This is a genomic window from Corallococcus sp. CA054B, assembly GCF_003611625.1.
Classification (GTDB): domain Bacteria; phylum Myxococcota; class Myxococcia; order Myxococcales; family Myxococcaceae; genus Corallococcus; species Corallococcus coralloides.
In genome coordinates this window covers 1-55,809 of record NZ_RAVY01000039.1, presented here as the reverse complement: position 1 = coordinate 55,809, position 55,809 = coordinate 1, and the positions used below count along the sequence as shown (strand labels likewise).

The 55,809-nt window shown below is 67.9% G+C and carries 50 protein-coding genes, 1 tRNA gene and 3 pseudogenes (1 of these 54 only partly in view); 17 read left to right on the top strand and 37 right to left on the bottom strand.

The genetic code is table 11. The features are described from left to right. The 3 genes from D7V80_RS12860 to D7V80_RS12850 form a co-directional block, all read right to left on the bottom strand. The coding region annotated (locus tag D7V80_RS12860) for an ATP-binding cassette domain-containing protein (protein WP_147447081.1) crosses the window boundary (this coding region is incomplete at its 3' end): on the bottom strand, positions 1-335 show 335 of its 1,607 nt. The annotated region extends 1,272 nt beyond the left edge of the window. A gap of 25 nt (positions 336-360) precedes the next feature. Then, positions 361-1,371, bottom strand: a complete 1,011-nt coding sequence (locus tag D7V80_RS12855) for an HlyD family secretion protein (RefSeq protein ID WP_014394296.1) — start codon at positions 1,369-1,371, stop codon at positions 361-363. Between the two features lie 10 nt (positions 1,372-1,381). Further along, positions 1,382-2,956, bottom strand: coding sequence for an efflux transporter outer membrane subunit (locus D7V80_RS12850; protein ID WP_233585292.1), 1,575 nt, complete (start codon positions 2,954-2,956; stop codon positions 1,382-1,384). A gap of 199 nt (positions 2,957-3,155) precedes the next feature. On the opposite strand from D7V80_RS12850, the gene ppk2 reads away from it, so the two are divergent. Then, a complete protein-coding gene (gene ppk2, locus D7V80_RS12845) occupies positions 3,156-3,956 on the top strand; it encodes a polyphosphate kinase 2 (protein WP_120588432.1) in 801 nt (266 codons plus the stop codon). On the opposite strand, the gene D7V80_RS42225 is transcribed toward ppk2, so the two are convergent. Beyond that, entirely contained in the window at positions 3,937-5,448 is a 1,512-nt protein-coding gene (locus D7V80_RS42225) for a Cof-type HAD-IIB family hydrolase (protein ID WP_199738579.1), read from the bottom strand. The genes ppk2 and D7V80_RS42225 overlap by 20 nt on opposite strands. 202 nt (positions 5,449-5,650) lie before the next feature. Between D7V80_RS42225 and D7V80_RS12835 the strand changes: the two genes are divergently transcribed. Both D7V80_RS12835 and D7V80_RS12830 read left to right on the top strand, forming a co-directional pair. Further along, the gene (locus tag D7V80_RS12835; RefSeq protein WP_120588425.1) at positions 5,651-6,715 is read left to right on the top strand and encodes a class I fructose-bisphosphate aldolase; all 1,065 of its coding nucleotides are present in this window, start codon (positions 5,651-5,653) and stop codon (positions 6,713-6,715) included. A gap of 13 nt (positions 6,716-6,728) precedes the next feature. After that, the gene (locus D7V80_RS12830) at positions 6,729-9,197 is read left to right on the top strand and encodes a phosphoketolase (protein WP_120588424.1); all 2,469 of its coding nucleotides are present in this window, start codon (positions 6,729-6,731) and stop codon (positions 9,195-9,197) included. Positions 9,198-9,249: 52 nt separating this feature from the next. On the opposite strand, the gene D7V80_RS12825 is transcribed toward D7V80_RS12830, so the two are convergent. The 8 genes from D7V80_RS12825 to D7V80_RS12795 all read right to left on the bottom strand — a co-directional run bounded on the left by D7V80_RS12825 (position 9,250) and on the right by D7V80_RS12795 (position 19,605). Beyond that, positions 9,250-11,319: a PQQ-dependent sugar dehydrogenase gene (locus tag D7V80_RS12825; protein ID WP_120588423.1), complete on the bottom strand. Its 2,070-nt coding sequence runs from the start codon at positions 11,317-11,319 to the stop codon at positions 9,250-9,252. 110 nt (positions 11,320-11,429) lie between these two features. Further along, complete coding sequence (locus D7V80_RS42710; protein ID WP_233585291.1) at positions 11,430-11,747, bottom strand: hypothetical protein; 318 nt, start codon at positions 11,745-11,747, stop codon at positions 11,430-11,432. After that, a complete protein-coding gene (locus D7V80_RS12820; RefSeq protein ID WP_233585290.1) occupies positions 11,744-12,697 on the bottom strand; it encodes a serine hydrolase in 954 nt (317 codons plus the stop codon). Before D7V80_RS12820 ends, D7V80_RS42710 begins: the two co-directional genes overlap by 4 nt. Before the next feature lie 154 nt (positions 12,698-12,851). Beyond that, positions 12,852-13,793 carry a DUF808 domain-containing protein gene (locus D7V80_RS12815; protein ID WP_120588422.1) on the bottom strand — a complete coding sequence of 314 codons (942 nt, stop codon included), beginning with the start codon at positions 13,791-13,793 and terminating at the stop codon, positions 12,852-12,854. Between the two features lie 89 nt (positions 13,794-13,882). Then, on the bottom strand, positions 13,883-16,945 hold the full coding sequence (locus D7V80_RS12810) for an ATP-binding protein (RefSeq protein WP_120588421.1): 3,063 nt from the start codon (positions 16,943-16,945) through the stop codon (positions 13,883-13,885). A 110-nt stretch (positions 16,946-17,055) separates the two neighbouring features. Further along, entirely contained in the window at positions 17,056-17,460 is a 405-nt protein-coding gene (locus tag D7V80_RS12805) for a DoxX family protein (RefSeq protein WP_120588420.1), read from the bottom strand. A 100-nt stretch (positions 17,461-17,560) separates the two neighbouring features. Further along, positions 17,561-18,391, bottom strand: coding sequence for a hypothetical protein (locus tag D7V80_RS12800; RefSeq protein WP_147447080.1), 831 nt, complete (start codon positions 18,389-18,391; stop codon positions 17,561-17,563). A 158-nt stretch (positions 18,392-18,549) separates the two neighbouring features. Continuing rightward, entirely contained in the window at positions 18,550-19,605 is a 1,056-nt protein-coding gene (locus D7V80_RS12795) for a Gfo/Idh/MocA family protein (protein ID WP_233585289.1), read from the bottom strand. 55 nt (positions 19,606-19,660) lie between these two features. Between D7V80_RS12795 and rnhA the strand changes: the two genes are divergently transcribed. After that, entirely contained in the window at positions 19,661-20,128 is a 468-nt protein-coding gene (gene rnhA / locus D7V80_RS12790; protein ID WP_120588418.1) for a ribonuclease HI, read from the top strand. 72 nt (positions 20,129-20,200) lie between these two features. Here rnhA and D7V80_RS12785 read toward each other — a convergent pair whose 3' ends face one another. Continuing rightward, a complete protein-coding gene (locus D7V80_RS12785; RefSeq protein WP_199738577.1) occupies positions 20,201-20,884 on the bottom strand; it encodes a DUF72 domain-containing protein in 684 nt (227 codons plus the stop codon). 271 nt (positions 20,885-21,155) lie between these two features. Here D7V80_RS12785 and D7V80_RS12780 point away from each other — a divergent pair, with 271 nt between their 5' ends. Together D7V80_RS12780 and D7V80_RS12775 are read left to right on the top strand one after the other, a co-directional pair. Beyond that, positions 21,156-21,707 carry a hypothetical protein gene (locus D7V80_RS12780; RefSeq protein ID WP_120588416.1) on the top strand — a complete coding sequence of 184 codons (552 nt, stop codon included), beginning with the start codon at positions 21,156-21,158 and terminating at the stop codon, positions 21,705-21,707. Positions 21,708-21,784: 77 nt separating this feature from the next. Then, positions 21,785-22,366, top strand: a complete 582-nt coding sequence (locus tag D7V80_RS12775) for a hypothetical protein (protein ID WP_120588415.1) — start codon at positions 21,785-21,787, stop codon at positions 22,364-22,366. Positions 22,367-22,402: 36 nt separating this feature from the next. Here D7V80_RS12775 and D7V80_RS12770 read toward each other — a convergent pair whose 3' ends face one another. The 3 genes from D7V80_RS12770 to D7V80_RS12760 form a co-directional block, all read right to left on the bottom strand. Beyond that, complete coding sequence (locus D7V80_RS12770) at positions 22,403-22,957, bottom strand: redoxin domain-containing protein (RefSeq protein WP_120588414.1); 555 nt, start codon at positions 22,955-22,957, stop codon at positions 22,403-22,405. Further along, positions 22,957-23,544, bottom strand: coding sequence for a protoglobin domain-containing protein (locus tag D7V80_RS12765; protein ID WP_120588413.1), 588 nt, complete (start codon positions 23,542-23,544; stop codon positions 22,957-22,959). The genes D7V80_RS12770 and D7V80_RS12765 overlap by 1 nt, the downstream gene beginning before the upstream one ends. Positions 23,545-23,638: 94 nt before the next feature. Further along, complete coding sequence (locus D7V80_RS12760) at positions 23,639-24,298, bottom strand: MarR family winged helix-turn-helix transcriptional regulator (RefSeq protein ID WP_120588412.1); 660 nt, start codon at positions 24,296-24,298, stop codon at positions 23,639-23,641. Between the two features lie 56 nt (positions 24,299-24,354). On the opposite strand from D7V80_RS12760, the gene D7V80_RS12755 reads away from it, so the two are divergent. Both D7V80_RS12755 and D7V80_RS12750 read left to right on the top strand, forming a co-directional pair. Further along, on the top strand, positions 24,355-25,860 hold the full coding sequence (locus D7V80_RS12755) for a hypothetical protein (protein WP_147447079.1): 1,506 nt from the start codon (positions 24,355-24,357) through the stop codon (positions 25,858-25,860). 60 nt (positions 25,861-25,920) lie between these two features. Further along, positions 25,921-26,322: a hypothetical protein gene (locus D7V80_RS12750; protein WP_120588410.1), complete on the top strand. Its 402-nt coding sequence runs from the start codon at positions 25,921-25,923 to the stop codon at positions 26,320-26,322. A gap of 28 nt (positions 26,323-26,350) precedes the next feature. On the opposite strand, the gene D7V80_RS12745 is transcribed toward D7V80_RS12750, so the two are convergent. From D7V80_RS12745 to D7V80_RS12695, 9 genes are all read right to left on the bottom strand, one after another. Further along, positions 26,351-26,426 (bottom strand) — tRNA-Pro (locus D7V80_RS12745). 226 nt (positions 26,427-26,652) lie between these two features. Continuing rightward, on the bottom strand, positions 26,653-27,279 hold the full coding sequence (locus D7V80_RS12740; RefSeq protein WP_120588409.1) for an NIF family HAD-type phosphatase: 627 nt from the start codon (positions 27,277-27,279) through the stop codon (positions 26,653-26,655). A 61-nt stretch (positions 27,280-27,340) separates the two neighbouring features. Next, positions 27,341-27,970 (bottom strand): hypothetical protein, encoded by a 630-nt coding sequence (locus tag D7V80_RS12735; RefSeq protein WP_120588408.1) that lies wholly within the window; start codon positions 27,968-27,970, stop codon positions 27,341-27,343. 68 nt (positions 27,971-28,038) lie between these two features. Beyond that, the gene (locus D7V80_RS12730) at positions 28,039-28,824 is read right to left on the bottom strand and encodes a hypothetical protein (RefSeq protein ID WP_120588407.1); all 786 of its coding nucleotides are present in this window, start codon (positions 28,822-28,824) and stop codon (positions 28,039-28,041) included. Continuing rightward, positions 28,821-29,237 carry a hypothetical protein gene (locus D7V80_RS12725; RefSeq protein WP_120588406.1) on the bottom strand — a complete coding sequence of 139 codons (417 nt, stop codon included), beginning with the start codon at positions 29,235-29,237 and terminating at the stop codon, positions 28,821-28,823. The genes D7V80_RS12730 and D7V80_RS12725 overlap by 4 nt, the downstream gene beginning before the upstream one ends. A gap of 75 nt (positions 29,238-29,312) precedes the next feature. Beyond that, on the bottom strand, positions 29,313-29,963 hold the full coding sequence (locus D7V80_RS42220) for a hypothetical protein (RefSeq protein WP_199738575.1): 651 nt from the start codon (positions 29,961-29,963) through the stop codon (positions 29,313-29,315). A gap of 169 nt (positions 29,964-30,132) precedes the next feature. Continuing rightward, a complete protein-coding gene (locus tag D7V80_RS42215; RefSeq protein ID WP_199738574.1) occupies positions 30,133-30,783 on the bottom strand; it encodes a hypothetical protein in 651 nt (216 codons plus the stop codon). After that, positions 30,780-32,777, bottom strand: a complete 1,998-nt coding sequence (locus tag D7V80_RS42210) for an AHH domain-containing protein (RefSeq protein ID WP_199738572.1) — start codon at positions 32,775-32,777, stop codon at positions 30,780-30,782. The genes D7V80_RS42215 and D7V80_RS42210 overlap by 4 nt, the downstream gene beginning before the upstream one ends. 92 nt (positions 32,778-32,869) lie before the next feature. Next, positions 32,870-34,108 carry a styrene monooxygenase/indole monooxygenase family protein gene (locus tag D7V80_RS12695; protein WP_120588405.1) on the bottom strand — a complete coding sequence of 413 codons (1,239 nt, stop codon included), beginning with the start codon at positions 34,106-34,108 and terminating at the stop codon, positions 32,870-32,872. 187 nt (positions 34,109-34,295) lie between these two features. On the opposite strand from D7V80_RS12695, the gene D7V80_RS12690 reads away from it, so the two are divergent. Beyond that, positions 34,296-35,387, top strand: a complete 1,092-nt coding sequence (locus D7V80_RS12690; protein ID WP_120588404.1) for a vWA domain-containing protein — start codon at positions 34,296-34,298, stop codon at positions 35,385-35,387. A gap of 4 nt (positions 35,388-35,391) precedes the next feature. On the opposite strand, the gene D7V80_RS12685 is transcribed toward D7V80_RS12690, so the two are convergent. Next, positions 35,392-36,189 (bottom strand): hypothetical protein, encoded by a 798-nt coding sequence (locus D7V80_RS12685; RefSeq protein ID WP_120588403.1) that lies wholly within the window; start codon positions 36,187-36,189, stop codon positions 35,392-35,394. Between the two features lie 318 nt (positions 36,190-36,507). On the opposite strand from D7V80_RS12685, the gene D7V80_RS12680 reads away from it, so the two are divergent. After that, a complete protein-coding gene (locus tag D7V80_RS12680) occupies positions 36,508-37,539 on the top strand; it encodes an outer membrane protein assembly factor BamE (protein ID WP_120588402.1) in 1,032 nt (343 codons plus the stop codon). Between the two features lie 97 nt (positions 37,540-37,636). Here the strand turns inward: D7V80_RS12680 and D7V80_RS12675 are convergent, their stop codons facing one another. Then, a complete protein-coding gene (locus D7V80_RS12675) occupies positions 37,637-38,206 on the bottom strand; it encodes a hypothetical protein (RefSeq protein WP_120588401.1) in 570 nt (189 codons plus the stop codon). Positions 38,207-38,461: 255 nt separating this feature from the next. Here D7V80_RS12675 and D7V80_RS12670 point away from each other — a divergent pair, with 255 nt between their 5' ends. Next, positions 38,462-39,430: a M91 family zinc metallopeptidase gene (locus D7V80_RS12670; RefSeq protein ID WP_120588400.1), complete on the top strand. Its 969-nt coding sequence runs from the start codon at positions 38,462-38,464 to the stop codon at positions 39,428-39,430. 27 nt (positions 39,431-39,457) lie between these two features. On the opposite strand, the gene D7V80_RS12665 is transcribed toward D7V80_RS12670, so the two are convergent. After that, positions 39,458-40,174 (bottom strand): hypothetical protein, encoded by a 717-nt coding sequence (locus D7V80_RS12665; protein ID WP_120588399.1) that lies wholly within the window; start codon positions 40,172-40,174, stop codon positions 39,458-39,460. On the opposite strand from D7V80_RS12665, the gene D7V80_RS12660 reads away from it, so the two are divergent. Next, entirely contained in the window at positions 40,167-40,517 is a 351-nt protein-coding gene (locus D7V80_RS12660) for a hypothetical protein (protein ID WP_147447078.1), read from the top strand. The two genes, D7V80_RS12665 and D7V80_RS12660, sit on opposite strands and share 8 nt — an antisense overlap. Positions 40,518-40,976: 459 nt before the next feature. On the opposite strand, the gene D7V80_RS12655 is transcribed toward D7V80_RS12660, so the two are convergent. The 3 genes and pseudogenes from D7V80_RS12655 to D7V80_RS12640 form a co-directional block, all read right to left on the bottom strand. Further along, positions 40,977-41,477 (bottom strand): hypothetical protein, encoded by a 501-nt coding sequence (locus D7V80_RS12655; protein WP_147447077.1) that lies wholly within the window; start codon positions 41,475-41,477, stop codon positions 40,977-40,979. A gap of 47 nt (positions 41,478-41,524) precedes the next feature. Further along, a pseudogene (locus D7V80_RS42705) lies at positions 41,525-42,270 on the bottom strand (IS5 family transposase). Positions 42,271-42,388: 118 nt separating this feature from the next. Then, positions 42,389-43,558: a LamG domain-containing protein gene (locus D7V80_RS12640; protein ID WP_158616616.1), complete on the bottom strand. Its 1,170-nt coding sequence runs from the start codon at positions 43,556-43,558 to the stop codon at positions 42,389-42,391. Positions 43,559-44,076: 518 nt separating this feature from the next. Between D7V80_RS12640 and D7V80_RS43635 the strand changes: the two are divergent. From D7V80_RS43635 to D7V80_RS12625, 4 genes and pseudogenes are all read left to right on the top strand, one after another. Next, a pseudogene (locus tag D7V80_RS43635) lies at positions 44,077-44,235 on the top strand (DUF4215 domain-containing protein); the annotation flags it as partial. Between the two features lie 66 nt (positions 44,236-44,301). Further along, on the top strand, positions 44,302-44,478 hold the full coding sequence (locus tag D7V80_RS43630; protein ID WP_304987496.1) for a hypothetical protein: 177 nt from the start codon (positions 44,302-44,304) through the stop codon (positions 44,476-44,478). 159 nt (positions 44,479-44,637) lie between these two features. After that, positions 44,638-44,925, top strand: coding sequence for an autorepressor SdpR family transcription factor (locus D7V80_RS12630; RefSeq protein ID WP_120588393.1), 288 nt, complete (start codon positions 44,638-44,640; stop codon positions 44,923-44,925). After that, the gene (locus D7V80_RS12625) at positions 44,922-45,602 is read left to right on the top strand and encodes an SdpI family protein (RefSeq protein ID WP_120588392.1); all 681 of its coding nucleotides are present in this window, start codon (positions 44,922-44,924) and stop codon (positions 45,600-45,602) included. The genes D7V80_RS12630 and D7V80_RS12625 overlap by 4 nt, the downstream gene beginning before the upstream one ends. Here D7V80_RS12625 and D7V80_RS12620 read toward each other — a convergent pair. From D7V80_RS12620 to D7V80_RS12605, 4 genes are all read right to left on the bottom strand, one after another. Then, positions 45,590-47,791 (bottom strand): kelch repeat-containing protein, encoded by a 2,202-nt coding sequence (locus D7V80_RS12620; RefSeq protein WP_233585288.1) that lies wholly within the window; start codon positions 47,789-47,791, stop codon positions 45,590-45,592. The genes D7V80_RS12625 and D7V80_RS12620 overlap by 13 nt on opposite strands. Before the next feature lie 210 nt (positions 47,792-48,001). Next, positions 48,002-49,855 (bottom strand): PKD domain-containing protein, encoded by a 1,854-nt coding sequence (locus D7V80_RS12615; protein WP_371807712.1) that lies wholly within the window; start codon positions 49,853-49,855, stop codon positions 48,002-48,004. A 456-nt stretch (positions 49,856-50,311) separates the two neighbouring features. Beyond that, positions 50,312-51,466 (bottom strand): protein kinase, encoded by a 1,155-nt coding sequence (locus D7V80_RS12610; protein WP_120588390.1) that lies wholly within the window; start codon positions 51,464-51,466, stop codon positions 50,312-50,314. A gap of 161 nt (positions 51,467-51,627) precedes the next feature. After that, positions 51,628-52,134 (bottom strand): hypothetical protein, encoded by a 507-nt coding sequence (locus D7V80_RS12605; RefSeq protein WP_199738570.1) that lies wholly within the window; start codon positions 52,132-52,134, stop codon positions 51,628-51,630. 373 nt (positions 52,135-52,507) lie between these two features. Between D7V80_RS12605 and D7V80_RS12600 the strand changes: the two genes are divergently transcribed. Beyond that, positions 52,508-53,800, top strand: a complete 1,293-nt coding sequence (locus D7V80_RS12600; RefSeq protein WP_158616615.1) for an IS4 family transposase — start codon at positions 52,508-52,510, stop codon at positions 53,798-53,800. 13 nt (positions 53,801-53,813) lie between these two features. Here D7V80_RS12600 and D7V80_RS12595 read toward each other — a convergent pair. Further along, positions 53,814-54,425: pseudogene (locus tag D7V80_RS12595) on the bottom strand (serine/threonine protein kinase); the annotation flags it as partial. 23 nt (positions 54,426-54,448) lie between these two features. Next, a complete protein-coding gene (locus D7V80_RS12590; RefSeq protein WP_120588388.1) occupies positions 54,449-55,609 on the bottom strand; it encodes an IS4 family transposase in 1,161 nt (386 codons plus the stop codon). Positions 55,610-55,809 lie beyond the last annotated feature (200 nt).

Here is a 55,809-nt window from a genome sequence, read left to right as displayed (position 1 = left end):
ACGCTGAGCTCCAGGTAGAGGTTCTTGCCCAGGCCCTGGGGCATGTACGCGATGCGCGGCCCCACTTCGCGCCGGTGCCGCGCGTCCGCGATGTCCCCGTCCAGGACCATGACGCGCCCCTGCTGCATCTTCTTGGCGCCCGCGACCAGGGCCATCAGCGTGGACTTGCCCACGCCGTCAGGCCCCACGATGCCCACCCGGATGCCGCTGGGCACGTCGAGCGAGAGGCCGTCCAGCGCGACGGCCTTGCCGTAGCGGTGGGTCACGTCCTGGATGGAGACCACGAGCTGGCTTGGGGAGCCGGCCGGCGCCCCGGGAGACACGGATGAGACCATGGCGGGGCCCTCCCTTGTCGCCGGGCTAGTGGGGTTCGGATTCCGCCGTGACGACGTTCTGCAGCCGGGAAGGCCACGCCGCGTCAGGGTCCACCTTGACGTAGCCGACGCCGCGGATGCCGGTCTTGATGCGCTCGACGTAGCGGCTGGCCAGCTCCCGGGGGACCTGGAGCTTCAGGCGGAACACCAGCTTCTCCCGCTCGCTCTTCGTCTCCACCTGCTTGGGTGTGAACTGCGCTTCCGGCGACACGAAGGACACGTAGCCGGGGATGGAGCGGTCGGGCTCGAAGTCGACGGTGAGGCGCGCCTCGGAGCCGATCTTCACGCGGGCGGCCTCGCTCGCGGGCAGGAAGATCTCCATGAAGACATCCTCCAGGTTCACGAGCGTCAGCGCCGGTCCGCCGGGAGACAGCACCTCGCCGGGCTCGGCGAGGCGGTAGAGGACCCGGCCCGTCACTGGCGACTTGAGCGTCGCGTCGGCGATGCGCGTCTGAATCGTCGCCGCGTTGGCTCGCGCGACTTCAATCTCCTCCCGCGAGGTCTTCAGCGTGGCCTCGGCCTCCGCCAGGCTGGCCCGGGTGGTCTCCAGCTGGCTCGTCCGGACGTCCACGTCCCGCTGCGAGCCGGCGCCTTGCGCCACCAGCCTCCGGGCGCGCTCGGCCTCGATGGTGGCGAGCTCGATTTCACTCTTCTGTTTGACGATGCCCGCCTCGGCCACCGCCAGCTTCTCCTGCGTGGCCGCGAGGTTCGCGTTGGCCTCCGCCAGGCTGGCCTCCAGCGTGGTGGTGTCCAGCCGCACCAGCACCTGCCCTGGCTTGACGAGGTCGCCTTCGTTGACGAGCACCTCCCGCACCCGCAGGGGCTCCTTCGCGGAGACATCCGCCAGCTTCGACTCGATGCGGCCGTTGCCCGAGACGATTCCCTCCGGCAGCGCGGACTTCTTTCCCTTCCAATACTTGAAGCCGATGAATGCGAGAATCGCGAGGGCGACCAGCCCGATGATCCACTTGGATTTCCCTTTCGGCTTCCAGGGCATGGCGGAGTCTCTATGGCTTGACGGGTTGAGAGACCGTCTTGGTTTCTTGCTTCCGAGGCTTGGACAGCATGTCGCCCCAGTGGGTCCGCTGTTCCATCTCCGCCTGCATCGGCTCCGGCACGATGGGCTGATCGCGGCGGACCTCCCAGCCTCCGCCCAGCGCCTTGTAGAGGGCGACCAGGTTCGTGGCGATGTTGGAGCTCGTCTGGGCCAGGTTGTTCTGTTGTTCCAGGAGCGACCGTTGCGCGTCCAGCACGCGCTGATAGTCCACGGCGCCTTCGCGGTACTGCACCAACGCGAGCTCCACCGACCGCTGCGCGGACTTCACCGCGGCCTGCTGGAAGGTCATGGCCTGCTGGGCGTGGATGAACCCCGTGAGGGCGTCCGCCACCTCCTGGGCCGCCTTGAGCACCGTGTTGCGGTAGTTGACGAGCAATTGCTGGAACCGCGCGTCCTCGACACGCACCCCGTTCTTCAGGCGGCCGTAGTTCAGGAAGGGGAAGACGATCCGGGGGCCCACGGAATAGAAGAGGCTGCCCAGGGAGAAGAGATTGCCGGAGGCCGCGGCGCTGGTGCTCGCCTGGAGCCCGATGGTCCCGAAGAGGGAGAAGCTCGGATAGAGCTCCGCCTCCGCGATGCCAATCCGGGCGCACTGCGCGGCGGCATACAGCTCCGCGCTGCGGACATCCGGGCGCCGCCGCAGGATTTCAGCCGGCATGCCGACGGCCACCGTCGCGGGCGCCACCGGAATCTGCTTGGGGCCCGCGAGCAGCGCCTCCACCTCGCCCGTGGGCTGGCCCAGGAGCGTGCTCATGGCGTTGCGAGCCTGCTCCAGCCCGGCTTCCAGCTGGGGGATGGTGGCCCGGGTGCTCTCCAGCAGGGTCGCGGCCTGCGTCACATCCAGCTCCGAGGTGACGCCGTTGCTGAAGCGCGACTCGGCGATCCGGAAGCCCTCCTCCTGGAGGCGCACGTTCTCCCGCGCCTGCTCGATGAGCACCTCGAAGGTGCGGACCAGGACGTAGGTTCGCGCGACCTCCGCGGTGAGCGAGACGAGCGAGGACTGGTAGTCCGCCACCGACGCGAGCAGGCCCGCGGTCCCAGACTCCACGCCCCTCCGGTACTTGCCCCAGAAGTCCACCTCCCACAGCGCGTCGAAGCCCAGCTGGTACTCCAGGAAGTGCCGGTCGATGGAGCCCAGGTTGAAGTCGATGGGGTTGGCCGCGGCGGAGTTCTCACTGCGCCCCACCGCGGCGGCGCTGCCGACGAGGGCCTGGGCCTGCGGGTACTGCCGGCCGGTGAGGATGGCCAGCTGGGCGCGTGCTTCAACGATGCGCAGCCCTGAAATTTGCAGCGGCAGGTTCTGCCTGGCGGCGAGCTCGACGAGCCGGTCCAGCGAGGGATCGCCAAAGGACTTCCACCATTGGGTGTCGACCGCGGCCTGCGTCGACAGGCGCGGGTCGCCCTGGGTGCGCCACTCCCTGGCGACCGCGGCCTCGGGCCTCTTGAAGTCGGGACCGACCGCGCACCCGGAGAAAACGCCGAGCAGCGACATGGTGCCGACGAAGGATGCGAATCCCGGCTTCATCCCCTGCATGGCGCTGGCCGTCCCCCGCATCCGCGACACCTCGATGGGCGGGGAGATTCAACACGGGAGGCGCCGCGCGGAAGTGCTGCGCGTCCAAATGCCCTGGAGGGCAGTGCCCGGTGTCCGCTGGCCCAACCCCGACACGAACCCGGGGGCATGAGGGCTGTCACCTGCCGCATCCGGTAGCAACCCTATGTCCATGGCACAGGACACGCACTCGGAGCCCCTGAAGCGCAAAGCCTATGAAAAGGAGCTGCGCAAGCTCCAATCCCAGCTCTGCCAGCTTCAGGATTGGGTCAAGCAGGAGCAGATGCGTGTCATTGTCGTCTTCGAAGGCCGGGACGCGGCGGGCAAGGGCGGAACGATTCGCGCCATCACCGAGCGGGTCAGTCCCCGGGTGTTCCGCGTGGTGGCCCTCCCGGCGCCTTCGAGCCGGGAGAAATCACAGATGTACCTGCAGCGGTACGTGCCGCATTTCCCCGCGGCAGGTGAGATCGTGGTCTTCGACCGCAGCTGGTACAACCGGGCCGGAGTCGAGCCGGTGATGGGCTTCTGCACGCCCGAGGAACACGAGCGCTTCCTCATCGGCTGTCCCGTCTTCGAGAAGTACATGGTCGAAAGCGGAATCCTCCTGCTGAAGATCTGGCTGGAGGTCGGCAAGGCGGAGCAGGCGCGGCGGTTCGCGGCGCGCATTGACGACCCCTTGCGGCAGTGGAAGCTCAGCCCCATGGACATCAAGTCCTGGACGCGCTGGTACGACTACTCCAAGGCGAGGGATCAGATGCTGGCCGCGACGGACACGCCCTATGCGCCCTGGTACGTCCTGCGGTCCGACAACAAGAAGAAGGCGCGGCTCAACTGCATCCGCTTCCTGCTGGAGAAGATTCCCCATCAGCGCGTGAATCGCCCCAAGGTGAAGCTGCCCCGCCGCTCCACGCAGGGCGAGTACGACGACGAGGCTTCCCTTCAGGGGAGGCGCTTCATCCCTGAAAAGTACTGAGGAGGGCAGCGGGGTCCGTCACCTCGAGGTCCGCGCCGTGGCGGCGCAATCCGGAGGGCTGGCCCAACCGGTCGACGCCAATGACATAGGCGAAGTGGGCCGCCCGCGCGGCCGCGACGCCCGCGGGGGTGTCCTCGAAGAGGACCGCCTCGTCGCAGGTGACACCGAGCGCCCGGGCCGCCGCGAGGTAGAGCTCGGGGGGCTGCGTGGCTTCGAGCCGTGCGTCGAAGAGGTCCTCGATGCCGGCCGACCGGAGCATCTCCGCGCCGTGCCTGCTCGCGGAGACGGCCGCGGTCCGGAGTCCCTCGGCGCGCGCCGCCTGGACGTAGCGGACCGCTCCCTCATACGTCTCCACGCGCTCCTCCCGGAGCAGCTCCACCAGGAGCTCTCCCTTGCGGTCGTTCAGTGCGTGAACCGTGCTCTCCGGCAGCTCGATGCCGCGGGCGTCGAGGAACGCGTGGATGCCTTCCAGGGACGGCCTGCCATCGAAGCAGCGGCTGTAGTCGCGCACCAGGTCGAAGGGGATGAAGGGCTGCCCCGAGGACCGCGCGCGCTGCCGCAGGTAGTAGTCGCACAGCTGCTTCCAGGCCCTGGCATGGAGGCTGGCGGTCTGGGTGAGGACGCCATCCACGCTGAAGAGGCAGGCGCGCGCGCGTGGCGGGAGCCCCAGCTTCGTCCGTGCAAGGGGTGGCTGGCCCAGGAGGAAGACGTCCACCGCGTGGGCGAACCCGTCCTCCTCGTTGGTGCGGGTGACGTGGCGCGCGGAGCGTTGGACCTCGGGGCTGGCGTTGCCCATGGCGATGCCCAGGCCGGCGGTGTTCAGCATGGGCAGGTCGTTGGCCATGTCCCCGATGACCGCGATCTGCTCGAGAGGAAGCGAGAGGAGGCGCGCGGCCTCCCGCACGACCATTCCCTTGTTCGCCTCGGGGTGCGTGACGTCGAGGTAGTAGGCCGTCGAGCGCGCTGCGGACGCCTCGGCGCCCAGCCGCACGGCGAGCTCCGCCTCACAGCGCGCGACCCGCGCCGTGTCCTCGCTCACCCCGACGATCTTGATGGCGCCGTCGAGCACACCGTGCAGGTCCGCGACGACGGTCGGGTCGAACCCGACGTTGTTCCGCTCGCGCGCCACGCGGAAGGCGTCGCGGTCGCGCAGGAACCAGCCCGCCCCCTGATAGACCCAGACATCCAGGCCCGCCTGGAGCATGAAGTCGACGGCCTGACTGGCGATGGCGGGAGGCAGGGTCCGCTGTGCCAGCACCGTCGTGAGGTCGGGCTTGACGTACATGCCGCCGTTGAACGCGGCCAGGGGAGCGGTGAGGCCCAGCGGGGCCACCAGAGCGGCCATCCCACGCGGCGGACGCCCGCTCGTGAGGGTGAACATGACGCCGCTGTCGCGCAGCCGGGCCACGGCCTCGCGGGTTCGCGAGGTGAGGACCTTGTCCTTCGTCACCAGGGTCCCGTCGACGTCCGCGATGAGCAACTTGATGGTCATGGCTGCCTCCGCTCGCCCGCCGCCGTGACCGCACGCCGGGCGCTGCCAGTGACAGTGCGGTCCAAGGCTCAAGATGTCATCGCGACGCGGGCCGCACGCTCCTGCCCGGCGCCCGGAGGCAACCCCGTTGCCGAGCGCCCCACCGCCGGTTGCCGGCGCACCGGGACGCCCTCAGGTTTGGCTCCAGGGACGGGAGGAAGACATGCGGACGAAGGCAGGGCTCGGCGAAACCGCGCGAGCCATCGTTGCCGACGCAAAGGGCATCCTGGCGGCGGACGAGACGGTCTCCACGATCACGAAGCGCCTGACCGCGCGCGGAATCGAGTCGACCGCGGACAGCCGCCGCGCCTACCGGGAGCTGCTCTTCAGCACGCCCGGCATCGCCGGGTTCATCGGCGGTGTCATCCTGCAGGACGAGACGATCCACCAGGACAGCGCGGACGGCATCCCGCTGGCCAACCTGCTCGTGCGCCGCGGCATCATTCCCGGCATCAAGGTCGACGCTGGCGTCCGTCCCCTGGCCGGCGCGCCGGGAGAGTCCGTCACGGAAGGGCTCGACGGGCTCCGCGAGCGGCTGGAGCAATACCGCGAGCTGGGCGCGCGCTTCGCCAAATGGCGCGCGGTCTTCGTCATCCGCGATGGACGCCCCTCGGCGACGTGCATCCACGCGAACGCGCACGCGCTCGCGCGTTACGCAGCCCTCTGCCAGGAGCAGGGCCTGGTGCCCATCGTGGAGCCCGAGGTCCTGATGGAGGGAGCGCACGCGCTCGAGCGGTGTGAGGACGTGACGGGGCGCGTGCTGCAAGCGGTCTTCACCGAACTCTTCGTCGCGCGGGTGGCCCTGGAAGGGATGTTGCTCAAGCCGAACATGATCACCGCTGGCCACGGCTCCGCGAGGCAGGCCTCGGTGGAGGAGGTGGCGGAGGCGACGTTGCGCGTCCTGACGCGCCACGTGCCGCCCGCGGTCCCCGGCATCGTCTTCCTGTCCGGCGGACAGGACGCGGCCCTGGCCACGGAGCACCTCAACGCCATCAACGCGCTGGAAGGCCCGAAGCCCTGGACGCTGAGCTTCTCCTTCGGACGCGCGCTGCAGGACGAGGCGCTCGAAGCCTGGCGGGGCCAGCGCGAGCAGGTGCCCGCCGCCCAGCGGGCGTTCCTCCACCGCGCCTGGTGCGACAGCGCGGCGGTCCTGGGCAGCTACAGCGCGGCCATGGAGGGCGAAGCGGGCATCGCCCCGGCCGACTCAACGCTCCACACCCACCACTGATGGGAGGCATGTCATGGCACACCCCGAAGGAACGGAAGCGTCGGAGTATGGGTCGCCGTTGTCCGCCAGGGAGCACGGCCAGGGGCCCTCCGCTCCAGGCCGCGAGCGGACCCGGGGCGGGGGACCGCTCACCGCCAGGGAAGTGGAGTTGATGAACGCGTACTGGCGGGCGTGCAACTACCTGGCGGTGGGGATGATCTACCTCCAGGACAACCCGCTGCTGCACCGGCCCCTGCTGCCGAAGGACGTGAAGCACCGGCTGCTCGGCCACTGGGGCGCGAGCCCGGCGCTCTCGTTCACCTGGGTCCACCTGAACCGGCTCATCGTCGAGCAGAACCTCGACATCATCTTCGTGGCCGGGCCGGGCCACGGCGCCCCGGGCGTGCTCGGGCCGGCGTACCTGGAGGGCACCTACTCGGAGGTCTATCCGGACAAGAGCATGGACGCGGAGGGGATGCGGAAGTTCTTCAAGCAGTTCTCCTTCCCCGGGCACATCGGCAGCCACGTCACCCCGGAGACGCCAGGCTCCATCCACGAAGGCGGCGAGCTGGGCTACAGCCTCTCCCACGCGTACGGCATGGCCTTCGACAACCCGGACCTCATCGTCGCCTGCGTCGTGGGTGACGGCGAGGCCGAGACGGGGCCGCTCGCGACGGCCTGGCACTCGAACAAGTTCATCAACCCCGTGCGGGATGGCGCCGTGCTGCCCATCCTGAACCTCAACGGGTACAAGATCGCCAACCCGACCATCCTCTCCCGCATCAGCCAGGAGGAACTGGAGGCGCTGTTCGTCGGCTACGGCTACAAGCCCTACTTCGTCGAGGGCAGCGACCCGGCCCAGATGCACCAGAAGATGGCGCAGACCCTGGAGCAGGCCGTCGAGGAGATCCGCGCCCTGCAGAAGACGGCACGGCTGACGGACACCCCGACGCGTCCGCGCTGGCCCATGATCATCCTGCGCTCGCCCAAGGGCTGGACCGGTCCGAAGGAGCTGGACGGGCACAGGCTGGAGGGGAGCTGGCGCTCACACCAGGTCCCCTTCGGCGACGTGCGAGGCAACCCGGCGCACCTGAAGGCGCTCGAGGACTGGATGCGCAGCTACCGGCCCGAGGAGCTGTTCGACGCGGAGGGACGGCTGATGCCGGAGCTCCGGTCGCTCGCGCCCAAGGGGGCGCGGCGGATGAGCGCGAACCCCCACGCCAACGGCGGCCTGCTCCGCAAGGCGCTCAGGATGCCTGACTTCCGCGACTACGCGGTCAAGGTCGGCTCGCGCGGCACCACGTTGCATGAGAACACGAAACCGCTCGGCGAGTTCCTGCGCGACATCATGCGCGACAACCCGACGAGCTTCCGCGTCTTCGGTCCGGACGAGACCGCCTCCAACCGGCTCCAGGCCCTCTACGAGGTGAGCGGGAAGACGTGGATGGCCAAGATGGTGCCGGAGGATGCCGACGGGGGCTACCTCGCGCGGGACGGCCGCGTCATGGAGATGCTGTCGGAGCACACACTGCTGGGCTGGCTGGAGGGGTACCTGCTCACGGGGCGCCACGGCCTCTTCCACACCTACGAGGCGTTCGCCCACGTCGTGGACTCCATGTTCAACCAGCACGCCAAGTGGTTGGACATCAGCAAGAACCACGTGAAATGGCGGGCGCCCGTTGCCTCGGAGAACATCCTGCTGTCCTCGACGGTGTGGCGTCAGGACCACAACGGGTTCTCACATCAGGACCCGGGCTTCATCGACCTGGTGACCAACAAATCCGGCTCGGTCACGCGCATCTACCTGCCGCCGGATGCCAACACGCTGCTGGTGGTGGCGGACCAGTGCCTGCGCAGCACCGACTGCGTCAACGTCATCGTCGCGGACAAGCAGAAGCACCTGCAGTTCACCAGCATCGACGAGGCCGTCGCCCACTGCGCCAAGGGGTTCGGCATCTGGAAGCGGGCCAGCACGGACGAGGACGCGGAGCCGGATGTCATCCTGGCCTGCTGCGGTGACGTCGCGACGCAGGAGGCCCTGGCCGCCGCCTCCATCCTGCGCGCGCGCGCACCGAGCCTGAAGCTGCGCTTCATCAACGTCGTCGACCTGTTCAAGCTCCAGTCGTCGGCGGACCACCCGCACGGGTCCACCCAACGCGAGCTCCAGAGCCTGTTCCCGCCGGGCAAGCCCATCATCTTCAGCTTCCACGGCTATGGGTCACTCATCCACAAGCTGGCCTATCGCTACATCGACCACGAGGACCTGCACGTGCATGGCTACCGGGAGAAGGGCAACATCAACACGCCCTTCGAACTGGCCATCCTCAACGAGACGTCCCGCTTCCACCTGGTCATCGACGTCATCGACCGAGTGCCGGGGCTGAGCGCCAAGGCGGGGCACCTGAAGGAGGAGATGAAGAACGCCATCCTCGACAACCTGGCCTTCGCGCACGAGCACGGCCGGGACCGCCCTGAGATCGCGGACTGGACCTGGCCGGACTGAGAGGCCGCTCACGCATGGCGCGACCGGGCGCCATGCGTGGGCCTCGCGGCGGCTACTGCCCCAGCACGACGCGGAAGATGCGCTCGTTGCTGTTGTTGGGGATGCTGTCCTTGTCACCCTGGTTGGTGGTGGTCAGCCAGAGGTTGCCGTCCGGGGTCGGCTCCACGGTGCGCAGCCGGCCGTAGGTGCCGACGAAGAACTGCTGCACGTTGGTCAGGCTGGTGCCGCTGATGACCTCGCGGTAGAGGCGCGTGCCGCGGCCGCAGGCCACGTAGAGGACGTCGCGCACCACCGCGATGCCGGAGCACGAACCGTCCGCCGTGGAGTAGGTCTGCTTCGGCGCGATGTAGCCGGCCGTCGCGCAGCCGGAGCCGCCCTGGGACACCGTGCCCTCGCAGTTGGGCCAGCCGTAGTTGCCGCCCTTCTGGATGAGGTTGGTCTCGTCCATCACGGAGTTGCCGAACTCCTGCTGCCACAGGCGGCCCTGGGAGTCGAAGGCCAGGCCCTGCGGGTTGCGGTGGCCGTAGCTCCACACGTAGTTGCCGAAGGGGTTGTCGGACGGGACGGTGCCGTCGGCGTTGAGGCGCAGCACCTTGCCGGCCAGGTTGTTGATGTCCTGCGCGTAGGCGCCGTTCTGGGCATCCCCCGTGGACGCGTAGAGCTTCCCGTCCGGGCCAAAGCGCAGACGCCCGCCGTTGTGGAACTTGTTGCGGCCGATGCCCTGGAGCAGCACCTGGAGCGACGCGGTGTTGAGGGCGCCGTTCTCATACCGCAGCCGCACGATGCGGTTGTCGGTGGGGGAGGTGTGCATCACGTACAGCCAGCGGTCGGTGGCGAAGGTGGGGGAGAGCGCCAGCCCCATCAGGCCGCCCTCGCCGTCGGTGCTCTGCACGTTGGGGACGGTGCCCACGGACGTCTTCTGTCCCGTCGCCGGGTCCAGGCGGATGATGTTGTGCGCGTCGCGGCGGCTGTAGAGCACCGTCCCGTCCGGCAGGTTCACCAGGCCCCACGGGATGTCGTTGTCGGTGGCGACCTGGATGACGGAGCAGACGGCGTTCGCGCAGGCCTGACCGGTGGTGACCGTCACGGACGCGCTCTGGGCGGACGCATTGGCCTGGGCGTCGCGGGCGAGCACGGCGTAGGTGTAGGCCGTGTTCGCGGACAGGCCGCTGTCGACGAAGGTCGTCCCCGGCGGAGAGCCGGCCACCGTGCCAATCTTCACGCCGCCCCGGAACACGTCATACGCGCTCACGCCCACGTTGTCGGTGGACGCGGTCCAGTTCACCGTCACGCTGGTGCCGGACGCGGTGGCGGTGACGCCGGTCGGGATGCTGGGAGCCTGGGTGTCCGCCTGGCATTGCGGCGGGGTGATGGAGAGCGTGCCGCTGCCCTGGGAGACATTGCCCACCGCGTCCCGGGCATTCACATACAGGCCCCAGCTGACACCGGGGACCACGGTCAGCCCGGTGGACACCGTGGCGCCGGAGACGGACTTCATCAGCTGGCCGTCATGGTAGACGTCGTAGAAGGCGACGCCCTGGTTGTCCGTGGATGGCGACCAGGACAGCGTCGCCGAGTTGCACGTCACGTTGGACAGCGTAAGCCCCGTGGGCACGGTGGGCGCCTGGGTGTCGGCCGGAAACGACCACTGCTGGTTCGTCTGGGCGTTGCAGGTCCAGACGATGACCTTCGAGCTGTTGGCCGTGGCCTGACCGGACACGTCGAGGCACAGCGAGGTCGCCGTGTGGATCACCGCGCCGGCCGTGTTGCGGACCCATCGCTGGTTCGCCGTTCCATTGCAGGCGGCGATGACGGCCCGGGCCCCGGAGCTGGCGGTCTCCGGCTGGACGCACCACGAGCCACCGAATGCGCGGAGCTCGCCTTCCGGCGTGAAGAGGAACCGCTGGTTGTCCTGGCTGTGGCAGTCATAGATGTGGAGCTCCTGCCCCGCCGTCTGGCTGTTCTGCGCCACGTCGAGGCAGCGGCCGGACTGCACGCTGACGAGCCGCGAGCCGGCGACCACCGCGGCGGTCTGTGTCTGGAGTTCGGGCTCGTTCTCCGGCTTCTCTCCACAAGCAGTGACGGTGACCAGGACTCCGGCCAGTAGGTGACGAACATTCATTGAGATGCTCCTTTGCATTCCGCCTCTTTCACGGAATCCAGGAAGTGCCTCAAGTGAACTCTCTGGAACGCGTTGGCCGATGTTGAGCGGCTATCAACAGGCCCCCAGGTTCAATTGCCTGCCGCCGAAGTCGCTCTCACCGCCTCCGCTCGCAGGAGCCGCTCCGCGCGGAACCGGCGCAGGCGGCGGTTGCTGATGGTCAACCCGTCGACTCCGCCGGAGGCCGCCCGCGTGAACGTGACCGCGCCGAGCGAGCCGGAGAAGCGGTCTCCACCGATGGCCTCCAGCACCACCTCGTCCCGGCGCGGCCAGCGGATGGCCAGCTTCCCGTCCGCGACGCGCACCGTGTAGGTCATGTCGACCTCGTCGCTGCGGTACTGCCCCGCGAAGGCCGCCAATGCCGAAGCCGTGGGCTTCGGCTCGGTCACACCATGTCCAGGCCGCGATACCCCATCAAGCGGAGGCCGCCGCCGTAGCCCGTCACGGTGCCGTCGCTCAACCTGCCGGAGGTCCGCATCAGCGCGACCAGCGCCTGCCCACCGACGCGTGCGTCGAGCAGGTTCTGCTCCCACTTCAGCATGTCCCCAACCGTGGAGAACAGGTTGCCCGCGCCACAATGGGCGGAGTTGGAGACGCTGAGGCGCCAGCCACCGCCGTCGCGGGAGGTGTAGCCCCAGGCGCGCCGGGGAAAGAGCTCGGTGTGGTCTTCGCGGAAGCGGGTGTCAGTCATGCCGAGCGGCTTGAAGATCCGCTCGTGGGCGAACGCTTGCAGCGACTGACCGGAGACGCGTCGCACCACGACCGCCAGCAACGTGTAGGCGGCATTGCCATACAGGACCTCCGCGCCCGGTTCGAAGTTCACGCCACGTTGCCGGCTCAGGGCCCAGAGGATGTCTGCCTCGGTGGACACGTCATCGCCGCGCCAGCCCGCCAGGTTCAGCAGCTGTCCCTGCTCCCGCAGCCCGTTGGTGTGATGCATCAGGTGCGCGAGCGTGATGGCCTTCCCATACGCGGACAGCTCCGGCACGTACTTGCGGATGTCGTCGTCCAGCGAGAGCTTGCCCTCCTGCGCCAGCAGTCCAATCGAGAAGGCCGTGAACTGCTTGGAGATGGAGGCGATGGAGAAGACCGAGCGCGGCGTGACCGGAGCGTCGTGCTCCAGGTCCGCCATGCCGTAGCCTTGCGCGTAGTCCAGCACGCCGTCGCGTGAGATGCCCATGGCGCAGCCGGGTGCGGTCTTGCTCTTCCACTGCGAGAAGTGTGCATCCACCTGCTTGTGGCGGTCCCTGGGCAGGGCCGCCGTGACCGGAGCGGCCAGGGCGGGGGCACACGTGAGCGCGGCGAACAGGAACGACGACACGAGCAGCTTGCGCGGCATGGAGCGCTTCCAGGGCAAGGGGTGAACGGGGGCACCCTGCCTGCGCTGACGCCATGCTGGGGGAGTGTTCAGCCGGTGGGGCCGGGCCCGCGGTGAACGGGCACCGGCATGCGGCGAACGGGCGCCCGTCAGCGCTCGATGCGCTGGCTTGCCGCTACTTCTTGTCGCCGCGGCCCTTGAACAGCTTCTGGCCCAGGGTGAAGAGCACCACCAGCAGGGCGCCGGAACCCAGGCCCACCGCGGCGTTGATCACCATGGGCGCCAGCCCGCCCAGGACGCTGCCCACGCCCGGGACGCGCCCGGCCCACGCGGTGAAGGACTCCTCCGCGTGGTGCAGGCCGGAGACGCCGTGCACGAGGATGCCGCCGCCCACCAGGAACATGGCCGCAGTGCCCGCCACGGAGAGGAACTTCATCAGCCACGGCGCCGCGCTGAGGATTCCCCGGCCCAGGCCCTGCGCGAAGCCACTGCTCTTGCGGCTGAGGTACAGGCCCGCGTCGTCCAGCTTCACGATGCCCGCCACCAGCCCGTACACGCCCACCGTCATGATGAGGGCGATGCCCACCATGACCGAGACGCGGGTGGCGAAGTCCACCGCCGCCACGGTGCCCAGCGTGATGGCGATGATCTCCGCGGAGAGGATGAAGTCCGTGCGCACCGCGCCCTTTATCTTGTCCTTCTCCAGGGCGACCATGTCCACGGCCGGATCCTCCAGCGACTTGCGCAGCTCGGCGTGGTGCGCGTCGTCCTCCTCCTTGCCGTGCAGGAACTTGTGCGCCAGCTTCTCCGCGCCCTCGAAGCAGAGGAAGGCGCCGCCCACCATCAGGAGCGGGGTTACCAGCCAGGGCGCCAGCGCGCTGATGGCCAGCGCCGCCGGGACCAGGATGGCCTTGTTGACCAGCGAGCCCTTCGCCACCGCCCACACCACGGGCAGCTCGCGGTCCGCGTTCACGCCCGTCACCTGCTGCGCGTTGAGCGCCAGGTCGTCTCCCAGCACACCCGCGGTCTTCTTCGCCGCCACCTTCGTCAGGATGGAGACGTCATCCAGGATGGTGGCGATGTCGTCGATGAGCGCAATTAGGCTGCTGCCTGCCATGGATGTCTTCCGGGCTGGGGGGTGGGGACGTCACCCTGCTGCAGCGCGGATTAGCACAGCTGGAGGAGCCGCGCTCCAGTGACGGCGGGTCACCCTGCCGGGGCGACCTCCCACGGCAGCACCGCGGTGAAGGTGGCACCGCCGCCCTCCGTGGGCTCCAGGTGGATGCTCCCCCCATGCGCCTCCGCGATGTGACGGGCCATCCACAGCCCCAGCCCGAAGCCGCCGTGGTGATTGGCGGAGCTGGCACGCTCGAAGCGCCCGAAGATGCGCTCCTGGTCCTCCGGCCCGATGCCGGCGCCATGGTCCCGCACCGCCAGGCTCACCCGGCCCTTCGCGCGCGCCACGGTGACCTCCACGGGCCTGCCCGTCCCGAACTTGAGGGCGTTGTCCATGAGGCTGTCGAGCAGCTGCTCCAGCCTCGCGCGGTCGTAGCTCCCCACCACCGGCAGGGGCGCCTCCAGGGTGAGGACGCAGTTCGCGTGCAGGGCCTTCGGCCGCCACCGCGCCACGACCGTGGACGTCAGCTCCGCCAGGTCGACCTCCTGTCGTGAGAGGTCCAGCGGCCCGGTGACGAACTCCGCCAGGTCGACCAGCTGCTCCACCAGGCGGGTCAGACGCTGGAGGCTCTTCTCCGTCGTTCGCGCCTTCTGCCGCGTGGACTCCGGGCTTGCGTCCGGCGGCAGCCGCTCCAGGCCGCGCACCAGGGACTGGAGGCTGAGCGACAGGGCGCTCACGGGCGTGCGCAGCTCATGGCTGGCGAGCCGTAGGAAGTCGTCCCGCGTCCGCACGGACTCGCGCAGCGAATCCTTCTCCATCTCGTTGCGGACCACCTCCCGGCGCACGCGGGCCATGTCCAGCTGGGTGCGCACCCGCACCAGCAGCTCGCGCGCGGAGAAGGGCTTCACCAGGTAGTCATCCGCGCCGCTTCGCAGGCCCTCCACCGTGGCCTCGTCGCCCGCCCGCGCGGACAGCAGGATGATGGGGATGGCGCGCGTGCGTTCGTCGGCACGCAGCTCCCGCACCAGGCCAAAGCCATCCAGCACCGGCATCATCACGTCGGAGAGGATGAGGTCCGGCGGCCGGACGCGCGCCTGCTCCAGCGCCTCCTGCCCGTTCCTGGCGGCCTCCACGTGCGGGAAGACATGCTTGAGCAGACCCGTGACGTAGGCGCGCAGGTCGGCGTTGTCATCCACCAGCAGGATGCGGGACCGCGCGAACTCCGCGGAGACTTCAGGAGAGCGCGACGCGGATGCGAGCGGCGCTCCGGTGTCCGTGGCGCTGACGTCCGTGGACCAGCGGCGCGCCTCCTCCACGAAGGGGATGGCGCCCGAGGGGACCGGCCCTGGCCGGAAGGTGTGGTCGACGCGCTCCGGGGGCAGGTGGTCCGTCCCCCGCGGCAGCCGCAGGGTGAAGGTGGTGCCCCTGCCCAGCTGGCTCGTCACCGCGACGCTGCCTCCATGCAGCTTCACCAGCTCCTGCACCAGCGCGAGCCCGATGCCCGTCCCCTCGTGGCTGCGGCCCTGGGTGACACGGACGCGGTAGAAGCGCTCGAAGACGCGCGGGAGTTCTTCCTCGGGGATGCCCACCCCCGTGTCCTCCACGCGGAGGACGGCCTGCGCGTCCTCCCACTGGAGGCTCACGCGGATCTCCCCGCGGTAGGTGTACTTCACCGCGTTGGAGAGCAGGTTGAAGACAACCTTCTCCCACATCTCCGGGTCGACGTAGAGGGGCTCGGGCAGGGGCGGACAGTCCACCACCAGCCGCAGGCCCGCGCTCTCCACCGCGGACTGGAAGGCGCTCGCGAGGTTCGTGGTGAAGACAGACAGGTCCACGGGCACGTAGCGGGCCTGCGCCCGTCCCGCCTCCATCCGGGAGAAGTCGAGCAGGGTGTTGACCATCTTGTAGAGCCGCAAGGCATTGCGGCGCACCAGCTCCAGCGGCTCTCCCTCCAACGACTTCGGCGTCCCCGCCAGCGCGTCCTCGATGGGGCCGAGGATGAGCGTGAGCGGGGTCCGGAACTCGTGGCTGACATTGCTGAAGAACGCCGTCTTGGCCGCGTCCAGCCGGGCCAGCTCCTCCGCCCGCTGCTTCTCCTGCTCATAGGCGCGGGCGCTGGCGATGCTGGCGGAAAGCTGCCGCGCCAGCAGCTGCAGGAAGCCGCGGTACTCGCCGTCCATCGTGCGCAGGGGGCTCAGGCCGGCCACGAGCACCGCCGTGGTGTCCGTCTCCACGCCCATGGACACCGGGAGGACGAGCGCGCGCGTCGTGGGCTCCGGCCAGGGCCCGCCGGGAAGGGGCCCGAAACGTGGGTGGAGGTCCTTGAGCAGGACCTCCTGTCCCACTCCCGTGACGCTCGCGAGCGGCCAGGAGGACGTGTCGTCCAGCGCCAGCGCGGCGGGGGCGGCGCTCCCCCCACGCTCCAGGCCCGCGCAGCTGACCAGGCGTGCCTGCTCCGCCTTGACGACGTAGAGCAGCGCGAAGGGCACGTCGTACGCCGCCTGCGACAGCACCTCCTCCAGCGAACGGAAGATGTCCTCGACCTTCTTGTCCAGGGCCATCCGGATGGACAGCTCCCGGAGGATTCCCAGCCGGCGGTCACCCACCACCTGCCGGGTCGTCTCGCTCGCGATGGCGAAGAGGCCGGCGATCTCTCCCGACTCGCCGATGGTCGGGTTGTAGGACCAGGTGAAGTAGGACTCCTCCCGCAGGCCCCCGGGGCGGCGCGCGAAGTTGACGTTCCCGTCTTCGATGTAGATGGGCTCGCCCGTGTCCTGGGCGCGTTTGATCAACGGCCCCAGCTGGGCCCACTCCTCGATGAGCGCCTCGTTTCCGCGCGCGCCCAGCGTCTCGGGATGCTTCGCCCCCAGGATGGGCCGGAACGGGTCGTTGTAGAGCATGCGCAGCTCGGGACCCCAGAAGAGGATGATGGGGTAGGGCGAGCGCAGCATCGTGCTGACGGACGTCCTCAGGGACTGGGGCCAGTGCTCGAGCGGGCCGAGCGAATTGCTGGACCAGTCATGGGCCCGCATCAGGGCGCCCATCTCACCGCCGTGCTGGATGAAGGGCTCCTCGCGTCCCTCGCGGCGAGGCGTGTCCGGCACCCCGGTTCCGCTGGGATCCGTCGCGCGCGAGAAGGTCGAGGAGCTCATCGACCAAGGTCGTTACCACACGGCTCCGGGGCCGGGCGGAGCGCGTGGGCGGAAGGTTGACCCCTCGACGCAGGCCCTGGAGGGCGAGCAGCCAGCCACCCCGTGTGTGGCTACGTACGGGAGTGGCCCCGGCGCGCGGCGTCCACGCTCCAGATGCCGGAGCCGTGAGCAGCGATGTAGAAGAAGACGAAGCAGTAGAGCGCCGCGAGTTCGCCCTTGTTCAGCATGGGGTTGAGGTTGCCCCCGTTGGGGATGACGTGCCCCATGAAGAAGGCGACGGCCATCGTGCCGCTGGAGATGAACGCCGCGGGCCCGGCGAACAACCCGAGCGCCACGAGCAGGCCGCCCAGGAACTCGATGCCTCCCGCGCCGTAGACGATGAACGGCGGCGCTCCGGCGGGCATCCCTCCGAACATGCCGAAGACCTTCTGCATGCCGTGCAGCATGAACATCAGCCCCGCGGCGATGCGGAGCAGGGCGTAGATGCGTTCAGCGTGGGGCCGCAGGAATCCCATGGTGTTCTCCAGGCGCGTGCCGGGGGATGGAAGGTCCCGGCACGCGCCCGTGAACCATAACGGCGGGCCCGTGTCCACGCCGCGTACGGGCCCGGAAACCCTACTTGCTGCTCTGGACCACGGTCTCGTCCACGATGGTGAGCTTGTCCACCGCGCCCGTCATCCCGATGTGCGTGAAGGCGCTGTAGGGATAGGCGCCGTCATCGAGCTGCTCCACGAACTCGATTTCATCGCCCGTCACCTGGCGGCCATCCTCCAGGGTCACCGTGAACGCGCCTTCCTGGAAGCGCACGCGCCAGATGCAGGCACCCATGCGGCCCGCGCCCGTGGTCACGCCGAAGCCCTCCACGCCGAAGTACGTGTCCGGGTGGCGCATGCGGTCCATGTACGCCCAGATCTGCACGGAGGACCACTCCCACCAGCGGTGCGGGAGCATGAAGGCCACCATCTCGCCCTGGTTGCGCACGTTGATGGCGTAGGAGGAGCCGCCCGGGCTTCCGGTGAACGTGGGCAGCATCCGCATACCGCCATCGGGGTTGCTCGGGTCCGGGGCCAGCGACAACGTGCTGATGACCTGGTCCTCGTTGCGGCCGTAGTACCGGATGCCCTCATCGCTCGCGCCGAAGTCCACGATGGACTTCTGCCGCCAGCTCTCGGCGCGGCCCATGACGCCGACGACGCCGTCCTTGTCCAGGCTGTTCAAGCCGGTGACCACCAGGCCCTCGTCGGTGGACTTCAGCGCCGCGTTGCCCGTGCCACAGTGGGTGATGCCCTCGAAGCGCTGCACACAGTTGCGCGGGGCCGCCATGACCTCCTGCGACGCGGAGGCGGCCTTGGCCTCCTCCTGCGAGGGGTCTCCCTGGCAGCCCGCGAAGACTCCCACCAGCGTGGCCGTCAGCAGCCGGCCCACGAACATTCCTGCTCGCATCATGGACATCCATTCCTCCTTGGGGTGGACAGCGGAGGCCAGATGTCTGCAATGGACAGACCATGACGCCCAACCGAGACAGTCACTCGGATGGCAATGATTGCCGTTCGGCGGCTGTGACGGTTCAGGTCACAGGAATACTGGTTTTGTGGCGTTTCCGGTTATTTCTGTCGCAGCCCGTCATTCTTGACGCCCAATTGGTTTCGCGCCGCGTCGATGGTTTCGAGCAAGGCGATGCTGTGTTGCAGCGGATGCAGGGGTGACTCGGTGCGTCCTTCGGCGATGTGGAGCGCGACAGCGGCCGCCTGCCAGGCGAGGCCCTCGCTGCCGTGGATGCCGGACGGGTCGGTCCAGCGCAGCCGCTGGTCCGACCGGGCGGCCTTCAACGTGAAGCCGCTGGGGGTGAAGAAGCGCGAGTCAATCTGGAGGCGCGCGTGCGTCCCCGCGATGACGGCCTCCTGGGGTGTCTCCGCGAAGAGGGTGGTGTGCAGCAGCGCCTGGGCGCCCGTGGGGTACGTGAGGACGAGGGCCGCCTGTCCATCCACGCCTGTCTCGGTGAGCGAACCCGTGGCGTGCACGTGCGGCGGCGGGCCGAGCACGAGGTGCGCGAGCCAGATGGGATAGATGCCGATGTCCAGCAGCGCGCCACCGCCGAGCGCGGGGTTGAAGACGCGGCCTTCGGGGTCGAAGTCGAAGCAGCCCCCGAAGTCCGCCATGACGAGCCGGACGTCGCCGAGCACGCCGTCGTGCAGCAGCCGTTCGATGAGCAGGGTTTGCGGGAGGAAGCGCGACCACAGGGCTTCCATGGCGAAGACGCCCGCGGCGCGAGCGGCCCGGGCGACGTCGCGGGCCTCGCCAGCGTCGAGCGCGAGCGGCTTCTCCACGAGGACGTGCTTGCCGGCGGCGATGGCGAGCAAGGCCTGTCGCTTGTGTTCGCTGTGGGGAGACGCGACGTAGACGATGTCGACGTCAGGGTCCGCGACGAGCTGCTCGTAGGACTCGTGGACGCGCGGGACGCCGTACTGCGCGGCGAAGCGCCGGGCGCGCTCGGGGTCACGCGAGGCCACCGCATGGACGCGCTGGTCGGTGTGCCGGTGCAGGGCCCAGACGAAGCCCCCGGCAATCCGCCCTGGCGCGAGCACGCCCCAGCGCAGCACGGGTCCTCCGCGCAGGGGGATGGCTTCGACGTGGGGGAGGGTGCTGGGGAAGGCGCTCACGGTCCAAACTCTAGCCGGGGGACGCCGGAAGCGGATGGAGTAGGGTGCGCGTCCGATGTCGCTCCCGCTCGTGCACATCTACTGCGACGGCGCCTGTTCGCCGAACCCCGGCCTGGGAGGCTGGGGCTCCATCCTCATAGCTCCCGAACGCAATGGCTACCGCAAGGAACTCCAGGGCTCGGAGGCGGACTCCACCAACAACCGGATGGAGTTGACCGCGGCGCTCGTCGCGCTGAAGGCCCTGAAGACGCCGTGCCGCGTCCAGGTGTTCACCGACTCGAAGTACGTGTGCAACGCCTTCGCGGAGAAGTGGCTGGACACGTGGCAGGCCAATGGCTGGCGCACGTCGGGCAAGAAGGCCGTGTCCAACGCGGACCTGTGGCGCGAGCTGCTGGAGGCCGTCCGCGTTCATCAGGTGACGTGGCACTGGGTGCGGGGCCACTCGGATGACGTGGAGAACAACCGCGCGGATGCGCTGGCCGTGGCGGCCCGGCTGGAGCTGGCGGCCCGGCTCGGACGGTAGCCCCAGGGCGCTCGCGGAAGGGTCCGCTCGTCCAGCGAAGCGAGCGCACGGGCCATCCGTGCGGTGCCTGGTTCATTCCGGGCGTCGTGCATCGAGGTGCAGCAATGCTAGTGCATTCGGCAGGGCCGCGCCTTCCGCTGTGTTGTCGAAGACGCACCACACCCGGCGACCGGCCTGCTCGTGTCCCGCTATCTCCACGGCCAGGGCCTCCAGGAACGTCTGGGAATATTCGGAGTAGTACATCTTCGGTGAGCCATGCAGCCGGTAGTAGACGACCTCCGCGTCTGGCGGCTGGGGCGCGCTCACCGCGGGCGGATCCGCTCTCACGTAACGGATGCGTGCGTCGTCCAGCACCTGCCGGGCCTCGTCCGTGAACCAGGTCCGGTGCCTGGGCTCGCACACGACGTCCACCGAGGTCCGCTCCCGCAGGGACTGGAAGAACGCGCGGGCCGTTTCAGGCTCGTGCTGGAGGCTGGGCGGCAGCTGGACCAACAGGCACCCCAGTTTGACATCCAGGTGACCCGCCTCGCCCAGGAAGCGCTCGAGCGGCTCGCGTGCGTCGCGCAAGCGCAGCTCATGGGTGATGACCTTGGGGACCTTCACCGCGAAGCGGAACGTCTCCGGAACGCTGTCGCGCCAGCGGGCGTAGGTGCCGGGCCGGTGCGGCCGGTAGAAGGAGGAGTTGATCTCCACTGCGGGAAGGACGCGCGCGTAGCGCTCCAGGTGGGTTCCCGTCGTGGGGAAGTGTTCACCCACCGCGCTCGACAGGCTCCAGCCGGCACAGCCGACCCGGCAGCGCTCGTGAGAGGGGTTCGAAGGTCCGTGTCGCACCCGGAGAAGCTAGGCACGGACCGGCACGAGGCTCACCCTCACCCGCGCCGGACCTTGAGGCCGGGGTGCCAGCAGTCGGCGAAGACAGCGTCCAGGGGTGACGCTGACCCGGCACCTCTTCGGAAACGCCATGGGAATAATTCCAGACGCGGTCGTAACAGCAGGGCAACGCCCACTCATTGAGAGGTTTCACACCATGAAGCGCTTGTCCCTGTTCGCGGCACTGACCCTCCTGTTGACGACCCTGGCCTGCGGCCCCGCCGATGAGATGGCTTCCGAAGCCGGGTTCGAGACCCAGCAGGTGGAGCAGGCGGCGACACAGTCCGCGGGCTCCACGTCGGAGGAATTTCCGCCCATCCACTGTGCCAACCGGATGGTGGCCTTCTCTGTGGGGTGTACTGGCACCGGCTGTGACAACGTGTCGATGAACTGCCGCGACATTCCATCCAACGCCGGGTATGGCAGCAAGACCTGGACGCGGTCGTTCTCCGAGGAGACCACGACCCCCACTCTCTGTCCTACGAACTACTGGGCGACGGGCGTGTCCTGCACGGGAAGCTTCTGCGACAACGTCTCGCTGGAGTGCACGAACATCACCGGGCGCACCCCGGTGGACTGCTACTGGTCCAACTGGATCTCCGACGAGACCGCCCCCTTCCAGGCCCCCGAGGAATACTTCATCCGGGGCGCGAAGTGCCGGGGCTGGTACTGCGACGACATCAGCCTCTATTACTGCAAGATGGGCTGAGTGACGGCGGACCCATTCCAACGCCACCGTGCGAGCGGACAGACTGGGCTCCTTCGAGTCCGAAGGGGGAGCTGTCCTTGAATCTTTCGTCTGTCCGCCGTGCGCTGGGGTTCGCGTTCGACCAGGTGGGCATCACGCTGGAGGACTCCAGGGCCGTAGCCAAGGGCACCGCGAGCGCGGTGGAGTCGGTGATTGGCGTGGGCGTGGCCGGAAAGTTCGGCTTCCTGCGCCGCATGTTCGTCAGCGCCAGCGCGAGCAACGGCGCCCGGAGCTACGGCGTGGAGGCGGCGGCCCAGAGCGTGGACATCGTGGACTCGGAGGTCTTCAGCGGCGGAGCCACGCTGTCCGCGGCCCTGCACGCGGAGACGCCCGGCGTGTTCGTGCGCTCCAGCCGCCTGAAGGGAACCGGCACGGGGGGGACCTTCGGCATCTACGCGGACTTCCCGGCTCCGGCGCCTGGGGTTCGCATGGGCGTCGACCAGTCCTCCATTGAAGGCTACGAAACGTCCGTGTACCTCAAGGCGGGGAGCACGGCGCGGCTGGGCCACGCGAAGCTCTACGGCGGGGTCTTCATGGAGCAGGGCGCGAGCGCCTTGTGCCTGTTCACCTTCCAGACCGTGCAGCAGGACACCCTGCCCGTGGACACCAACTGCCTGTGACGAGCCCGCGCATGGCCCCCTGTCCGGCGCGGCCTCCTAAGGCACGGCGCAGCCGCTGTCGTCACAGGCGGCGGTGACCTTCTGGGGTGCGGGCCGCTGCTCACCGGACACAGGAGCAGCCTGGGCCTCGAGCAGCAGGGTCTGCAGCTCGGCGCCCAGCTGCAGGTCGTCGTGCATGCCGAAGACCTGCCGGCGAAGCCGTCCCTGCGCATCAATGAGGACCGTCGTCGGCGTTCCCTGCATGGCATACGCCCTCATGGTCCGCGGGATGGGGTCGCCACCTTCGCCCGGTGCGTCCACGCCCACCGGGAACTTCACCCGGTACTCGTGGAGGAACGCCCGCAGGGACTCGAGCTTCATGGCCTCGTGGTGCTCGAAGACCGTGTGCAGCCCGACCACGACGAGCGGCGCGCCCGCGAAGACTTCCGCGACGCGCTGTGCCTGCGGAATGCCCCGGGCGACACAGCCCGGGCAGAGCATCTGGAAGGCGTGGAGGAGGATGACCTTGCCGCGGAGTCGCTCCAGGGTGAGTGGCTCTGGCGTATTGAGCCAGTCGGTCGTCCGCCAGGCCGGTGCGGGGCGCGGTGTCATCAGAAGTCCCCGTCCTTGACGTAGGGGTGGGCCCAGAGCGTCACCTGCAACAGGCACGACTTGACCCACGCCGCATGCATCTTCTCCACGTCCTCCGCGGAGTGGCCCTGCTCGGCCAGGAAGGGGCGCAGGGTGAAGGTCACCGGGAAGATGAGCGCGAACAGGTTCCGGAAGGGAACGAGGTCCGTGGAGGGGGCTCCGTCGGTCTTGTTCTTCCCGACGCGGTGATGGCGCAGGCCGATCTCGTGCTGGTAGTCGAGCCAGGCCTGGTCGTACCGGGCGCTCGACGTGTCGAGGATCCACTGGCCGAAGCGCTTGCGGACGGAGGTGAGGTAGTCCCCCAGGGGCTTGCCGTCCGTCTTCCCGCTGAACGAGGCGAGCAGGTGCGGCTGGCTCCCGACGAACCCATACCAGACGTCGAGGATGGCCTCGACACGCCCCTTCACGATGTCGTGCGACCTGCGGAGGGCCTTCACGTCCTCTTCGCCGAACAGGACGCTGGCCTTCATCTGTTCGAAGTCGTTGAGGGAGACCGGCGAGCGCGAAACGGACGCGGTGCCATGGGTATAGCCGGGGATGTTGCTCATTGTGTTTCTCCTGCTCGGAGCAGAGCTCCGCCGTTGCCGTCGGCCGGAAGGGCCGCGGAAAGCCGTGTTCATTCGTGTTTGAGACTTGGAGACGTCAGGCGCGACGCATGAACTGCTCCCAGACCTCGCGTCGCGCCGACTCCGCCGCGAGCTCGTGTTCCGGGCAGTCGATGCGCAGCTGCTCACTCGACAGGGGCGCGTCCACGAAGGCGCAGTGATGCGGAGACGCGCCCGGGCGCACGTTCGGGCGGAAGTGCGTGCAGGTCACGCACATGCCGGTGACCGGAACGAGCCCCTGCTCCTGGAGCATCCGGATCATCTTGACGATGCCGGCGAAGAACGCGCGCTGCTCCTCTGGGGAGAGGTCCGCGACCGCGTCCGCCATGAACTCGGGCCACGAACGCGCGCGAGCCCCGAGGGATGCGCCCGTGGCCGTGGGCGTCAGGAGGCTGGCGCGCGGGTGCCTCGGATCCGCGGAGCGGGTCACGAGCGCCTTCTCGACGAGGACGCGGACGGAGTCGCTGATGGTGGGAAGCGTCACGCCAAGGCGCTCGCTCAACTCCTTGCCGGTGAGGGGCCCGCTCGCGACCAGCGTGGCGAGAATCTGTCCCTGCGTGGCGGACAGGCCCGCTCCATTCGCCTGCTGCCATGACTGCTGCTTCATCGCGAGCCCGATCTTGTGGAGCCCTGTCGCGATGCGCGCGGAGATGGGTTCGCTGTTCTCGTCGAAGTATCCCGGTCGCTTCCCAGTCATGCACTTGATCTAAGTTAGGACTCCTAAGTTGTCAAGGCGACCGGGTGGAGCCGTTCGTGTGGCAGAGTCCCCCCGCTTTGCATTCCTTCGCGTTCACCCGCCGGTTCCGGGCCTGGCACTTCGTGCTCGGAGCCTTGTTCATCTACACCGTGGTCTGTGTCTGGAGCGCCTTCCGGGGAGGGGTGTTCGCGTTCCACGACCTCGCGCTCCTGAACGACCTGTTCTCGAACGCGGTGTACCGGGGCCGTCCCTTCTGGGTGACGGACATGGACCTCAACCACCTCACGGTGCACTTCACCCCGACGCTGCTGCTGCTCACGCCGCTGTTCCTGCTCAGCGATTCGCAGTTCCTGTTCATCCTGCTGGGGCTGGTGGCGCTGTACGCGGCGGTCGGGCTCCAGGTCTGGTTCTTCGAGCGAATGATCGAGGAGCGGGAGCTGCTCCCCGCCGCCTGGAGGCCGTGGGTCTCTGTCGCCTTCATGCTGTATCTGGCGCTCAATCCGTTCGTGAAGACGGTCGCGCTCTCCGCGCACTTCGAGGTGTTCTTCCAGCTGGGCTCCACGGCGGTGCTCGTGATGCTCCTGCGGGGCGCGCGGATGCGGTGGGTCGTGCTCACGGCGCTGCTCACGTTGGGCGTGCGTCCGGATGGCGGCCTCTTCCTCGCGTTCCAGTCGGCGGCATTGCTGCTGCTGCCGGCCGTGGCGCGTCCTCCGCGTGCGGTGCTCACGCGCAGGGCGCTCGGGGTGTCCGCGCTGGCGCTCGGCTATCTCGCGCTCTGTGTCGCGGTGGTGCTGCCGGCGCTCGGGACGCCTTCAGGCACGCGGTTCTGGTCGCACTACGGCAGCACGTGGGGGCAGGTCGCCTTCACCGCGCTGGGCGACCCCGGCCGGGTGGTGCATGACGTGGCCACCAGCGGGCTGGTGGTCTTCCAGCGCAGCTTCTGGTGGCTCCAGTTGCTCTCGCCCGCGGCCACGCTCGTCAGCACGATTCCGGGCACCTTCTTCTTCATGGCGGATGCGCCGGACAAGCGCCTCCTCTGGTTCTACAACTCAGCCTTCCTGCTGCCGGGGCTGGGCGTGTGCGCGGCGGCGGGCTTCGGGAGGCTCGCGGAGGCGTGGAAGGGCGTGCTCGCGCGTGGGCGGGTCCCCGCCTGGGCCGCGACGGCGCCCGCGCTGTTGCTCGCCGTGCTCGCGCTCCTCCAGGTCGCGCGCTTCGACCGAACCATCGGGTCTCCTCCGCTGCGCCCCATGCCCCCGGTGGATGGAGACTTCCGCCAGGCGTTCGAGCGCCAGGTCCAGGCCTGTGCCTCCTGGCGCGCGGTGGCCACGGATTTCCGCTCCATCGTCTTCGTGCCCAACGGCTACGACCGCTTCCTCCTGCATCACTATGAGCGGGCGCAGGTCGTGCTCGTTCCCCCGCGCGTGGACACGCTCCTCCTGGGAGCGGCCTCACGGGAGGCGTTGCTCGACGCGCTCCAGGGGGACTCCCGGTTCGAAGAGGTGGCGGACCCGGGACCGGTCCGCGTCTTCGTGCGGAAGGACGCGCGCGGCTGCGGTTCGTGAGGCGCTTCAAGGAGGGGCGGTGGACGGAGGGGGCACATCCGAGGTCCAATCACGGCCGTCATGACTCCAGACGAAGTGCAGAGAACCCTGGCGGATGCGGAGCTGGTGCCGTGCGCGGAGTTGTCCCTCGCGGACGCCCGGAGGATGGTGGAGGGCTTCCTGGACGCGGACGTCCCCGCTCTCGTCCACCGTGAGGCGTGCAGCAAGGTCGGCTGCTCTCCGAAGTTCCAGGTGCTGGTGCGGCCCGAGGATGGGCCCCGGGTGGCTGCCCTGCTCCAGCAGGGGTGGCTGGAATCGGTGCGCCGCGAGGGGCTGGTGCCAGAGGGGACGACTCCCCGCCTTATGCCCGCCGCCCCGTCAGAAGCCGCCGAGGAAGAGGGCGAGCCGCCCTGCCCGGCCTGCGGAACGGCCGCCCCTCTGGTGGCGGGCGCCTGTAGCGACTGCGGCCTCCAGCTCGAGTAGGCGGGCGTGAGCTGTCTGGGAGGTGAAGTCGGGATGACTGGATTCGAACCAGCGACCTTGCGCGCCCCGGGCGCACGCTCTCAACCAGGCTGAGCTACATCCCGATGGGTTTGAGTCCTCGAGGGAGGACCCGGACATGACCGAGGCCGGGTCCCCCCTCGGGAGCCCGGCCTCTTTCCATGCCCGTCCCGGTGTTACCGGGTGGCGGCGTGGGTCAGGTGCCGGGCGGACAGCCGTGGAACGAGGCGATGGCCAGCTCCAAGCTGTCTGGAGTGGGCTCCATGTCGGTGGGGCGGTTGGGGCTCGGCTCGTCGCGCTTCGTCATGGGCATCACACTCCTTTCGCGTGGAGCAGGGACGCGGCGGAGCCTCCGTCCTGACAGAGCTGCTTCCGCCAGCTCCGCTTTTCGATGCACCGGACGTTGTCCACGTCCGCGAGCGTCTTCAGATACCGGCCCAGGTCGAGCAGCTCCGTGTCGTGCTCCTCGCCCTCGTATTCCCGGACGTAGATGGCGTTGCCGTGGTTGTGGATGCACTTGGCCGGCGTGTCATCGACAATCAGGACGCGCTCCAGCCGGTAGCCCCGCCGCTTCACCTTGCGCAGCTTCTTGACCCAGCCGTAGTGCACATCCGGATCGAGAAACCCGTCCCGCTGGACGCCGGCCCGGTCGAGCCCATACGTGCACCGGCTCCGCCCCCAGACGAAGTCCAGTTCGAGCTCTGGCGGGACGATCCGCTTCACGAGCTCCGCCACGTACTTGTCCGCCCCCGCTGACCAGATGGCCAGCCGGAAGTGGGCGGCGCACTCCCGCAGGAAGGGCTCCAGGTGCGGACGCACGTAGACGAAGTAGCCCAGGGCCTGGAAGTCCGCCTCCCGGGCCAGGGGCTTCTCGCTTGCGTGGACCAGGGTCTCATCCAGGTCCAGGATCAACAGGATGCTGTCCGTGGGCGCCGTCACCGGTGGGTCTTCTCCCTCCCGGTGATGACGCAGCACGGCTTCCGGAAATGACGACGCGGCGTCACTGTACGCCGGGCGCTCGGAACACCTGGCCGTTGCGGCCTTCGAGCACGAGGCTGGCCTCGTCCGTGCTGCCCACGCGCAGCTCCACGCGGGGCTGGCCGCGGCGGTCCACCAGGAGCAGGCCCGGTGAGCCCTCCTCATCCGCGCCCAGGATGGCGCGGGGCCTTCCCGTCACGTCCGCCAGCTCCAGTCTCGAGGAACCGTCCACCTGGAGCCCCACGGAGAACAGCTCCGCGCCTCCGGACTTGGACAGCGTCAGGCGCGGCGCCTCGTCGGAGAACACCATCAGCTCCGCCAGCGACTCGCCTTCCGCAGTGGAGAAGCGCAGCCGGGGCGAGTCGTCCTCGCCCACGCCCAGCAGTGCCCGGGGCCGGCCTTCGCTATCGTTCAACACCAGCGCCGCGCCGCCATGGCGGTTCGCTTCCAGGCTGGCCCGTGTGCGGCCCCTGGCGTCCTTGAGCACCAGCCGCGAGGTGACCAGCTCTCCCGAAGGAGACTGCGTCGCTTCGTCACGCAGGGCCGCGGTTCCCAGTCCCACCCCGGCCAGCACGAAGGCCGCGAGGGTGAGGCCCTGCCACCGTCGGAGCCGGCCTTCCAGCCGCTCCATGCGCGCGTCCAGTGAGTCCATCCCGGCGTCGCCTCCTGTCCCACCCAGGTGGGACGGCAGGAGGCTAGCAGAGGCCAGGGGGGCTCCGCTCAGCGGGGCAGGAAGAGGAGCAGGAACGTGGGCAGTGCGGCGGCGAGGACGCCCACGCCGAGCGTGAGCACCATCTGGAGGAAGAACAGGTCCTCCAGCGTCTCCTCCAACACGCCCTCCAACCGGTCGATGGCCAACATCTCCAGCTCCCGCACCGCGGAGGGCATGTCCGGCGATGTCAGCACCGCGCGCAAGGCGATGAGCCCCAGCACCCGGCGGGACTGGTCCATGAGGAAACCCTCCAGCCATCCGGCGCGCGAGGCCGCGGATTCGCGCGCCTCCTCGGGCTCGCGCATGCGCTCCGCCACCGACTCCTCGATGGCCCGGGCGAGCTCCGCGCGGCTGGGCGTGCTGGTCCCGCGCAACCGCCGGGCGACCTGCAGCGTCGCGGGCTTGAGGATGGCGTACGCGTAGCCCATCAACCCTCGCGCGCGGACCTCGCTCGCGAGCCGTGAGCTGACCCCGTGGAGCATCCAGACGTAGCCCCCGGCCAGGGCCAGGGGCAGGGGCGTGAGCACGAAGCTCAGGTAGTTCAGCCAGGAGGGCGTCGGCGCCGCGCCCGTCCAACGCGGCGCGAGCACGAAGACGCCCGCCAGCACCAGGCCGAAGCACCCGAAGAGGAAGAAACCCTTCAGCGCGCCCCCCACACCGGAGCCCAGCAGCGCGGGCACCATGGCGAGGAGGCTCCGCAAGCCCGCGCGGGTCATGCCTCCCATGGATTCACGCGGAGGCGCTTCGAGCGGTGCCGCGTCCGGGTCCCGTTGCTTCAAGGCCGCGTGGCTCATGACGCGCGCTCCCCGGCCGCGAGGTCCAGCTCCGCGGTGGCCCACCGGTCCACCTGTTCGGCGGAGGGCGGCGATACATGTGCGCTGGCCTTCAGCTCACGCCTGCGCCGCCACCACATCAGGAGCGCGGCGGCGCCGAAGAGCACGGCCCCCAAGGCCAGCCGGAACAGCAGCCACGGAATGGGGCCGGACCGGGAGCTCTGGCGTTCCTTCCACCACGCCGTGCCGGTTCCAATCAGTGCGAGCACGCCCGGAATGGCGGCCATGTGCCACAGGAGCCCACTGTCAGGGCCCGGCACGAGCGCCAGCAGCCCCAGGAACACCGTCAGGGTCCACAGCAGGATGCGGCCCAGCCGGAAGTTCGTCAGCCCCACCAGCACCGCCGCGACGGGCTTCGAGCCCTCACCACTCATGTTGCGTCCCCATGGGGACGTCATCCTAAAGGGATGCGGGCTTGCGCCCAAAGCCAGCCCCGGGCCCTTCTGGGCTCACGGCTGGGGGTGCCACCACAGCCCCTTCAGTCCCGCCTGCTCACATGCCTGACGCGCTTCCTCGGTGTAGCAATAAAAGACCAACTCAGGGACGGAGAACACGGGCGGGAAACCTCCTGGCGGAGGGCGGAGCACGAGCGGCTCGGCTTCCTCGCGGCCCAGGAGTTCTTCTCCGCACTGGTGGAAGGGCACGCCCTTCACAAGGGTGCGCTCCCGGTCGAGGCAGTCTGTCTGCTCCAGCAACTGGAGGATGACGAAGTCCTCGTTCTTCAGCGCCGGATCCTTCACTGAATACCAGGTTCGCTTCCGGGGGTACCCGTTGCGCACGAGGTGCCTGATGCGTTCTGAGTAGATGACCGTGGGGATGAGGCGGTGGGGAAACAGGCCCACCGCTTCGAGTACGCGCACCATGCGCCGGGAGAGCAGCAACAACCCCAGGGGCGCGGTGAGAAGGTGGTCGCGCCCGTTGATGCTCTCCAGGTTGCCGACGAACTCGATGACCTCGGGCGCGCCCTGCTGACGCTGATAGTCGATGCCGGGGTCGTGGAAGGTCACGCACTCAAAGCCGTCGAATTCGATGAGATCGACGTCGTAGATATCCGCATTCTCCTTGGCATGGGAGACATCCGTCGACAATGCATACATCATGTGGTGTGTGACTCCCCGAGGGAGGGCAGTTGCAGCAAGGCCAGCTTCTTTCCCGTGAGCACCTTACCGCCGCGACGGGCTTCGAGCCCTCACCACTCAGGTTGCGTCCCCATGGAGATGTCATCCAAAGGGGGACTGCGACCAACGTCAGCCCCGGGCGCGTCCGGGCTCACGGCTGGGGGCGCCACCATAGGCCTTTCAGTCCCGCCTGCTCACACGCCTGCCGTGCCTCTTCGGTGTAGCAGTAGTAGAGCAGCTCGGGGACAGAGAACACGGGCGGGAAGCCTCCTGGCGGCGGGCGGAGCACGAGTGGCTCGGCTTCCTCTTGGCCCAGGAGCTCTTCTCCGCACTGGTGGAAGGGCACACCCTTCACGAGGGTGCGTTCCCGGTCGAGGCAGTCGATCCGCTCCAACAACTGGAGGATGACGAAGTCCTCATTCTTCAACGCAGGGTCCGTCACCGAATGCCAGGTCCGCCTCCGGGGGTATCCGCTGTACACGAGGTGTCTGATGCGTTCCGAGTAGATGACTGTGGGGATGATGCGGTGGGGGAACGGGCCCACCGCTTCGAGCACGCGCACCATGCGCCGGGAGAGTAGCAACAACCCCAGGGGCGCGCTGTGTATGTGGTCGCGCCCGGCGATGCTCTCCAGGTTGCCGACGAACTCGATGACCCCGGGCGTGCCCTGCTGGCGCTGATAGTCGATGCCGGGATCGAAGAACGTCACGGACTCGCAGCCGTCAAACTCAATGAGATTGACGTCATAGATATCCGCATTCTCTTGGGCGTGGGAGGCATCAGCCGACAATGCATACATCATGTGGTGTGTGACTCCCCATGGGCGGGCAGCTCCAGCAATGCCAGCTTCTTCCCCGTCAGCACCTTGTCGCCGTGCTGCTCGTGGAGCACCTTGATGGCCGGCTCCTTCAGACTTCCGGACTCAATAGCCCGGCGAAGCTCGTTCTCGACCTTGAGGATGGCGTCCTCAATGATTTTGGGCGTCCAGCTGGAGGGTGGGCCCCTCGCGATCAGTCTATTCCAGACGGCGTCCAGCTGGAAACTCACGAAGTTGCTGTAGAGCGGGTGGCTGCCCGAGTGGATGAGCTGGCCCTCCACGTTGATCCCGGAGTGCATGTCGAGGATGTTCGACCCCCGGTCAATCGTGTAGCCCTTGAGCCGCTCCATGGCCGTGCGGATCAGCCGGTGGCTCTGGGCGATCTCGTCGGGGATGAGGTGGTGCATGGGATGGCCTGCGGAGAGCCGGACTTCCGCCGCTGCCCGCGCCGCCGGGCCCTGGGTCTTCTCCACCCAGTCCAGGTAGTTCTTCCGGTAGCGGGTGAAGACGCTGAGGCGAGGCGTGCCCTTGCCGACCTTGAGCACCACCAGCCCATCCTGAGTCACCGTGAGCGCCCCATACTCGTCGCCCAGGGCCTTCCCGTCAGGACGGCGCAGCCGGAAGGGCTGGGAGTTCGAACTCAACTTCTCCAGGCGGTAGCCAGCGGCCTGGAGCTCCCGCTTGAAGGCGTTGAACTCCGGCGTCCCCTCCTGCGGGATGCGGCGTCCGACGAAGTCCTTGAGCTTGTCCCAGTTGGGAAGCTTCTCCAGCAGCTTCTCCAACTCGGCGTCGCTGAGCGTGCGCTCGGTCAGGGTGGGCTCGGGATCCGGCTTGGACGTCCCGCCCTCCTCGACGGCCTTTGACAACAACGGTGCGCCGGAGCCCCAGGGATTGAAGGGCAGCGGGACAGACGGAGCGGCGGTGATGGAGCCTGGCTGGAACACGGGGACGCCCGCGTAGGCACCGCCCGGGCCCGCCGCCGCCATCATGTAGATGCGGGGTGGGGTGATTCTCACGGACGTCATCAGCTTGAGCCCACGTCCCGCGTTGGTCTTCACGCCCATCAGCGCCAGCGCCGCCATCGCGATGCTCACCAGCATCCGGAGGAAGGACTTGCTGGCCTCCTTCAGCTTCTCTGGTGAGCCATTGGCCTCCCAGGCCTGGGTGAGCCACAGCTGCGCGTGCTTCAGGGCCTCCCCTCCAGCCTCGATGAGGCCATGGGCTCCGAATGCCGCCAGGCCCAGCTGGATGAGCGCCGCCGCGAGCTGTCCTACGCCGGTAGGCGTCGCCGCGAGGAACGTGGACAGCGCCTCCGCGGCGATGAAGCCCACCACCATCGCCGAAATCTCCAGCCAGTTGTCCAGGATGGCCTTGCCGTACTGACCGGTGACCTCTGCGAAGAACTGGTCCGCCTGCCGCACGGAGGTGAGGACGTCCTCCAGATGCCGGGCGGCCTTGCGCGCCTGGGCCATCGCCTCGTGGGTGATGGAGCCGCTCGACACGATTCCCTGGAGCTGGTTGGCGAAGGCAATGCTCACCAGCCAGATGCGCTCGCCCGCGACCAGCCGCACGTCACCGTCGATGCGCTGGACGCCCTTGCGGCCACTCTTCACGTTCACGTGATGAATGACATTCTCGTAGAAGCGCAGGTCTCGCCCCGGCTGGATGGCCTGCCGGTAGCTGCGCGCGGCGATGGGCTCCAGTCTCTCCCCTGGACGGACCTGATGGAGCGTCGCCGCGGGCTCCGGCAGCTGGGTCGTGATGCGCAAGGTCTGCACATAGCCTTGCAGCAGGTATCCCCCCACCACGGTGGAGACGTAGGACCAACCAGGTGCCTGGGCATGGTCCCGGATGACGCTCACCCGCGTGCCCGGAGGCAGGGGCGCCGGAGTCAGACAGGTGGAGCCCTTCAGCTCCGCGGGGAGCGTCCGCAGGTTGGCGCCATCACCCTGGTCGATGAACCCAAACTGAATCGTCATGTGTCCCCCCCAGTCTCGGGACTGAGAGGATTCAGCCGCCCGGACCGGGAGTGAAGGACCGGACGGGTGGGAATGACAAAGACTTACAGCCGCTACGCGGCGGCCGCCTGCTGGATGCGCGCGTCGGTTTCCTCGGGGCTGGCAATCCAAGGCCAGAAGCGCTGCGGCTCTCCGAAGTTGTCGAAGAACGTGTCGGCCAGGGGTGACACCGCTGACGCGGCCCCCAGGTAGCGCAGCACGTGCGGCGGTGGCGGCTGGAGCAGCATGTTGGTGAACGCGGTGATGAACTGGCCCTCCGTCCGCCAGAAGTGCTCGAAGGTCTGCTCCATCCAGTCCGGCGTGAAGGGCTGGTCGCCGTGCGCGAGGATGGCCTGGGTCAGCGCATGCGCCTGCTTCGACGCGCTGTTGAGCCCCTGGCCCGCGATGGGGTCGTTGAGCATGACGACGTCCCCCATGCCCATCACCGTGCGTCCCGAGGGCAACCGGCCCACCGGCTTGCGCACCGTGGGCGTGAACGCGCCAGTGAGCCAGGAGGACTCGTCCACGATGGAGGCGCCCTCCAGCCGCTCCGCCACCCAGGGCGAGAAGTCCCGCAGCACCTGCTTCATCCGCTCCATCGCCTCCCGCGCGGTGCTCACGCCGCCGAAGCGGTCCAACCCCTGGCCGGGGATGGCCTCCAGCAGCAGGCAGTTCAGCGGACCCCGGATGCGGTCGAAGTACGGCATGGCGAAGTACTCGCCGTGGCCCGCCGTCAGGATGAACTTGAGCGCGGGGAAGGGCGTCTCGTTCAGCGGTTTCATGCCGGTGACAATCATTGCCGCGAGGTTGCGCTGCGGCTGCGTGTGGACGCTGCGCTCGGCGTCCCGTTCGAACAGCCGCGTGAAGCTGTTGCGGCCCGTCGTCACGACCACCAGGTCATGCCCGGCCGCGAGCACCTCCAGCGCGTCCACGTCCACGTCGCGCACCACCACGATGCCGCCGCGCCGCTCGAACTCCGCGAGCCAGCGTGAGTACTTCGCCCGCAGGTCCAGGGACTTGCCCGGATTCTGGATGCGCCCCTGGACGCGGAGCGCCCGCTGGCCCGGTGCCGGGCAGACGTCCAGGTCCCCACCCCGGGCGTACTCCCCCGGGCCCTTCCAGAAGTCGAGCCCCAGCTCCTGCTCGTACTGGTACGCGCGGCCGAAGAGGTAGGTGGTCGCTGCGAGCCGGGCGTTGAAAATCTGTTCAGGCGTGCGGTCCGAGTAGACGGTGACCGTGTAGCCCTTCTCCAGCAGGCCAAAGCCGAGCTGCAGACCCGCCTGACCCGCCCCGATGATGCCGATGTTTCTCATGGTCCCCCCCTGGGTGATGCGCGGGCGTGACGCCCTGCCAGGACACTACGCAACGTGCCCCCGGTCCTGGCTACGCACGGCGGTACGAGACCCCCCGGAAACCGGCCCCCGAAGCCGCCTTCCATGTCAGACCCCGGGAGTACTGTTCCTCCTGTCGCAGCGAGAAACGCACGAGGGGGAACACGTCATGGCGAAGTCTGTGATTGATAACCGCGTCGAGGTCGTCTTCAGCTTTGACACCACGGGCAGCATGTATCCGTGTCTCGCGCAGGTGCGGAAGAAGCTGGGGGCCGCCGTGGCTCGGCTGACGAAGGAGATTCCAGGCATCCGCATCGGCATCATCGCGCACGGCGATTACTGTGACGCGAAGTCCACCTACGTGACCAAGGCGCTGGACCTCACGGACGACGCCAGGGCCATCACCCGCTTCGTGGAGAAGGTGGAGCAGACGGGCGGCGGAGACGCGCCCGAATGCTACGAGTTGGTGCTGCACGAGGCCCGGAGCCTGTCCTGGACGGAGGGCTACACGAAGGCGTTCGTGCTCATTGGCGACGACGTGCCGCACCCGCCCCAGCACAACCCCAAGAAGCTGGACTGGCGCAAGGAGGTGGCCGCGCTGGGGGCGCAGGGCGTGCCGGTGTATGGCGTCCAGGCGCTGAACCGCCGCCACGCGACGTCGTTCTACAAGGAGCTGGCGGAGAAGTCGGGCGGCTTCCACCTGAGCCTGGATCAGTTCTCGCACGTCACCGACATGCTGCTGGCCGTCTGCTACAAGCAGTCCTCGGACGCGCAACTCCAGGCATACGAAGCGGAGGTGTCCCGCGAGGGCCGCATGAACCGCGGCCTGAACGCGATGTTCAACACGATGCTCAAGCGGGCCGCGTCCACGCTCTTCGGTGAGACGGACCTGCGCGCGGTGCCTCCGGGGCGCTTCCAGGTGCTGGAGGTGGAGGCGGACAGCGCCATCAAGGAGTTCGTGACGGAGAACGGCCTGGGCTTCAGGACGGGCCGCGGCTTCTACGAGTTCACCAAGACGGAGACCATCCAGGGCCGCAAGGAGGTGGTGCTGATGGACCGCAAGTCCGGCGACCTCTACAGCGGCGAGCGCGCGCGGGAGATGCTCGGCCTGCCGCCCGGGGAGACGGTGCGCATCCGGCCCGCGAGCCTGGAGAAGTACGTCGTCTTCGTCCAGAGCACGTCCGCCAATCGCAAGCTCAAGGGCGGCACGAAGTTCCTCTACGAGGTGGAGGACTGGGACGGCGCGCGCGCCGCGGCCTGAGCGCTCACGAGCGGGCGTACCATTCAATCTCCTTGATGAAGAGATTGCGGCGGATGTAGGCGTCTCGCTTTGCCTCATCCCTGTCGTCCTCGTCCTCCGGGGTCGCCATCTCCTCGCGCAGCTCCTGCGCGGAGAGGATTCCGAACGGGTGGGCGACGTACTCGTCGGGGCCGATCTTGAGCGTGTTCTCGTTCTCGAAGTCGGTGTCCTCCGCGTCCGGGTGGCTGTCGGACCACATCACGCGCGAGCCGATGGGAACGGACTCGAGGAACTCATCCTCCTGCGCCGTGGTGGACAGGATGACGCCGGAGGGCGTCTTGCGGTTCGTCAGCGCGTCCACGCAGTCGAAGGCATCGCGCTTGCGTGAGCGCAGGTAGAGCTGACGGCCGCGCAGGCCGGTGGTCTCGTGATAGGACAGCTTGAAGCTGTTGATGCCGCCGAGCTTGTTGAAGGCCTCCTGCCCCAGTGCGTGGTACTGCGCGCACCACCGCAGGACCTGGATGAACTCGATGCAGTCCAGCGTCCACTTCTTGGGATAATTGAGGATGTCGAGGACCGCGGCCGAGGGGGTGCCGAAGTGGAGGATGAGGATCTCGTCGCCGTCGCGGTCCTTGCCTGTCTTCCAGTACGTCTTGTTGTAGCCGCGGGGCGTATCGGTACCGCCGAAGGCCACGGTGTCCTTGAGGCGCTCCGCGGCCTTGCGGAGCCCCCGCTCATAGGCCTTGTCGTAGTCCGGGCCCAGGCCCGCCATCCAGTCCACGCCGCCGGCCTGGCCCACGCCTGTCTTCTTCTTCTTCGGCATTCGTTCCTCCCGGGCGCGCGGGGCGCCGGCCTTCTCGACACCCTCCGCTCGAAGTCTCCCCAGGTCTCGGCATCGGCCCGTTCTTCGAAGCGTGCCTTGCGCGATGCCTGCCTGAGGAGTTCGTGCCTGGGGGGGCGGATAGCGTGCCGGTTCAGGCTGGCAGGAATCAACCCCCGGTCTCTCTCTGCCATCTGGTGGACCAGAACGAATTCAGTGATTGGCATGCTCGGGGCGTAGGGCGGGGGGCGCGAACTCCCTTGCGGCCATGCGTGCGACACCACTACAAGCACGCCGCTGCCTTCCCGAGGGGGGTTTCGCGTGTATCGAAAGAATGTCCTCAGCGCCGTGTTCGCGCTGGGGTTGCTGACGGCGATGAGTGCCCAGGCCGAGGTGCTGTATGCCCAGGCCAACTTCCTGCTCAACAAGAACCAGCTCTCCGCGGTGAACTACCGCGGCAAGGGCGTGGCCATCCCCGTGGGGGCGAAGGTCGCGGTCCTCGAGCGGGACAACGACGAGGTCCGCTGCAAGGTCATCGACTCCGGCGCCGAGTTCCGGTTCGTGACGCACCGGAGCCTGGGCAAGCCCATCAACGTGCTGTTCGCCGGCTTCTTCGCCGAGCAGGACCCGGCCCCGCGCATCGCCGCGCTGACGCCCGAGGAGCAGAAGCAGGTCCGTGCCGGCGAGCTGGCCCGGGGCATGTCGCGCGAGGCCGTGCTGCTGACGGCCGGTCCGCCGCCGCCGCACCGCACGCCGTCGCTCCAGGGCAGCCGCTGGACGTATTGGGCTTCGAAGTTCTCCACGTTCGAGGTCGAGTTCGGCCCGGATGGCAAGGTCGTGCGGGTGGGCGACGAGCCCGCGGCCGCCCCCGCCCCCGCGCCCGTGGTGGAGAAGACCTACTACCACGCGACCGCGAACTTCCATTTCGAGGACGGCACCGTGTCCTGGGTGAACTACCTCAAGGGCCCCATCATCCCCTTCAACGCGAAGGTGGAGGTGCTGGACAAGGGCTCGTCCTCCGTGAAGTTCAAGGTCGTGGACACGGGCGCGGAGCTCGAGTTCACGAACGACTCGCGCTCGGGTTCGGAGACCTGGAAGCTGTTCCAGGCCTCGTTCGCGGCGGAGGACCAGGCCGCGAAGCTGGAGGCGCTGTCGGCGGATGACCGCAAGAAGGTCTCCGCGTCGGAAGTGGAGCCCGGCATGAGCCGCGAGGCCGTGCGCATGGCCTGGGGCCCGCCGCCCGCGCATGAGACGCCGACGTTCCACTCCAGCACCTGGACCTACTGGAAGTCGAAGACGTCCAAGGTGCGGGTGAAGTTCGGCAAGGACGACAAGGTCGCCGCCATCGAGTAGCGCGGCGGCTGGCAGTCCGTGACGACACGAGAAAGGCGTGACGGCTCATCGCCGTCACGCCTTTTTTCATCCCCGCGTCAGGCTTCGCGGCGGACGACTACAGGGTCGGGGCCTGGCTCATGCCGGCCGTGGGGTCCTGCATCGGGGGCTGGGCCAGGGACAGCACGCTGGTCGCGGCGCCGCCCACCGCGCCCACGGCACCACCCACCGCGCCCACCGCGCCGCCCACCGCGTTCGCGGCGCCGCCCACCGCACCCGCGACGCCACCCACCGCATCCGCGGCGCCCTGCACGCCCTGGGCAACTCCCTGCACGCCCTGCGTGATGCCCTGCACCAGCTGGGCGATGCTGTTCAGTACGGTGGCGGCGCTATCCAGCAGCTTGCCCAGCTCCGCGGCCTTGCCGCCGATGCCGCCCATGTCGAAACCGTCCTGCTTCAGGGCCGACAGCTTGTTGCCCAGCTTCCCGGAAGGGGACGACGCCGAGGCGTCCGGAAGGCCCGGCTTGTTGGGCTTGGAGGCGGCGTCCGCAGCGCCCGGCTTGGTGGGCCTGGAGGCGGCGTCCGCAGCGCCCGGCTTGTTGGGCTTGGAGGCGGCGCCCGCAGCGCCCGGCTTGGTGGAGGAGGGGCTGGGACGGGCGGAGGGGCTGCGAACGGAGCGGATGGCCATGACGTGTCTCTTTTCTGGAAGGGGAGTGAGCGTTGCTCTCAGCGACGAGGACACCCATAGCAGCGGGCGTGCCAACGCCCCGGCCCCTCCAGGTCATGCGCAAGCCGTTGATCTTCCTTGAAGTACCCCTGGCGTCGTTCCCGGCAGTGGCAGCCCGCCTGGTGACTCCCGTCACGCGCTGATGTCTTCCGTCATCAGGCGCGCCCGGAGCATGCGCGGTAGTCTTCGAGTCATTCCCCAAGGAGCACGTCCCCCATGCCGTCCAAGCTCAAGCTGCCTTCGTTGAAGTCGCCCACCGCGAGCGCGCCGCAGGCTCCGTCCACGCCAAAGTCCCCCGCGAAGGCGAAGCCGGACGACTGGTACATGAAGAAGCCTCTGAGCGCCCCGAAGCCGGTGAGCCAGCCGCCAGAGGAGAAGACGCTCACGGACGGCATCCGCCGAGACCTGTTGAGCCCCGGCCTGCCCGTGCGCACGGAGGAGGTGGCGCTGGAGGACAACCGCAAGGTGCGCATCACCACGGTGGGGCAGCTCAAAATTGGCGAGACGGACAAGCAGCCCGGCTTCACTCTGGCGGCGCTCCAGGACCTGAAGAAGATCTCCAGCACGCAGACGGGCCGCATGGAGCTCAACGGCATCAACCGTCACTCGGGGCTCAACGGCACCGCCGAGAAGCACGTGCAAATTTGGAAGAAGGAAGAGAGTGGCACCACTGACAAGGCGGGGGCGAGCAAGGCGTTCGGCATCCAGGAGGGCTCCAAGGTGGAGTACAGCCCGACGGACGGGATCCCCGACCCGAAGCACGCCTCGCACAAGGGGAAGTACGGCGCCTGGGGCACGCCCCAGAACAAGCCCTCCGACTCCACGCTCCTCCACGAGCTGCACCACGCGCGCGAGTACGTGGACGGCACCATCGACACGAAGACGACGGTGAAGCGCGGCAACAAGCAAGACCTGTCCCTGAGCGAGATGAGCGCGGCGGGCCTGGACGGCTTCAAGGACAGCGCGTTCATCGACGGCAAGGGCAAGCTGACGCGCCCGTCAGAGAACACCTACCGCCACGAGCAGGGCCTGCCGCAGCGCACCTTCTACGCGGACAAGGCGGAGGTGAAGAACAGCGGCGTCAACCGCCTGCTCAAGGGCTCCGTCGACCTGGAGCCGAAATTGTCCCAGGAGGACGCGGCGAAGCTGGCGGCCTACAAGAAGAAGACGCCCGTCAGCGGGTGACAGTCGCCAACGCATTTCCACTCTGGTTCACCGCAAGGCCAGACCGTCCGTGACATAGAGGATCTGCGCGCATCGATCGGAGCAACCAACCGACTCTTGGGCCACGGCTCCATCATCCCCAAACCGGAAGTAGTGCATGCCTCCGAACTTACGCTCCAACTCCTTGCGGAACGTGTTGTGTTGTCCAGGCGGGAGCAAAGGGGCCAGGACTCTCGCGAGCCGCAGCATCGTCTTGGGATTCAGGTTTCCCTTGAGCAGATGCTCCCGCATCCTTTGGAGCCAGCTCTCCACGTTCGCCCTGACAAGGCGGCTGAGCGTGGACTGCGGCATGAAGTGGGAGCTCCAATCCGAGGGCCAGCTGGCCGCGGCCTGATGGGAATACTCGGCGGCTTTGGACGGATGAAGGGTGATGAGGGATTCGAAGGCTCGATACTTGAGCCATGAGTCGAATGTTGTCAGGTCCTCGAGTGGCTTCTCGAGGGTTTCTAGACACGAAGAGTGCTCCGCCCAGTAGATCCATTGCGATACCCGCCATGGCTCTTCCTGCCACCAGCGTAAGGTGTGGGGCCTGAAGCGCTGGACGAGCAGTTCGCTGAGCTCCGGAGGATGGGACGTACCACTGAATACACTCAGGACGTGTCCCAGCGCATCGTCGCCTCCTTTCATGGCATGGCAGATCAACTCCGTGGTCAAGTCCGCATCCCTTTCCCATGCCGGGCGGAGGGCCTTCAGGGCGTTGGACATCACGTATCCCGACAGCCGGATCCGTTCGCCGTTCTCCTCCCGGCCGACTGCGTATTCCTGCCACCGGAAGAAAGGCCATGAGCTTGTCGTGGGCTTTCGTGGACTCATGGCGGAAGCGAGGCACCAGAAGGTCCAGCGTGCGCCTCTTCAAGAGGTCGACGCTTCCGAGCTCCTCCACCTCAAGCCGTTGAAGGAACGTCAGTGCTGCTGGTTCGGCGACACCGAGCAGACGGTGCAGGTAGTGAAGCCAGTTCCGCGCCGCAACGCTCAAGTCCACCGGCCCATGAACATCGAAGCCTGGTTGACGGGCCCGGTCGCAAAGCTCCGAAAGGCTGGCGAGTGAACTGGCTCCTTGAACGTTCACAAGGTTGAGGAGCGCCAAGTGACCTACCTGGGGAGACCTTTCGTGCAGGGCTCTCAGCAGGTCGTCAAAGGCGTCCTTTTCAAGGGCTGTGCGCTGGCGCTTCACCTGCCAGACATGCTCCGTGCGCAGGCCGTCAGCGTCCTCGTGAACCTCGACGAGGTCATCCCACGGCGTGGCGGATGTGACTTCTTGTCGGAGTTCGACCGGGCCGGTGCCAAGGCCCTGCGTTTGGAGAAGGACCGCACATCTCCACGCCGCGACATGACGACCGTACTGATCGGACAGCAGGAACCTTGCTTTTCTCTCACCCATCCGCGCCCAGTTTCCCATGTCCGGGCGGTGGATGCTCTGGACCTGTGCCTGCTCGTGAAGCCGCCAGTCGTGCTTGCCCACTGCGAACCCGCGCCGATACGTGCGGCGCGGGCCCACTGGCCAGGATTACTTCGTCGCGCGGATGACCGACAACTCAATGTCGCCAATCACCTGCTGGTCGCGGCCCAGGCCGAGCAGGAGGTCCTCGAGCGCTTCGGCATCACGGGACACCGTGGCCTGCGCGGGGGCGAGGGCCGCCTGTTCCGGGTTCGCCTTCTCACGCAGGACCGCGCCCCGCAGCACCATCGGGGCGCTGCCGCGGCCCGCGTCGCCCAGCCGCTCGATCTGGATGCCCGTGTAGCCCAGCACCGCCGGGGACTCGGCCACCGTGGTGCGCTGACCGTCCGCGAGCGAGCGGGCGAGTTGCTCCTCGATGGCGCGCACCTGCGCCGGGTCGGTCACGAGCACGCTCGGGTTGGGCCGGCCCGAGTACAGCAGGTATGTCACGCGCAGCCCCTGCTGGGGCTGCTCGGCCTGGAGGTCCGACGCGGAGGCCGTCAGGGACCCCGCCACACCCAACCCCAGCACTCCGCAGAGGACGAACGCACGAAACGAAGGACGAGACATGGAGGATTCTCCGTGAAAGGGGTGGGAGGCCTAGGGGCTGTCCCTGATTAACGCAGCCAGAGAAGCATGGAGGCGACGTGCAGGACGGCGAGGTAGCAGGTCGCTGTCTTGTCGTAACGGGTGGCAGCGGCGCGAAAGCATTTGAGGTCGTGGAAGAAGCACTCCACCCGGTAGCGAAGCCGATAGAGGGTGCGGTCCAGAGATGGAGGCTGCTTGCGGCTGGGATGGGGATGGATGACGGGCTTCATCCCCACCTTCTGGGCGTTGGCGCGAATGCGCTCGGCGTCATAACCGGTGTCCGCGATGAAGGCGTCGCCCTCAGCGTGCACCAGCAGTTCCTCGGCCATCGTGGACTCATGCTGCTGGCCGGGCGTCAGCGCGAGGTGGAGCGGCTTACCGCCCGTCGTTGTGACGGCGTGAACCTTCGTTGAAAAACCTCCTCGAGAACGCCCCAGAGCATTTCTTCGGACCCCCCTTTTCCGCCCGCGGCGTCCTGATGCGCCCGGACGACGGAAGCGTCTGCCAGCGAGCCGAGCTCATCCACCGGAAGTCGCAGGGCCTTGAAGATGGCTTCCCAGCGCCCGGCTTGCGCCCAGCGGTGGAAGCGGTTGTAGACGGTCTTCCAGTGGCCGAATCGCTCCGGAAGGTCCCGCCATTGCACCCCAGTCTTCACGCGCCAGATGACGGCGTTGATGAAGTCGCGGTCCCCTCGCTTCGAGGGTGGGCCGCTCCGCGAGCCCAGCAAGGGCTTGATGCGGCTCCACTCAGCATCGCTCAGTTCATGTCGGCGCACAGTCAGCGTTGAGCATGCCTGACGCTGGCTGGCAACCTCCTATGCCCCTCAAGGCCGGGTCCAACGCCGGTGTTTGATCCACCAGGTTGATTTTCGGGCCGGAGATCAGGGACAGCCCCTAGTTGATGGACTCGTGGCCGTAGCCTTCGGCGATGTCCGACCAGAGCATGAAGAAGCCGCAGAACTGGGTGTACGGACCGCGGTTGGCGGTGCGCGGATCCGTGATGACCTGACCCGCGTTGTCCAGGTTCGTCGCGCGCGTGCCGCCCGGCTTGTGGGTCCAGGTGCCGCTCTCGTCGAGCCGGTACCAGTGGTAGTCGTAGCCCGGTGCCACAACCAGCGCGGCGCCGGTCTTGAAGTTCAGGATGGTGCTCAGATAGTCGGAGATGGGCTCCAGGCCGTCATTGATGGCGGCCTGACGCACCACCGAGCAGTCCATGTACGTGGCCTGCGAACCGGAAGCCCGGCCCGGCTGGGCGAACGTGTTGGTGGCCTTGTTGTTGGCGTAGTTGTAGCAGTTGTTCTGCCCCTGCCGGCTGTTGTCGTTCCAGTACGACGGCGTGTAGCTGGGCCGCCCCGGGTTGAGCACATTCCAGATTTCGTAGTTGGGCAGGGCGCGGTTGAAGACGAACACCTCGTCGAGCCGGTCGGAGAACCGGTACCCGGCGGTGTCCTTGTGGCCGCCGATGAAGAACGGGTTGTTGGTGTTGTTGATGTTGCCCATCTTGGGCGTGGCCAGGCCGGCGTCGTACCCGTCGATGTAGAAGGCGATGTGCACTGGCCAGGAGGTGCGGCTGACGCTCACCGCGACGTGATGCCAGCGATTGGGCGTCAGGTAGGGTTCCGAGACGAAGTTGAGCCAGCCCGTCTCATCCGCCATCTGGAGCAGCAGCTTGTTGCCTTCGGTGACCGCGAACGAATAGCCGCGCCCGTCGGTGCCCCGGTTGTCGATGATGGTCTTGTTGTAGCGGCTGGTGTCCGACATGCGGATCCACGCCGTCAGCGTGAAGCTGCCGGTGCCGAAGTTCAGGTTCGGCGAGTTGGCCACCTGGATGTACTTGTCCCCCACCAGGTTCATGCCGTTGTCCCACCAGCCCCAGGACTGCGTCGCCGTGCCCACGACCGTGCCGGTCTGGTTCAGGCCGCTCGTATCGGGAGCCCGATCGGGGAGCCCGAACTGCATCTTGATGATGGTCTTCCATTCGCCCACCAGGCCGTTGGTGACCCGGTTGGGCACGGCCTCGCTCGACATGACAGGCGCGATGACCGCGAGGGCCGCGGTCATCATCCACTTGAATCCTTTCACACTGCCTCCTTTGCCAGGGAAAAGGCGGGTGCGGATATACAGGAAGCCTCTGACATGCCGGTGAAACCCCTTTTTGTGTCGCCCAACCATTGACAGCCGAAACGGGCGCTCCCAGCATGCGCGCCCCGTATGACAAACAAGACCCAGACTGGCTTTCGTTAATCCCTGTCGGTTCGAATGTTTTGCGTCACCCTCTTGTTCTCACTCGCGGCCTGTGGAGGTGACGACACTCCGGAGCCCGACGCGGGGACCCGGCCCGATGCCTCGACCGGGAGCCAGGACGCCGGTCCCTATGTGGACGCTGGCACGGATGCCGGGACGCAGCCTGAAGACGATGCCGGGACGCAGCCGGATGAGGATGCAGGCACCGACGCGGGCCTCGACGCCGGAATGATGGACGAGGGGTCCGAGGACGCGGGGACCACGGACGCGGGCACCGAGCCTGTCGACGCGGGTTCCCGTCGGTCTGCGGCGACGGGAAGAAGGAGGGCGACGAGGGCTGTGACGACGGGAACACCACGAGCGGCGATGGCTGCAACGCGAGCTGCCAGGTCGAGGCGGGATGGAACTGCGGCGCCAGCGGCCTGAGGTGCCACGCCGCGGGCTGTGGCGACGGCATCCTCACCGCCGACGAGTCGTGCGACGACGGCAACCCGCGCGACTTCGACGGCTGCTCCTCGACCTGTCAAATCGAGGAGGGCTTCGCCTGCGTCCTTTCAGCGCCCTTGTCCACGCTGAGGCTCCCCATCGTCTACCGCGACTTCCGGGGGAAGGACCTGCTCAACGGCCACATCGACTTCCAGAACGCGAACGGGCAGGAGACCGGCATCGTCCAGTCCGCCCTGGGCCCGAAAGGCAAGCCTGTCTATGCCAAGACGGGCACCTCCTCGCTGGAGTTGTAGCCAGCCCCTGACGCGTTTCCGGAAAGGGCGGACATGCTGGGGGCGCTTTCAGGCTCGAGGGCTCGGCAAGCCCCCCAGGTCCCGGTGAGCCATGCATCCCACTTGACATGGCCTCCCGGGTCGTTATTTTGAAGTTATTCAAAATATCAAAAGGTCGCGATGCGAACGCAGGAGGTCTTCAAGGCAATTTCCGACCCGACCCGGCGCAAGGTGCTCAAGCTCCTGCAGGGCGGCTCGAAGTCAGCGGGAGAGCTCGCCGAGGCGTTCGACATCACCAAGGGGTCGCTGTCGCATCACTTCAACGTGCTCAAAGCCGCGGACCTGGTGCGCTGTGAGCGCCGAGGGCAGCAAATCGTCTACTCCCTCAATACGACCGTGTTCGAGGACGTAGCGGCAGTCCTTCTTGACCTCTTCAAGGTCGAAAAGGGGAATGGAGAGCAGTCATGAGCATCAGCCGAGCCAACGTGCTGAGTCTGGGACTCGTCGTCGTGGCGTTCGCGATGGCCTTCATGCTCTACGGCCAGTTGCCGGAGTCGCTCCCCACGCATTGGAATGCCGAGGGGGTGGTGGATGGGTATACGCCCAAGCCCTGGGGACCCTTCGTCCTGCCGCTGGTGATGGCGGCCATGTACCTGGTCCTGGTTGCCGTGCCGCGGATTTCGCCCAGGGGTTACCGCATGGAGCGATTCCAGGGCGTCTTCGAGGGCATCCAGGCGGCGCTGGTCGCGTTCCTGTTCCTGCTCAACGCCCTGGTCCTGCTCTCGGGTATCGGCGTGTCCGTGCCGATGGCGCGCGTGGTTCCCGCGGGCGTGGGCCTGCTCTTCATGGTCCTGGGCAACTACATGGGGAAGTTCACGAAGAACTTCTTCTGTGGAATCCGGACGCCCTGGACGCTCGCGAGCGACGAGGTCTGGCTGCGCACGCATCGCCTGGGAGGAAGGCTCTTCGTCCTCGCGGGAGTCATCGTCCTCGTCTCGGGGCTTCTTGGCGGTGGTCCGGTCCCCGTGCTTGCGGCGGTCGCCGTCGCGGCGGTGACTCCCGTGCTGTACTCGTACTTCCTCTATCGCCGCATCGAGGGGGACCGGCACGGACCGACGGGCGGCCGCGGGACTCAGGGGGTGTAGAGCTCCGCCGCGGTGAGGGGATTGCCGTTGAATCCCCCCACGACGAAGACCCTGCCATCGGGCAACAAGGTCGCCGTGGAGATGCGCCGGGACGAAGCCATGGGCTGGGTCGCGCTCCAGGCGCCAGAGGCCCGGTCGTACAGCTCCGCCGCCGCGATATTGCCGCCGTTGAAGCCTCCCGCGACAAGTACCTTGCCACTGTGGAGCAGCGTCGCCGTGTGCTGGTAGCGAGACGAGCTCATGGAGCTCGCGGCGCTCCAGGTGTTCGAGGCCGGGTCGTACAACTCCACTGATGCGAGAGGCGTGGTGCCGTTGAGCCCTCCCGTCACCAACACCTTGCCATTGTTGAGCAGTGTCGCCGTGTGCTCCCCGCGAGCAGAGGCCATGGAGCCCGCGGCGCTCCAGGTGTTCGAGACCGGGTCGTACAACTCCGTCGTCGCGAGATGCGTGCTGCCGTTGATTCCCCCCGTCACCAGCACCTTGCCGTTGTCGAGCAGCGTCGCCGTGTGGCTCTCGCGAGGAGAAGCCATGGAGCGCGCGGCGGTCCAGGTGCCCGTGGCCGATGAATACAGCTCCGCCGTCGCGAGAGCCCCGTTGGCGTTGTATCCGCCCGTGACGAGCAGCCTGCCATCAGGCAGCCGGGTCACCGTCTGCCGAGCCCGCGCGGAGGTCATGGCGGCGGCGGCGCTCCAGGAGCCCGAGGCTGGATCGTACAGCTCGGTCGCCGCGAGGACGGCGCCCCCGCTGGAGATGCCTCCCAGGACCAGGGCCCTGCCATTGAGCAGCGCCGCCGCGTACTGGGTGCGACTGGAGGCCATGCTGGCGCCTGCGCTCCAGCTGCCCGAGGTGAGGTCATACACCTCCGTCGTCGAACGGATTGCATTGTTCTGCCCGCCCGCGACCAGGACCTTGCCTCCGGGCAGCAGCGTCGTCGTGTGGCCATAGCGAGCGCTGACCATCGCGGCCGTCGAAACCCACCCCGAGTTCACACACGCGGGAAGGCCCGTCACGGTGAAGGAATGGGTGGAGACGCCGCCCAGGGCATTGGTGACCGTGGCGGTGATCGTGGGGGGAGCCGCCGGCACGCACGCGGGGGCCGTCCACGCCACCTCGCTGGTATTGGCGCTGGAGGTCGGCGTGCCGGGAGTCCCCGCGCTCGCCGCCCAGGAGAACCCCAGGGCGCTGCCCTGCGGGTCCACCGCCTTGAGGCGGAAGGTGACGGTGCCATGGGCCGACGTGGAGGTGGCGGACTGGAAGGTTTCGGTGATGTCGGGCGGGAAGGTGGCCGTCTTCCTGGGGCCCACGCAGAGGGAGAAGGTGCCCGTGGTCTGACCGCCAACGGGCTGGCCGTCGCGGGAGTCCGTGACGGTGACGGTGAGCGTGCAGTTGTTGCACGCGCTGCTGGAGGGTTGCGCGGTGGCGGTGAACTGCGCGGTGGCGGAGTGGGCGCCGGTCCACGTGCCTGGGCAGGAGGCCGCCCAGTTGTAGGTCAGGGAGTCCCCGTCACTGTCAGAGGCCGTGGCGGTGACGGTGGTGGACTCGTTCACCTCCAGGGCGGTGACGCTGGCGGAGATGTTGTCCACTCGCGGCCAGGTGTTGATGGAGGCGTTGACGGTGGCGTCCCCCTTGCCGGTGGTGACGGTGACGTTGAACGTCACCTTGCCCTGGGCTCCCTTCGAGTCGGTGACCGTCAGGGTCAGAGGCACGGTGGCCGCGGATGTGGGCGCCGTCCAGGTGGTGGAGAGGCTGCCCGCCTGGGCGAAGCTGCCCGAGGGCGCGCTCCAGCTGTACGTCAGGGTGTCGCTCGGGTTGGCGTCCAAGGCGGCCGCCTGGAGGCTCACCGTGCCCCCGGGCCCGACGGTGCCGGGCGCGGCCGACAGCGAGGCAATCCAGGGCGCGGCATTCTCAAAAGGCGCCGCCGGATTGACTTCCTGCAAGGTGATGGAAACCGCCGTCGTCTGCTGGGCGAGAATGGTGACGTGGGTCGCCGTTCCCGCGTAGAGCTTCGTCCCACTGCCGTTGAAGGCCTCGGCGGTGAAGGTGCGCAGGGTGCCCGCAGGCAGGTTGCCGAGGATGCCGCTCCACTGGCCATTCGTCTTCACGAGGCTCGCGGTGCGGGTGGGCATGTCCGCCGCAGTGACCCCCACCACCACGGAGGCGATATCGGACGAGGAGAGAGCCTGCGCCATGGCGCTGACGAGGTGCACCTCACCCGTACCCGCCGCTTGCTCCTGGGGGCCACCACACCCCGCCGCGACAGTGAGGAGGACAACCGCGAGGCATGCCCATGACTGCATTGTTCTTCGTGTCATGGATTGTATGACGTCATGTCTGGGGAGACATGGCAATTCGCCCTGCCGGCCCGGGACCGGAGCGGCATCCCGGGCCGTGCGCGGCGGTCAGAAGGTGACGACGCCGTAGTCGTTCAACAGGCCGGAGCTCGCGGCGGCCTGCACCACCGTGATGAGCCTGTCGCCCGCGGCGGAGTAGAAGACGAAGCGGCCGAAGCTGTCGTGCGAGGTGCCATTCACCTTGAAGCGCGGCAACGGAATGCTCTGGTCGAAGCCGAGGAAGTCCGGGTGGTAGAGCCGGACTTCCTTGCCCACCGTGGTACTCCAGTAGCTCTCCAGGACCAGCGCGATGCGGTCGGCCGCGGTGGAGTGGGTCAGGTGGCCGATGGACGCCGCATCGGGGAGCGCGCCCGCGTACGTCATGTCCTCGCTCCTGGAGTTGGAGGCGCGGAAGGTGTTGCCGCAGGCGGTGAAGATGCGGGCTCCGTCCTCGGAGAACCACAGGTCCCCGCACATGTAATAGCTTCCGTGGTAGGGCGAGTCGTAGAGCATCTGCGCGGTGCCGCCGCTGATGTCATACTTTTCGATGTCGTCTGGCGACAGGCCGTTGTTCGCGCCGTAGAGGGCCGTCCCCCCGGGATGCAGGCGCGCCCGGGTGCCGGCGCGGATGGACCAGAAGCCGCTCAGCGTCTCCACGCCGGAGACCAGGTCGATGCAGTGGATGGACACCCACTGGTCCGTGCGCGGGAAGGCATACGCGAAGCCATTTCCAGCAAGGACGACGTCGAAGACATCGGCTGTGACGGGCACCGTCTTCACCAGTTGCGACGCGGAGAGGTCGACGTAGGAGATGTTCGCGTCATGGCCCACCACCGCGAACAGGCCGTCCGGTCCCACGCTGACGGCGGTGGGGGTCGTGGGCAGGGCGACCGAGGTCTCCGTCTGCGTGGACGGGTCGTAGAGGTAGAGGGCGTTGGGGTTGGTGGCGACCATCACCACCCGGTCGAGCGCCTTGCTGTACTCGGCGTCGATGACGCGATGGCTGAGTCTGTGGACGGAAGGGTGCTGGGCGGTGATGACCACCGTGTCCGCGGGGCTCGCGGCCCGGCCATCCTCCACCACGAGTGACAGCTCGTAGCTGCCTTCGACGTCCAGCGTGAGGGAGGGCGTCTGGGTATTGGCCTGCCGCAGGGTGGCGGTGCTGCCCATGGGCTTGCGGCTGAGCGTCCAGGCGAAGGTCAGGGTGTCGTCATTCTCGTCCTGTCCCTTTCCCGGCACGGTCGCGGACGTGCCGACGATGGCCACGCGGTCGGCACCGGCGTTCGCCACGGGCGCCCGGTTCTCGGCCGTCACCTTGAGGAGTGCCGGCGCGGAGGCGCGCTTCCCGTCGCTGACGACGAGCCTGACGACGTAGTCGCCGTCCTGGTCGGGCAGGAAGGTGGACTTCATCGAGGTGTCATTCCGCAGCGTGGTGGTGCTGCCCTCGGGCACGGACGCGAAGGACCAGGTGAAGGTGAGGGACGCACCCGTCGAGGACGTGCTCTCGCTGCCATCCAGCGTCACGGGCTTGCGGCTGAGCACGGTGCGAGACGCGCCCGGGCGCGCGGTAGGTGCGGCGCTCCGCACGGAGAGCGTGAGGAAGGCCGGCTCGGACTCGTGCGTACCGTCGCTGACCACCAGCCTGAGGACGTAGCCGCCCTCCAGGTCAGGGGTGAAGGAAGGCTTCGCGGAGGACTGCTGGGAGAGCGCGGCCTTGCTGCCTGGCGGGGCGGAGACGACGGTCCACGCATAGGTGAGCGCCTGACCCTCCGGGTCGGTGCTCGCGCTGCCGTCCAGCTCCACGGCATGGTCCACCACCCCCTCTTGGGAGGAACCCGCACGGGCCACCGGGCGCAGGTTTTCGGGTGGCGGGGGAGGCGTGGTGGAGCCACCACAGGCAATGGACAACACTCCCAGGGACATCAGGAGGAAAACGGTTCGGATGTGTGTGACACGGTTCAAATTCGTCCCCCTCGAAAGGCTGGCGCTCCGGAAATGCGCCCGCACGTGAGAGGAGACGGTGACCCCACGAATCAATGCTTTAAAACTCGCGGGGGCTGACCTGGGTGCCATCCGAACGTGCAGAAGCTGACTGCCCATTCCCTCTCCCTGACTCCAGGTGCCATGGGTCAGGCTCGCCACCGCGATGGAGGTGCCGGGGCCGAAGATGTGCCGAAGGCGGGATTCGAACCCGCACCGGGCGGTGCGAAACTCCCAGCAGGATCGCGTCCTTACCTCGCTACCGCTCGGAGCGACTCGGATTCGATATCCCGCCGCATGACCTGTTGTCCCGCCATGTTCCACCCCATGCCGCAGCTTCATGCGACATACGTGCAACATGGCGGGACTGGAGTTGAGCCCCCTCGCAGGCAGGCGTGGCTAGTTCGTGCTGATCTCGTCCTGGGACACCTGGAGGCCACGGGGGCGCCGCATGCCCAGCTCGACCATCACCTCGCGGGATCGCTTCGCCATCTCGTGCAGCTCCGACACCGCTTCCTTCCGGCCGTAGGCATCTCCCTCTCCGAGCCAGCGGCGCAGGTCCGCAGCCAGTTCCCGCGCCGTCTGGTAGCGGGCTTCCGGGCGGGGCTGGAGGAGCTTGCGCAGTGCCAGGCCCAACCCCTGCGGAAGCGACTCCGTCAACGCCTCCAGGTCCGCTTGCGAGTAGGTAGCCGCGCGCCAGATCGCGTCCTCCACGCCAACAGGGCTGCCTGCGAGCCGAGCCCGCCTGACGGCACGTCGGACCCGCACGCGCTGCCTGACTGAAAGCGAGTCCTTCACCTCTTCGGTCAAGGCGTCCGGGGCATCCAGGAGGTTCTTCCCCGTCGCGAGTTCAAGCAGGACATTGCCAAGCGCGAAGAGGTCCGAGCGCGCATCCACGCGACCCGTCAGGAGCATTTCCGGGGAGGAGTAGAACGCATCCCCCTGCGGCTGGCGCACCGTGGACGAAACGCGGCCGGGCAGGTCCGACAGAGCGAGCCCAAAGTCGGAGACCTGCACGTCACCGTTCCAATCGACGAAGATGTGCTCAACGTCGAGTGCCCGGTGGACGATGTTGAGGGCGCGCCCCTGTTCGTCCTTCGCCTCGTGGGCATGCTCCAGGGCCTCGGCGACGCGCGCCCCGACATGGAGGGCGAAGAGGGGAGAGAACCGGCGACCGCACTCCCCCGAGAGCGTCAACAGGGTGTTGATGCTGTGGCCCGATGGATGCTCGGTGATGACGTACCAGCACCCCTCTGCCTTGTGCAGCCCATGGACACGGAGGATGCCCGGATGGTCGAGGTACGTCGCGAGGCACACCTGCTCTTCAAGCTTCGCCCGCGCCCGCTTGATGCGAGGCAGCTCCATCAACTTCGGAACGCCCACCGCCTTGAGCAGCACCTTGCCCCGGATATTGCCCTCGGAGGTACGGCGCCGGGCCAGCAGGAGACTCAACCCGTGGTGAACCTCTCCCAGGTCTTCGCGGAACTCGTACTGGAAGCCATCTCGCGTGAAGAGAATCGCCCCGCGTGGAAGCCTGAACTCACTTTCCGACATGCTCTTTCCTCCTCTTCGCGCAGGCATCCGACGGCCGACGCGTCGCGGACGACGTTACCTGTGGGATGGGCCGTCATGGAACGACCCTGGGAGGTCATGTCGAGTTTTGAGGATGAGGGGGCGAAATCAAGCACCTACCTACCAAGTCGCCCCAGGGCTGCTCAGGGCCAGCGGTGCACGACTGTCCCGGCGCCCCGATTGTACCCCTTCACCCTGCCGTCCTTGAACGCCACGGCTTCGTTCTCCACCACGAAGCAAATGGGTTGCTCCTCCTGCCCCGGGAGCTTCACTCGGTCGTACCGGACGACGAGGGCCGGCCCATCCACACGCCCCATCTTGTCGGAGAGGTAGTAGGCCTTGCCGTAGAAGCGCGTCCCACGAGGGGCGACCGCGGCCTGCCGGTCGTCGTTGACGCCTTTGGGGACCACCCCCACCACCTCCGCGCCAGCGGTGAACCACACGTTTTCAAGCATCGATTGGCGGTCGTCGAGTTGAAGAATGAATGAGTCTCCGTCCCTCCAGTGAAGCTGCTCCCGCATGGCCTCATCCGCCCCAGCCGGGCAGGTAAAGGACTCGGGCCGGATCTGGGCACCCGGACAGCCCACCGCCAGCGCCGCGACAAGCGACAGCGACGCGCACTCGACGGCGGCAACGGACTTCTTCGGCATTCGGGGCGCACGTCCTGGGGGCGAGGCTTCGGGTGCTGGGTTCTTCACGGCGGATCCTTCCTTCGGGGCAGCGGCGATGACTGGCCCCGGGACTGTCACGGACGAAGGGCCAACAGGTGTCATAGCAGGAGGGGGTGTTTGGGACGGCGCGGATTGGGTGGTGGCAGAAGGAGGGCGTGGGGCTGTGGCGGCGTGCGACTCGGCAGGCCCGCCGGGGGCGCTCCCTGACGAGCGCCCATCCGCGTCCGCTTAGCGTGATGGTGAAAAGCAGAGCAGAATCAAAGACATAAGGGCGGCCGAGCAGGCAGGTCCGCCAAAACGGCGTGGCCAGGAACATTCTTCCGGAATGAGGAAGAGCACTCCGAGGACGAAGGTGGCTGAGGGATTGCGCGCGCTGGTGTCGGCCGAGGACATTCTGGAGGCCGCACGCCGGCTGGGGGCGTTGCAGCGCCAGCGCAAGGTGGACCTGGTGGCGCTGGTGGAGGCCACCGTGGCCGCGGTGACGCCCATGCCCGGCACGCAGACGACGGCCTTCGCCAACTACCTCGCGCTCACCGGGCAGAAGCTGTCGCACAGCGCCTTCTTCGAGCGTTTCAACCACGCCTTCGGGCAGCTGATGCGTGAGGTGGCGAGCCGGGCCGTCCAGGCCGTGCGAGAGGCCGTCGGCGAGGACAAGCCCTTCAATGAGTTGGGGGCACTGCTGGAGGAATTCACGGACGTGCAGGTGGCCGACTCCACGTGCCAACTGCTGCAGCGGCTGGCGGCGGACTGGGCCCCGTCCACCAGCGAGGCGAGGCCCGCCGCCTTCAAGTGGCACGCGCTGGTGTCGCTGAGAGACGAGTTGCCGGTGGCCGACGGGCTAACACCCCAGCGTACCCAGGACACGCGCGCCCTGCCTGAGGAGGCGCTGAGTCCCGGCACGCTCACCTTCATGGACCTGGGCTACACGGACACGGGCCGCTTCCTCGACGCGATTGAGGCCGGGGCCCACTTCCTGGTGCGGCTCAAGGCCCAGCACGACCCGAAGGTGCTGCGGGTGCACGTGGGAAAGGGCGAGCGTGTACGCGCGCGTGGCATGCGCCTGACGGATGCGCTCTTGCAGGGCGTCCTCCAGGAGGAGGGCGGCGTCATCGACGTGGACGTGCAGTTGGAGAAGCACGGGCGCACGGCCCAGGCGCGTGTCGTGGCCGTGGAAGGGCCGGAGGGCGAACGGCGCTGGTACCTGACGACGGTGGGCCGCGACGTGCTGACGGCGCGCGAGGTGGCCGAGGCCTACCGTCTACGCTGGCGAGTGGAGCTGCTTTTCAAAGCCCTCAAATCTGGCGTGGGGCTGTCGGCGCTGCGCGCCACGCGGCCGGGCGCGGTGCTCTCGCTGGTGTACGCCAAGGTGATTGCCCTGGCCCTCTCGCGCCTGCTGGAGCTGTCGATGAACCAGAGGGCTGGCGAGCCGGGCCACGAGCAGGCGACGGGGCGGCTCGCGCTGGTGCTGGCACTGACCCGCTGCGCCCCGCTGCTGCTGTCGCATGCGATGATGAGCCGGGGCGTGACGCTGGAGCAGTTGGAGGAGCGCATCCTGCTCATTGCCGAGGTGACGGCTCGCTCACGCCAGCAGCGCCGAGAGCGGGAACGGCGCAAGCGGGAGGCTTCCCTCGGGAGCGGCGGCTAAACCGGAAGCGGATGGACGAGCGCCAGAGGGCCGCAGCCATGACGAGCGCGACGATACAAACGATGCCTGCGAGCCACCTTCCCCCGCGAAGCGGTCGCTCCATCATGGCAACATGCCGCTTGAGGGATTGCGGCGTGGGGGGCATCGCCAGTGCCCCGGGTGTTGGCCCTCCGTGACGCTGTTCAGCGGGTGGATGGGCCGGCACATCATACTCAGCGGAGCGCTCGTCACGGAGATCCGCCAGCTCGCGGCGCAGCGCCTCGGTATCGACCGGACGCACCTTGGGGTCTCGGGCCAAGATGTTCTCGACGAGATCGCTCAGTGCCGCTGGGACCCGCGCATTCGCCAATCGAGGGGGCGGCGGTGGGAGGGCAGGGCTGTTCAAGTCGAAGCGCGGACGAAACTCCGTCGGGCGTGGGTCGGTCAGCAGTTCATGGAGCATGACGCCGACCGCGAAGATTTCGTCGGCGACCTGGAAGGCGTAGCGGGCCCGGTGCTCGTCCTTGTGCTCGCGCAGGAACTTGAACTGCTCGGGCGCGCGATAGCGGTCTGTCCCTGGAGGCAGCCCCCCATCCGTCAGGTCTTCGGCGAGGGTGTAGGTCGCGCAACTGAAATCGATGATGACGCTGAAGCATCCCCTCATCTCAGTCAGATAAGTCCGAAGGTTTCTCGGAGGACGGCGTGCTCGCGAACGAGTTGCGCGAATCGCTCCACCAACGGGCGGAGTCGTTCATCGCTCATGCGCGGCATGGCCATGAAATAGTAGGTGCCTTGGGTGAAGAGCGAGTGCGTACGCCGCTTCACCGTATTCACCTTCAAATGCTTGTCGTAACCCAGTGCCTCGCCCGCGGCTCCCAGCAGCGTCAGAAGAACCTGGGCCAGGGCGCTGACGAGCAGCAACCGGTCTCGACGCTCGGGCGTCTTCACGCGCACCTGCTTCAGCCCCATGCCGAACTTGAGGTCCTTCACGTCCCGGAACGTCTCCTCGATGGTGAATCTCCGGGCGTAGACATCCAGCACCTCCTGGGCCGTGGCTTCCGAGAGGCTGGTAGCCAGGCACCAGGAGTCCTTCATGCCCTTGCGTTTCACACACACCACGGCCCCCACCTGCGCCATGGCCGCGGTGACGCGTGCGCCTCGGAGTACCTTCGCGCGTCCGCCTTCTGGGACCCACTCGGCCGCGCGCTTCGTCTCCTCCTCCTCGGACGTGACAAGCATGTCCGCACGGAAACGCACCACGTACCCGAAGCCCAGTTGCCGTAGCAGCGCGTAGAACTTCGCATCCGCGAAGCCCCGGTCCGCGACCACCGTCACCTTCACCTCCGAGGCAATCACCTCACGCAGTCGCTGAAGCGTCTGGTCCTCCACCAGTTGCCGGTTGCCCACGGAGGCGGACTTCACCAGCGTCGTCCACACGAGCGGCGTGGCCCGCCCATGCCGGGTGATGAGGCTGGCCACGAGCGTCTCCTGGTCGTCCTGCTCGAAGTCCGTCCAGTCCAGCGCGATGACCGCCTCGGTCCGCTCCGCCAGCACGAAGGGCACCCAGGACGCGAAGAGCTTCCAGACGTCGAAGCCTCCATTCGACAGCAGTCGGTCCACCTGCTTCACCGCGTGCTTGGACGTGACGTCCTCTCCACGCGCCCACGCCATGGCCTTGCCGATGGCTGCTACCGACAGGCTCGCCGCCTGCACCGCCCCCAGCGTCGCGTGCGACAGGGACAGGATTCGTTTGACGTGCAGGTCGTCCTCGAACACTTCCGTCAGGAACGCCCGCACCTGCTCTTCGTCAATGGCCACCTTGCGCGTCATGGTGGCTGCCTCTTTGCGCGGATACCAGCGCCTTCGCACGCAGCCGCCGAGCGAGCGTGTGCTGATCAACTCGCTAAACCCCTTCAGGGAAGTCCGGTAAGGCGCAGGCCCGCGTCATCGAAGAAGGCGGCGAGGACATCGTGACGGTAGCCCAGGCGCACAAATGAAGCGCGTGCCTGGGCGAGCAGCTCGGCGACAGA

Excerpts from the sequence above, each read along its gene's own strand:
- D7V80_RS42225 (WP_199738579.1), bottom strand. The coding sequence starts at position 5,448 with ATGACCATCAAGTTGCTCATCGCGGACGTCGACGGGACCCTGGTGACG.
- D7V80_RS12805 (WP_120588420.1), bottom strand. The coding sequence starts at position 17,460 with ATGGGATTCCTGCGGCCCCACGCTGAACGCATCTACGCCCTGCTCCGC.
- D7V80_RS12770 (WP_120588414.1), bottom strand. The coding sequence starts at position 22,957 with ATGACACCGCGCCCCGCACCGGCCTGGCGGACGACCGACTGGCTCAAT.
- D7V80_RS12725 (WP_120588406.1), bottom strand. The coding sequence starts at position 29,237 with ATGAGTGGTGAGGGCTCGAAGCCCGTCGCGGCGGTGCTGGTGGGGCTG.
- D7V80_RS42210 (WP_199738572.1), bottom strand. The coding sequence starts at position 32,777 with ATGACGATTCAGTTTGGGTTCATCGACCAGGGTGATGGCGCCAACCTG.
- D7V80_RS12850 (WP_233585292.1), bottom strand. The coding sequence starts at position 2,956 with ATGAAGCCGGGATTCGCATCCTTCGTCGGCACCATGTCGCTGCTCGGC.
- ppk2 (WP_120588432.1), top strand. The coding sequence starts at position 3,156 with ATGGCACAGGACACGCACTCGGAGCCCCTGAAGCGCAAAGCCTATGAA.
- D7V80_RS12815 (WP_120588422.1), bottom strand. The coding sequence starts at position 13,793 with ATGGCAGGCAGCAGCCTAATTGCGCTCATCGACGACATCGCCACCATC.
- D7V80_RS12590 (WP_120588388.1), bottom strand. The coding sequence starts at position 55,609 with ATGACGCGCAAGGTGGCCATTGACGAAGAGCAGGTGCGGGCGTTCCTG.
- D7V80_RS12690 (WP_120588404.1), top strand. The coding sequence starts at position 34,296 with ATGGCGAAGTCTGTGATTGATAACCGCGTCGAGGTCGTCTTCAGCTTT.
- D7V80_RS12630 (WP_120588393.1), top strand. The coding sequence starts at position 44,638 with ATGCGAACGCAGGAGGTCTTCAAGGCAATTTCCGACCCGACCCGGCGC.
- D7V80_RS12665 (WP_120588399.1), bottom strand. The coding sequence starts at position 40,174 with ATGTCCAACGCCCTGAAGGCCCTCCGCCCGGCATGGGAAAGGGATGCG.
- D7V80_RS12810 (WP_120588421.1), bottom strand. The coding sequence starts at position 16,945 with ATGAGCTCCTCGACCTTCTCGCGCGCGACGGATCCCAGCGGAACCGGG.
- D7V80_RS12615 (WP_371807712.1), bottom strand. The coding sequence starts at position 49,855 with ATGTCCCTGGGAGTGTTGTCCATTGCCTGTGGTGGCTCCACCACGCCT.
- D7V80_RS12855 (WP_014394296.1), bottom strand. The coding sequence starts at position 1,371 with ATGCCCTGGAAGCCGAAAGGGAAATCCAAGTGGATCATCGGGCTGGTC.
- D7V80_RS12675 (WP_120588401.1), bottom strand. The coding sequence starts at position 38,206 with ATGGCCATCCGCTCCGTTCGCAGCCCCTCCGCCCGTCCCAGCCCCTCC.
- D7V80_RS12780 (WP_120588416.1), top strand. The coding sequence starts at position 21,156 with ATGAAGCGCTTGTCCCTGTTCGCGGCACTGACCCTCCTGTTGACGACC.
- D7V80_RS42215 (WP_199738574.1), bottom strand. The coding sequence starts at position 30,783 with ATGATGTATGCATTGTCGGCTGATGCCTCCCACGCCCAAGAGAATGCG.
- D7V80_RS12760 (WP_120588412.1), bottom strand. The coding sequence starts at position 24,298 with ATGACTGGGAAGCGACCGGGATACTTCGACGAGAACAGCGAACCCATC.
- D7V80_RS12620 (WP_233585288.1), bottom strand. The coding sequence starts at position 47,791 with ATGGCGCAGGCTCTCTCCTCGTCCGATATCGCCTCCGTGGTGGTGGGG.
- D7V80_RS12800 (WP_147447080.1), bottom strand. The coding sequence starts at position 18,391 with ATGATGCGAGCAGGAATGTTCGTGGGCCGGCTGCTGACGGCCACGCTG.
- D7V80_RS12825 (WP_120588423.1), bottom strand. The coding sequence starts at position 11,319 with ATGAATGTTCGTCACCTACTGGCCGGAGTCCTGGTCACCGTCACTGCT.
- rnhA (WP_120588418.1), top strand. The coding sequence starts at position 19,661 with ATGTCGCTCCCGCTCGTGCACATCTACTGCGACGGCGCCTGTTCGCCG.
- D7V80_RS12830 (WP_120588424.1), top strand. The coding sequence starts at position 6,729 with ATGGCACACCCCGAAGGAACGGAAGCGTCGGAGTATGGGTCGCCGTTG.
- D7V80_RS12730 (WP_120588407.1), bottom strand. The coding sequence starts at position 28,824 with ATGAGCCACGCGGCCTTGAAGCAACGGGACCCGGACGCGGCACCGCTC.
- D7V80_RS12765 (WP_120588413.1), bottom strand. The coding sequence starts at position 23,544 with ATGAGCAACATCCCCGGCTATACCCATGGCACCGCGTCCGTTTCGCGC.
- D7V80_RS12835 (WP_120588425.1), top strand. The coding sequence starts at position 5,651 with ATGCGGACGAAGGCAGGGCTCGGCGAAACCGCGCGAGCCATCGTTGCC.
- D7V80_RS12695 (WP_120588405.1), bottom strand. The coding sequence starts at position 34,108 with ATGAGAAACATCGGCATCATCGGGGCGGGTCAGGCGGGTCTGCAGCTC.
- D7V80_RS12625 (WP_120588392.1), top strand. The coding sequence starts at position 44,922 with ATGAGCATCAGCCGAGCCAACGTGCTGAGTCTGGGACTCGTCGTCGTG.
- D7V80_RS12640 (WP_158616616.1), bottom strand. The coding sequence starts at position 43,558 with ATGATGACCGCGGCCCTCGCGGTCATCGCGCCTGTCATGTCGAGCGAG.
- D7V80_RS42220 (WP_199738575.1), bottom strand. The coding sequence starts at position 29,963 with ATGATGTATGCATTGTCGACGGATGTCTCCCATGCCAAGGAGAATGCG.
- D7V80_RS12655 (WP_147447077.1), bottom strand. The coding sequence starts at position 41,477 with ATGTCTCGTCCTTCGTTTCGTGCGTTCGTCCTCTGCGGAGTGCTGGGG.
- D7V80_RS12735 (WP_120588408.1), bottom strand. The coding sequence starts at position 27,970 with ATGGACTCACTGGACGCGCGCATGGAGCGGCTGGAAGGCCGGCTCCGA.
- D7V80_RS12670 (WP_120588400.1), top strand. The coding sequence starts at position 38,462 with ATGCCGTCCAAGCTCAAGCTGCCTTCGTTGAAGTCGCCCACCGCGAGC.
- D7V80_RS12685 (WP_120588403.1), bottom strand. The coding sequence starts at position 36,189 with ATGCCGAAGAAGAAGAAGACAGGCGTGGGCCAGGCCGGCGGCGTGGAC.
- D7V80_RS12750 (WP_120588410.1), top strand. The coding sequence starts at position 25,921 with ATGACTCCAGACGAAGTGCAGAGAACCCTGGCGGATGCGGAGCTGGTG.
- D7V80_RS12610 (WP_120588390.1), bottom strand. The coding sequence starts at position 51,466 with ATGTCGGAAAGTGAGTTCAGGCTTCCACGCGGGGCGATTCTCTTCACG.
- D7V80_RS12605 (WP_199738570.1), bottom strand. The coding sequence starts at position 52,134 with ATGCCGAAGAAGTCCGTTGCCGCCGTCGAGTGCGCGTCGCTGTCGCTT.
- D7V80_RS12820 (WP_233585290.1), bottom strand. The coding sequence starts at position 12,697 with ATGCCGCGCAAGCTGCTCGTGTCGTCGTTCCTGTTCGCCGCGCTCACG.